General features: G+C 66.9%; 51 protein-coding genes (1 of these 51 cut by a window edge). 20 read left to right on the top strand and 31 right to left on the bottom strand.

Annotation, left to right across the window (positions count from 1 at the left end; genetic code table 11):
• Together BIU96_RS15360 and BIU96_RS15355 are read left to right on the top strand one after the other, a co-directional pair.
• Positions 1-5,277, top strand: partial view of a discoidin domain-containing protein gene (locus BIU96_RS15360; protein ID WP_071293481.1) — the 3' portion only. It extends 180 nt beyond the left edge of the window; only the last 5,277 of its 5,457 coding nucleotides appear in the window; its start codon lies off the left edge, out of view; it ends in the stop codon at positions 5,275-5,277.
• Positions 5,278-5,534: 257 nt separating this feature from the next.
• Positions 5,535-5,936 (top strand): hypothetical protein, encoded by a 402-nt coding sequence (locus tag BIU96_RS15355; RefSeq protein ID WP_071293480.1) that lies wholly within the window; start codon positions 5,535-5,537, stop codon positions 5,934-5,936.
• A gap of 27 nt (positions 5,937-5,963) precedes the next feature.
• Here BIU96_RS15355 and BIU96_RS15350 read toward each other — a convergent pair whose 3' ends face one another.
• Positions 5,964-6,680 (bottom strand): SDR family oxidoreductase, encoded by a 717-nt coding sequence (locus tag BIU96_RS15350; protein WP_071293479.1) that lies wholly within the window; start codon positions 6,678-6,680, stop codon positions 5,964-5,966.
• Between the two features lie 124 nt (positions 6,681-6,804).
• On the opposite strand from BIU96_RS15350, the gene BIU96_RS15345 reads away from it, so the two are divergent.
• A complete protein-coding gene (locus tag BIU96_RS15345) occupies positions 6,805-7,635 on the top strand; it encodes a LysR family transcriptional regulator (protein WP_071293478.1) in 831 nt (276 codons plus the stop codon).
• A 40-nt stretch (positions 7,636-7,675) separates the two neighbouring features.
• Here BIU96_RS15345 and BIU96_RS20120 read toward each other — a convergent pair whose 3' ends face one another.
• From BIU96_RS20120 to fumC, 6 genes are all read right to left on the bottom strand, one after another.
• Positions 7,676-9,853: a GNAT family N-acetyltransferase gene (locus tag BIU96_RS20120; RefSeq protein ID WP_217642282.1), complete on the bottom strand. Its 2,178-nt coding sequence runs from the start codon at positions 9,851-9,853 to the stop codon at positions 7,676-7,678.
• Between the two features lie 433 nt (positions 9,854-10,286).
• Positions 10,287-10,469 (bottom strand): hypothetical protein, encoded by a 183-nt coding sequence (locus BIU96_RS15335; RefSeq protein WP_071293476.1) that lies wholly within the window; start codon positions 10,467-10,469, stop codon positions 10,287-10,289.
• Between the two features lie 135 nt (positions 10,470-10,604).
• Complete coding sequence (locus BIU96_RS20435; RefSeq protein WP_302847732.1) at positions 10,605-10,727, bottom strand: hypothetical protein; 123 nt, start codon at positions 10,725-10,727, stop codon at positions 10,605-10,607.
• A 52-nt stretch (positions 10,728-10,779) separates the two neighbouring features.
• Positions 10,780-11,457 (bottom strand): YoaK family protein, encoded by a 678-nt coding sequence (locus tag BIU96_RS15330; RefSeq protein WP_071293475.1) that lies wholly within the window; start codon positions 11,455-11,457, stop codon positions 10,780-10,782.
• A complete protein-coding gene (locus tag BIU96_RS15325; RefSeq protein WP_071293474.1) occupies positions 11,454-12,707 on the bottom strand; it encodes a threonine/serine exporter ThrE family protein in 1,254 nt (417 codons plus the stop codon). Before BIU96_RS15325 ends, BIU96_RS15330 begins: the two co-directional genes overlap by 4 nt.
• Before the next feature lies 1 nt (position 12,708).
• Positions 12,709-14,163 carry a class II fumarate hydratase gene (fumC, locus tag BIU96_RS15320; protein ID WP_071293473.1) on the bottom strand — a complete coding sequence of 485 codons (1,455 nt, stop codon included), beginning with the start codon at positions 14,161-14,163 and terminating at the stop codon, positions 12,709-12,711.
• Positions 14,164-14,427: 264 nt separating this feature from the next.
• Here fumC and BIU96_RS19145 point away from each other — a divergent pair, with 264 nt between their 5' ends.
• From BIU96_RS19145 to BIU96_RS15310, 3 genes are all read left to right on the top strand, one after another.
• Positions 14,428-14,799 carry a UBP-type zinc finger domain-containing protein gene (locus tag BIU96_RS19145; protein ID WP_083402974.1) on the top strand — a complete coding sequence of 124 codons (372 nt, stop codon included), beginning with the start codon at positions 14,428-14,430 and terminating at the stop codon, positions 14,797-14,799.
• Positions 14,792-16,045, top strand: a complete 1,254-nt coding sequence (locus tag BIU96_RS15315) for an NAD(P)/FAD-dependent oxidoreductase (protein ID WP_071293472.1) — start codon at positions 14,792-14,794, stop codon at positions 16,043-16,045. Before BIU96_RS19145 ends, BIU96_RS15315 begins: the two co-directional genes overlap by 8 nt.
• Positions 16,046-16,408: 363 nt before the next feature.
• Complete coding sequence (locus BIU96_RS15310) at positions 16,409-19,279, top strand: helix-turn-helix transcriptional regulator (RefSeq protein ID WP_083402973.1); 2,871 nt, start codon at positions 16,409-16,411, stop codon at positions 19,277-19,279.
• A gap of 68 nt (positions 19,280-19,347) precedes the next feature.
• On the opposite strand, the gene BIU96_RS15305 is transcribed toward BIU96_RS15310, so the two are convergent.
• The 8 genes from BIU96_RS15305 to BIU96_RS15270 all read right to left on the bottom strand — a co-directional run bounded on the left by BIU96_RS15305 (position 19,348) and on the right by BIU96_RS15270 (position 25,702).
• Complete coding sequence (locus BIU96_RS15305; protein ID WP_071293470.1) at positions 19,348-20,373, bottom strand: cupin domain-containing protein; 1,026 nt, start codon at positions 20,371-20,373, stop codon at positions 19,348-19,350.
• Between the two features lie 102 nt (positions 20,374-20,475).
• Positions 20,476-20,766: a hypothetical protein gene (locus BIU96_RS15300; protein ID WP_139200087.1), complete on the bottom strand. Its 291-nt coding sequence runs from the start codon at positions 20,764-20,766 to the stop codon at positions 20,476-20,478.
• A gap of 38 nt (positions 20,767-20,804) precedes the next feature.
• Positions 20,805-21,188: a nuclear transport factor 2 family protein gene (locus BIU96_RS15295; protein WP_071293468.1), complete on the bottom strand. Its 384-nt coding sequence runs from the start codon at positions 21,186-21,188 to the stop codon at positions 20,805-20,807.
• A gap of 514 nt (positions 21,189-21,702) precedes the next feature.
• Positions 21,703-22,572 carry an alpha/beta fold hydrolase gene (locus tag BIU96_RS15290; protein WP_071293467.1) on the bottom strand — a complete coding sequence of 290 codons (870 nt, stop codon included), beginning with the start codon at positions 22,570-22,572 and terminating at the stop codon, positions 21,703-21,705.
• A complete protein-coding gene (locus BIU96_RS15285) occupies positions 22,569-23,738 on the bottom strand; it encodes a helix-turn-helix domain-containing protein (RefSeq protein ID WP_071293466.1) in 1,170 nt (389 codons plus the stop codon). The genes BIU96_RS15290 and BIU96_RS15285 overlap by 4 nt, the downstream gene beginning before the upstream one ends.
• A 130-nt stretch (positions 23,739-23,868) precedes the next feature.
• Positions 23,869-24,408, bottom strand: a complete 540-nt coding sequence (locus tag BIU96_RS15280) for a hypothetical protein (protein ID WP_071293465.1) — start codon at positions 24,406-24,408, stop codon at positions 23,869-23,871.
• 75 nt (positions 24,409-24,483) lie between these two features.
• Positions 24,484-24,873 carry a nuclear transport factor 2 family protein gene (locus BIU96_RS15275; RefSeq protein ID WP_071293464.1) on the bottom strand — a complete coding sequence of 130 codons (390 nt, stop codon included), beginning with the start codon at positions 24,871-24,873 and terminating at the stop codon, positions 24,484-24,486.
• A gap of 154 nt (positions 24,874-25,027) precedes the next feature.
• Positions 25,028-25,702, bottom strand: coding sequence for an acetate uptake transporter (locus BIU96_RS15270; RefSeq protein WP_217642281.1), 675 nt, complete (start codon positions 25,700-25,702; stop codon positions 25,028-25,030).
• A 373-nt stretch (positions 25,703-26,075) separates the two neighbouring features.
• On the opposite strand from BIU96_RS15270, the gene BIU96_RS15265 reads away from it, so the two are divergent.
• Positions 26,076-26,468 (top strand): nuclear transport factor 2 family protein, encoded by a 393-nt coding sequence (locus BIU96_RS15265; protein ID WP_071293462.1) that lies wholly within the window; start codon positions 26,076-26,078, stop codon positions 26,466-26,468.
• An 87-nt stretch (positions 26,469-26,555) separates the two neighbouring features.
• On the opposite strand, the gene BIU96_RS15260 is transcribed toward BIU96_RS15265, so the two are convergent.
• The 3 genes from BIU96_RS15260 to BIU96_RS15250 form a co-directional block, all read right to left on the bottom strand.
• Entirely contained in the window at positions 26,556-27,743 is a 1,188-nt protein-coding gene (locus tag BIU96_RS15260) for an NAD-dependent formate dehydrogenase (RefSeq protein ID WP_071293461.1), read from the bottom strand.
• Positions 27,744-27,859: 116 nt separating this feature from the next.
• A complete protein-coding gene (locus tag BIU96_RS15255) occupies positions 27,860-29,353 on the bottom strand; it encodes a helix-turn-helix transcriptional regulator (RefSeq protein ID WP_071293460.1) in 1,494 nt (497 codons plus the stop codon).
• Between the two features lie 199 nt (positions 29,354-29,552).
• A complete protein-coding gene (locus tag BIU96_RS15250) occupies positions 29,553-30,404 on the bottom strand; it encodes a helix-turn-helix transcriptional regulator (RefSeq protein WP_254786195.1) in 852 nt (283 codons plus the stop codon).
• Between the two features lie 544 nt (positions 30,405-30,948).
• On the opposite strand from BIU96_RS15250, the gene BIU96_RS15245 reads away from it, so the two are divergent.
• The 6 genes from BIU96_RS15245 (at position 30,949) to BIU96_RS15220 (ending at position 36,189) form a co-directional block, all read left to right on the top strand.
• Positions 30,949-31,509, top strand: a complete 561-nt coding sequence (locus BIU96_RS15245; RefSeq protein ID WP_071293458.1) for a hypothetical protein — start codon at positions 30,949-30,951, stop codon at positions 31,507-31,509.
• A 23-nt stretch (positions 31,510-31,532) separates the two neighbouring features.
• Positions 31,533-31,688 (top strand): zinc transporter permease, encoded by a 156-nt coding sequence (locus BIU96_RS15240; protein WP_071293457.1) that lies wholly within the window; start codon positions 31,533-31,535, stop codon positions 31,686-31,688.
• 78 nt (positions 31,689-31,766) lie between these two features.
• On the top strand, positions 31,767-32,762 hold the full coding sequence (locus tag BIU96_RS15235; protein ID WP_071293456.1) for an NAD(P)H-quinone oxidoreductase: 996 nt from the start codon (positions 31,767-31,769) through the stop codon (positions 32,760-32,762).
• Positions 32,763-32,841: 79 nt separating this feature from the next.
• Positions 32,842-34,446: an MFS transporter gene (locus BIU96_RS15230; protein ID WP_175477576.1), complete on the top strand. Its 1,605-nt coding sequence runs from the start codon at positions 32,842-32,844 to the stop codon at positions 34,444-34,446.
• Positions 34,447-34,457: 11 nt separating this feature from the next.
• A complete protein-coding gene (locus BIU96_RS15225) occupies positions 34,458-34,907 on the top strand; it encodes a lipocalin-like domain-containing protein (RefSeq protein ID WP_071293454.1) in 450 nt (149 codons plus the stop codon).
• 73 nt (positions 34,908-34,980) lie between these two features.
• A complete protein-coding gene (locus BIU96_RS15220; RefSeq protein WP_139200086.1) occupies positions 34,981-36,189 on the top strand; it encodes a helix-turn-helix domain-containing protein in 1,209 nt (402 codons plus the stop codon).
• 440 nt (positions 36,190-36,629) lie between these two features.
• On the opposite strand, the gene BIU96_RS15210 is transcribed toward BIU96_RS15220, so the two are convergent.
• Positions 36,630-37,406 carry a hypothetical protein gene (locus BIU96_RS15210; protein ID WP_071293451.1) on the bottom strand — a complete coding sequence of 259 codons (777 nt, stop codon included), beginning with the start codon at positions 37,404-37,406 and terminating at the stop codon, positions 36,630-36,632.
• A 144-nt stretch (positions 37,407-37,550) separates the two neighbouring features.
• On the opposite strand from BIU96_RS15210, the gene BIU96_RS15205 reads away from it, so the two are divergent.
• Positions 37,551-38,072 carry a YbhB/YbcL family Raf kinase inhibitor-like protein gene (locus tag BIU96_RS15205; RefSeq protein WP_071293450.1) on the top strand — a complete coding sequence of 174 codons (522 nt, stop codon included), beginning with the start codon at positions 37,551-37,553 and terminating at the stop codon, positions 38,070-38,072.
• A gap of 71 nt (positions 38,073-38,143) precedes the next feature.
• On the opposite strand, the gene BIU96_RS15200 is transcribed toward BIU96_RS15205, so the two are convergent.
• Positions 38,144-38,749 (bottom strand): flavin reductase family protein, encoded by a 606-nt coding sequence (locus tag BIU96_RS15200; RefSeq protein WP_254786176.1) that lies wholly within the window; start codon positions 38,747-38,749, stop codon positions 38,144-38,146.
• Positions 38,750-38,876: 127 nt separating this feature from the next.
• Positions 38,877-39,497, bottom strand: a complete 621-nt coding sequence (locus tag BIU96_RS15195) for an NAD(P)H-dependent oxidoreductase (RefSeq protein ID WP_071293448.1) — start codon at positions 39,495-39,497, stop codon at positions 38,877-38,879.
• Between the two features lie 211 nt (positions 39,498-39,708).
• Between BIU96_RS15195 and BIU96_RS15190 the strand changes: the two genes are divergently transcribed.
• Positions 39,709-39,915, top strand: a complete 207-nt coding sequence (locus tag BIU96_RS15190; RefSeq protein WP_071293447.1) for a hypothetical protein — start codon at positions 39,709-39,711, stop codon at positions 39,913-39,915.
• The gene (locus BIU96_RS15185) at positions 39,912-40,112 is read left to right on the top strand and encodes a hypothetical protein (protein WP_071293446.1); all 201 of its coding nucleotides are present in this window, start codon (positions 39,912-39,914) and stop codon (positions 40,110-40,112) included. Before BIU96_RS15190 ends, BIU96_RS15185 begins: the two co-directional genes overlap by 4 nt.
• On the opposite strand, the gene BIU96_RS15180 is transcribed toward BIU96_RS15185, so the two are convergent.
• Positions 40,109-40,999 (bottom strand): LysR family transcriptional regulator, encoded by an 891-nt coding sequence (locus BIU96_RS15180; RefSeq protein WP_083402968.1) that lies wholly within the window; start codon positions 40,997-40,999, stop codon positions 40,109-40,111. The two genes, BIU96_RS15185 and BIU96_RS15180, sit on opposite strands and share 4 nt — an antisense overlap.
• A 90-nt stretch (positions 41,000-41,089) precedes the next feature.
• On the opposite strand from BIU96_RS15180, the gene BIU96_RS15175 reads away from it, so the two are divergent.
• Positions 41,090-42,277 (top strand): MFS transporter, encoded by a 1,188-nt coding sequence (locus tag BIU96_RS15175; RefSeq protein ID WP_083402967.1) that lies wholly within the window; start codon positions 41,090-41,092, stop codon positions 42,275-42,277.
• 61 nt (positions 42,278-42,338) lie between these two features.
• A complete protein-coding gene (locus BIU96_RS15170) occupies positions 42,339-43,574 on the top strand; it encodes an MFS transporter (protein WP_071293445.1) in 1,236 nt (411 codons plus the stop codon).
• Positions 43,575-44,694: 1,120 nt separating this feature from the next.
• Here the strand turns inward: BIU96_RS15170 and BIU96_RS15165 are convergent.
• The 6 genes from BIU96_RS15165 to BIU96_RS15145 all read right to left on the bottom strand — a co-directional run bounded on the left by BIU96_RS15165 (position 44,695) and on the right by BIU96_RS15145 (position 50,949).
• Positions 44,695-45,441 (bottom strand): DUF6338 family protein, encoded by a 747-nt coding sequence (locus tag BIU96_RS15165; protein WP_071293444.1) that lies wholly within the window; start codon positions 45,439-45,441, stop codon positions 44,695-44,697.
• 284 nt (positions 45,442-45,725) lie between these two features.
• Positions 45,726-47,192 carry an SEC-C metal-binding domain-containing protein gene (locus BIU96_RS15160; protein ID WP_139200083.1) on the bottom strand — a complete coding sequence of 489 codons (1,467 nt, stop codon included), beginning with the start codon at positions 47,190-47,192 and terminating at the stop codon, positions 45,726-45,728.
• A gap of 240 nt (positions 47,193-47,432) precedes the next feature.
• On the bottom strand, positions 47,433-48,146 hold the full coding sequence (locus BIU96_RS19560; protein ID WP_139200082.1) for a hypothetical protein: 714 nt from the start codon (positions 48,144-48,146) through the stop codon (positions 47,433-47,435).
• Positions 48,147-48,473: 327 nt separating this feature from the next.
• Positions 48,474-49,352 carry a hypothetical protein gene (locus BIU96_RS15155; RefSeq protein WP_071293442.1) on the bottom strand — a complete coding sequence of 293 codons (879 nt, stop codon included), beginning with the start codon at positions 49,350-49,352 and terminating at the stop codon, positions 48,474-48,476.
• A complete protein-coding gene (locus BIU96_RS15150; RefSeq protein ID WP_139200081.1) occupies positions 49,349-50,110 on the bottom strand; it encodes a hypothetical protein in 762 nt (253 codons plus the stop codon). Before BIU96_RS15150 ends, BIU96_RS15155 begins: the two co-directional genes overlap by 4 nt.
• A complete protein-coding gene (locus tag BIU96_RS15145; protein ID WP_071293440.1) occupies positions 50,107-50,949 on the bottom strand; it encodes a TIGR04255 family protein in 843 nt (280 codons plus the stop codon). Before BIU96_RS15145 ends, BIU96_RS15150 begins: the two co-directional genes overlap by 4 nt.
• Positions 50,950-51,482: 533 nt before the next feature.
• Here BIU96_RS15145 and BIU96_RS15140 point away from each other — a divergent pair.
• A complete protein-coding gene (locus tag BIU96_RS15140) occupies positions 51,483-53,054 on the top strand; it encodes a histone-like nucleoid-structuring protein Lsr2 (RefSeq protein ID WP_071293439.1) in 1,572 nt (523 codons plus the stop codon).
• A gap of 218 nt (positions 53,055-53,272) precedes the next feature.
• Here BIU96_RS15140 and BIU96_RS15135 read toward each other — a convergent pair whose 3' ends face one another.
• Entirely contained in the window at positions 53,273-54,460 is a 1,188-nt protein-coding gene (locus tag BIU96_RS15135; protein WP_071293438.1) for a hypothetical protein, read from the bottom strand.
• 160 nt (positions 54,461-54,620) lie between these two features.
• Here BIU96_RS15135 and BIU96_RS15130 point away from each other — a divergent pair, with 160 nt between their 5' ends.
• On the top strand, positions 54,621-54,965 hold the full coding sequence (locus BIU96_RS15130) for an Lsr2 family protein (protein ID WP_071293437.1): 345 nt from the start codon (positions 54,621-54,623) through the stop codon (positions 54,963-54,965).
• An 822-nt stretch (positions 54,966-55,787) separates the two neighbouring features.
• Here the strand turns inward: BIU96_RS15130 and BIU96_RS19555 are convergent.
• Positions 55,788-56,297 (bottom strand): hypothetical protein, encoded by a 510-nt coding sequence (locus BIU96_RS19555; protein WP_139200080.1) that lies wholly within the window; start codon positions 56,295-56,297, stop codon positions 55,788-55,790.
• 182 nt (positions 56,298-56,479) lie between these two features.
• Positions 56,480-56,734 (bottom strand): hypothetical protein, encoded by a 255-nt coding sequence (locus BIU96_RS15120; RefSeq protein WP_071293435.1) that lies wholly within the window; start codon positions 56,732-56,734, stop codon positions 56,480-56,482.
• Positions 56,735-57,418: the final 684 nt, after the last annotated feature.

The following is a 57,418-nucleotide window of genomic DNA, read 5'->3' as shown; positions in this document are numbered from 1 at the left end:
CCGCCGCCCGCTGCCGCGAGCCCGGCACCGTCCGGGTCCGCCCCCGCCGTCGACGGCGTCCACGTCGGCGCCGGCTCCTACGCGCCGACGCCGCCGGACTCCATCTCCGACATCGGGGACGTGCAGGCCTTCCTCGGCCAGAAGGTGCACGTGGACCCGTCCGTCGCCGGCAAGCCGGTGCCCTCGAACCAGTGGTGGACGAGCATCGTGCACAACGGCAACGGGTTCTCGGGTGACCTCTGGTCGAACCCGTTCGTCTCGTCGAACAGCGCCGCCGGCACGAAGGTGACGTACCCGGACTCGTGGAACGCCGACGGGTCGCAGATGGTGCAGAACCACGCGATCACCGTCTCGGGCGCGGTGACGCCGCCGCCCTCCACGGACCGGGTCCTCGCCGACTTCGAGCACGGCATCCCCTCGGGCTGGACCGCCACCGGCACCGCGTTCACCACGCTGGGCGGGACCGGCGCCGGCCAGTCGAAGGTCGTCGGCTGGAAGGACTCCGGCTACCTGACGTCCTGGGGCGCCAAGAACGGCGACGCGGCGACCGGCACGCTGACGACGGCGCCGTTCACCATCGACCGCTCCGGCATCGCGTTCCTGCTCGGCGGCGGGAGCTACCCGGACCCGGGCGTCGACGAGGCCGAGCTCCTCGTGGGCGGCAAGGTCGTCGCGACCGCGACCGGCAAGCAGTCGGAGCAGCTGGCGTGGACGAGCTGGGACGTCAGCGCCTACCGGGGGCAGCAGGCCCAGATCCGCTTCGTCGACCAGACGAAGGGCGGATACGGGCACCTCATGGTGGACCAGGTGACCCTCACCGACAGCCGCGCCGACATCGCCGACCACGGCAGCACCGCGTTCTCCGCGACGGAGAACGACGCGCTGCGGTGGGGCGACTGGAACGTGAGCTGGCGGATGCCCCAGAAGGGTGACGGCGGCCAGTACATGGACGTCACGAGCGTGCAGGGCGAGCCGTACCAGTGGTTCGAGTACCACGACGAGACCCCGCGGATCACGACGGAGTCCGGCGCGACGTTCACCGACGGTGACGGGCAGCCGATCGCCTTCCCGTTCGCGGGCAACAGCTTCGAGGTCCGGCAGAGCGGACACGTCTTCGGCGTCCACGCCGCGGACGGCACGACCTTCACCCTGACCGGGAACACGATCGACGCGACGACCGGCACCTGGCTGGCGGTCAGCGCGGTCCCGAAGAGCGGCCTGACCCTGGCGCAGCTGCAGCAGCACGCCGGCGCGATCCCGCGCGACACCCGGATGGACTACTCCTACGACTCCGCGAAGGGCATCGTGCACGAGCGGTGGAAGGTCACGACCGACCTGCTGCAGGGCTCCGACCACAGCGTGGTGCAGGGCTGGCTCCAGCACCAGTACGAGGACGGCACCACGAACTTCTCCCTCACCGGGGCGGAGTACGCGACCCCGCGCGGCACGATGAAGACCGCCGTGGGTGGGGACGACTGGACGATCGACTACCCCTTCGAGGGCATGACGCCGATCGCCGGGACGCCGAAGGGCGCCGCGTCCGGCCCGGTGCTGCAGAAGTACCTGTCCGACTACTCCACGATGCCGGCCTGCACGGGCGACACCTACTGGCAGGGCAAGTGCCTCGAGCAGCTCGCCGAGTACATGACCGTGGCGAAGCAGATCGGTGACACCGACGACGCCGCCAGGATGCAGGCGACCCTCGAGACGTCCCTCACCGACTGGTACACGTACACCACCGGCGAGAAGCAGGACTTCTTCGCGCGGTACCCCACCTGGGGTGCGCTCGTCGGGTTCGCCGACTCCTACGGCTCCGGCCAGCTCAACGACCAGCACTTCCACTACGGCTACTTCGCCGTCGCGACCGCGCTGCTCGGCGCCGTCGACCCGGCGTGGGTGAAGCGGTACGAGGGGATGGCCACGCTCGTCACGAAGGAGTACGCGAACTGGGACCGCGACGACGACGCGTTCCCGCACCTGCGCACCTTCGGCGTCTGGGCGGGCCACTCGAACGCCGCCGGCGTCTCGTCGCCGCAGGGCCAGAACCAGGAGTCCTCGTCCGAGGCGATCCAGTCCGAGGCCGGACTCTTCCTGCTCGGCACCGTCCTGGGCAACGAGGACATGCAGGCCACCGGTGCGATGGAGTACGTCAACGAGCGCCTCGCCGTCCGTGACTACTACCAGAACGTCCACGGCAACCCGGACTCGTCGACGTACGACGGCAACGGCGCGTTCCCGAGCCAGTACCAGCACCCGCAGGCCGGCATGCTGCAGGACTGGGGCCAGGCCTGGTCGACGTACTTCGACGGTGACGCCGCGTGGAAGGGCGGCATCCAGTGGATGCCGACCGCACCGTGGTTCGACTACTTCGGCTGGGACAAGCAGTTCTCGGCCTCGATCCTGAAGACGATCCTCGAGGAACGCCCGAAGGAGCAGGGGGAGGCGGACGTGAAGTCCGCGAACCAGGACCACATCCAGATGCTGACCAAGAAGTGGTACGGCATCGGCACCTACGGCTCCGTCGCGATCACGAAGGACCAGAACGCCGCGATCGGCGAGCTGGAGGACGCGATCCGCTCCGCCGAGAAGAACCACCCCGGCTACGCGACCGCGAAGACCGCCGAGAACCCGCTGTACGACCCGTCGACGGACACGCTCCTCGTCTCGGTCGACTCCACGGGCAAGGTGACCTTCCCGAAGGAGCACTGGACGCCCACGACGCTGCCGGCATCACTGGTCCCGACCGAGATCTCGGCGGCGGAGGCCGACGAGAAGCCGAGCCAGTGGACGCACGCGTCGCCGCTCATGCCCTACCTGTCGACGCACTACACCGCCGACACGGACACGGTCGACCGGCTGTACTCGTTCGACCCGACGCACTACACGCCGGGGGTCGACACGGCCCGCGCCGCCGGGGTCATCAGCGACATGGGCGACGCCCTCGGCGAGGTCGTGCTCGGCTTCCTGCTGCAGTACGACCCGGCGACCTACGCCGACATCCACGCGGCGCTGTGGAAGGCGAAGGACGGCGCGGTCACGGGCAAGTCGATGGCCGGCATGAACTACTGGCAGGGCATGTCGAACCTGACGCTCGGCACCGAGTCGACCACGCGGCACACCAGCGACCCGCTCAGCCAGGCGTTCCGTGACGCCGACGGCAACTGGTCGTACGTGCTCGACAACGTCGGGGACACGCAGCAGTCGTACGACGTGTACGACGGCACGAAGGTCATCGGCTCCGTCGCGGTCCCGGCCCACACCCAGATCACGTCGCACCTCGACGCGCACCTGGCGAAGGTCGTCGTCGGGACGGACGGCAGCCCGAAGACCCTCACCCCGGGTTCCGCCACCACCTTCACCGCGACGGGCTACGACCAGTACGGCGCGACGATCCCGCTCGACCACGTCCAGTGGACGTCGAGCACCGGGACCGTCTCGTCGTCCGGCGTGCTGACCACCGGCGCCGCGGTCGACCACGCCACGGTCACCGCGACGGTCGGTTCGACGAGCGACGGCTACGCGTTCCGGGTCGCTCCCGCACCCGTGCTGACGAGCATCGACGTCACGCCCGGCTTCCACCGGGTCGTGGTGGGCTCCGCCCAGCGCTTCGCCGCCGTCGGCGCCGACCAGTACGGCGACCCGTTCGCCCTGCCGTCCGGCACCACCTGGTCGTACACCGGCCCGGGGACGATCGCCGCGGACGGCACGCTCACCACGAGCGGCCCCGGTGCCGGGTACGTCGTCGCCACCGCCGGATCGGTCGAGGGCAGCGCCGTCGCCTCGTCGGTCGCGTCGATCCCGGTCGCGAGTGCCGGTGCCACCGCCACCGCGACGTCGAACACCGTCGGCAACAAGCCGGCGAACGTGCTCGACGGCAACCCGTCGACGCGGTGGGAGAGCACCCAGGGGACCGACGACGCCGACCTGACGATCGACCTCGGCAAGGAGACCGACGTCGCGCACGTCCACATCGACTGGGAGACGGCTGCCGCCAAGCAGTACTCCCTGCAGGTGGCCGACGCCGCGTCCGGTCCCTGGACGACGATCACGACCGTCAGCAAGAAGGACGCCAAGCCGGACGACCTCGACGTCGCCGGCACCGGGCGCTACGTCCGGATGCACGGCATCACGCGTCTGACCAGCTACGGCTACTCCATCCTGGACCTCGCGATCTCCGGCACCCCCGCCGAGGCGGCGATCACCCCGACGCAACTCCTCGTGTCGCCGCGCAGCAGCGCGGTGCTGCCCGGCGCGACGGCGGAGCTCGGTGCGTACGCCTTCGACGGCAACGGCTTCGGTGGTCCGGTCGGGTCGGACGCCTCGTGGTCCGTCGTCGGCGGCGGGTCGGTGGACGACTCGGGCACGGTGACGGCCCCGGCCGACGCCGGTGCGACGGCCACCGTGACGGCCACGGTCGGCCCGCTCCACGGGACCGCGACGGTCACCGCCGTGCGGAACGAGGCCCCGGCCCCGACCGCTCCGTCGGGCACCTCGCGTGACGTCGCCGTCGGCAAGGCCGTCAGCACGTCGTCGGCGGAGCGCGGCGACCTGTCCGGGACCCAGGCCGTCGACGACGACCCGTCCACGCGCTGGGCGAGTGCCGCGCGCGACGGCGAGTGGATCACGGTCGACCTCGGCGAGGTCCTGCCGATCGACCGGGTCGAGCTCGACTGGGAGGGTGCGTACGCGAAGACGTACCAGCTCCAGGTCCGCGACAGCGCCTCCGACGACTGGCGGACCGTGGCGGACGTGACGGGCGGTACGGGCGGTGTGGACACGCACGACCTGCAGGGCGTCCAGGGTCGCTTCGTCCGGATGCTCGGCGGGAAGCGGGCGACCGCCTACGGCTACTCGCTCTACGCGGTCAAGGTGTTCTCGACCAAGGGTGCACCGTCGCCGGACCTCGCCCGGAACGCGGTGGTGACGGCCTCGAGCAGCGAGTCGTCGTCGGTCGGACCGCGCAACGCGGTCGACGGCGACGCGACGTCCCGCTGGGCGAGCGGCCACTCCGACGACCAGTGGCTCCAGCTCGACCTCGGGACGGCGCGGACGCTGCGCTCGGCGCACATCGACTGGGAGGGCGCCTACGGGTCGGCCTACCGGATCGAGGGTCGGAACAGCAGCACCGACGACTGGACCACGATCGCATCGGTCACCGACGGTGACGGTGGCGCGGACGACGTGACGCTCTCCGGCGACTGGCGGTACGTCCGGCTGCACGGCGTGCACCGTGCCACGCCGTACGGCTACTCGGCGTACTCCCTGCAGCTGCGCTGACCGGCAGCACTGACCGACAGCACTGACCGACAGCACGACGCCCCGCTCGTCCGCACGGACGGGCGGGGCGTCGTGCGTCCGCCCCCGCACACGACGGGCGACGACGTCGACGGCCGGACCCACCGCCCTGCGCGACCAGCGGACGGCCTGGAGGCGCGTGACGGCGCCGTCCCGCGCCTCCCGTCCGATCGTGGCCGGTCGCGGAGACCGGTGGAGTCACGGATGCACGCGACGGAGCGCTCGACCAGGGTGGGCGGGTGCCCCTCTCCACCGAGCCGTCCCCGACCGCACCGCTGCTGACCACGTCCGAGGCCGCGCGCCGCGCGGTCGCCCGGCTCCTGCTCGCCGCGCTCACGGTCGAACGGCGTGCGTCGGGCGACGACCGGCTCCGGCGCTTCCGCGACACCCGCCGCCTGATCGGTGCTGCCCGCGAGGCGGGCTTCCCCGTGACCTTCCTCGCGGAGGCCACGGGCATCGGCACCGGCACCCTGCACGCGCGCACCGACCCGTCCGGTCCGATGGCCGTCGAGCGGTTCCTGGACCTCCTGCCGGACGCGGTCGCGGAGCGGGCGGCTGCCGCTCTCGGTGGCACTGCGCCGGACCGACGGTCGACGACCGAGTTGCTCCGCTGGCTGGTCGTCGACGCGGACCGAGCCTGATCGGAACGGTCCGCGCCGCGACGTCGCTCAGGCCAGGTGGCCGCCGCCGTCGACGTGCAGCGTGGTCCCGGTGACGAAGGTGTTGTCGACCGCCAGGAGCACCGCGGAAACGACGTCGTCCGGTGTCCCCACGCGTCGTGCCGGGTTCGTCGCGGCGGTCGAGGCGAAGAAGTCGCGCTTGCCGTCCTCGCCCATGAAGTCCCAGAGGCCGGAGTCGATGATGCCGGGCGACACCGCGACCGCGCGCACCGGGGCGAGCTCCACGGCGAGCGCCTCCGCCATGAACGACACCGCGCCGTTCACGGTCGCCATGACGCTGAGTCCGGGCGCGGGCTTCCAGGCGGCGACGCCGGAGAAGAGCACGAACACGCCGCCGGGACGCACCGAGGGCGCGAGGTGCTTCGCGAGCAGCATCGGTCCGACCACCTTCGCGTCGAACGCGTTGCGGACCGCTGCCTGGTCGAGCGACCCGACCGGCCCGTTCGCCGAGCCCGCGGCCAGCGAGACGACCGCGTCGAACGGCCCCGATGCGGTGAGTGCGGCGATCGTCTCCTCGTCGGTGACGTCGGCGCGCACGACCGGTACGTCGCGGAGCGTCGCAGGCAGCGCCGCCGTCGCACGCTCCGGGTCACGTGCCCCGATGATCGGCTGGTCGCCGCGCTCGAGCAGGGCCGCGGCGATCGCGTGACCGATGCCCGAGCCGCCGCCGACGAGCAGGATGCGCTTCTGGTCGTGGTTCGTCATGGTGGGTTCCTCCCCTGGTGCCTGGTGCGCGGCGGTCGCCGTGCACCACAGGAGAACGACCGGCCGCCGCCATCGGTTCCCGAAGTCTCTTCGATGTTCTCTGGGTCAGCCATAAGATGTGTTGATGGCAAACCTGCGTGCGTTCGAGGTGTTCCTCGCCGTGGTCGACGCCGGCTCGATCTCGCGGGCCGCCCGCACGCTGCACCTGACGCAACCGGCCGTGTCGCACCAGATCGCGTCCCTGGAACGCGAGCTCCGGGTGTCGGTCCTCGATCGCGGTCGCCACGGAGCCACCCTGACGGCGGCGGGCCGGGCCTTCGCGCCGGCGGCTCGGGTCGCGGTCGACGCCGCCCAGCGGGCCGAGGACGCCGCACGGGGGACGGTCGCGCTGCGGATCATCATCGCGCAGTCCTTCACCGAGCCGTTCATCGTGCCGGTGCTGCGCTCGTTCCACTCCTCCGGGCGCCTGCTGCCCCGTCTGACCGAGGGCGCGAGTGCCACCTCGATGGTCGAGGCCGTCCGCCGGGGTGACCAGGACCTCGCCGTCGTGCCGGGTCCCGTCGTCGCGCCCGACCTGGTGGTGCGCTCCGCCGGACACGAGGAGATCGTCGCGGCCGGCACGCAGGCGCCGTCGGTCTCGCTCGACGTCGTCGCTGCCGGTCCCTTCATCGGGATCGACCCCGCCAGCGGCTACGGGCAGTGGCTCACCGAGACCCTCGCCGGCCGGGCCGTGTCACCGGTGACGACGGTCGGGTCGCCCCGCGCCGCCGCCGCACTCGCCGGGGCGGGGCTCGGCGTCGCCGTCGTGCCGGTTTCCGCGGTCGCCGGCGACCACCCACGAGCACCGCTCGACCCGCCGCTCCACCGAGACGTCGCGGTCGTCGCGCGGTCGGTCGGCCCGTGGGACGCCGTCGCCGGTGCGCTCTCCGAAGCGGTCCGCAGCGCCGGCTCGTGACGGCCGTCCCCGCCGGCGGGGGCCCGCGGCGACCGGCCGGTCAGGCGTTCCAGAGCCAGTTCGTCCGGTCGTAGTGGTGGGTGAAGCCCGAGCGCACGAGGTTCCGGTACGACGGGTTGCTCGTGGACAGACCGGTCTCGGCCGCCAGGAGCCGGCAGCCGGCTTCGACCGCAGCCGCGTGGCGCGCGGTGAGGATCGCGGCCTGCACGCCGCGGTTCCGGTGTGACGGCAGCGTCCCGCCGGTGTTGATCGAGGCGACCTCGCCGACGACGTGCACGGCGCCGGCCCCGACGAGCTCATCGCCGTCCCAGGCGCCGAACACCCGCGCCTCGGGGTCGTCGAACACCCCGCGGAGCATCGGCGTGAGATCAGGGTCCGTCATCCCGAAGGCCTCCCGGATGATCCGCGCCCAGGCCGCCGTGTCGTGCGCCGTCAGCTCCCGGACGTCGAGGTCGGTCTCCCCCGGCACGAACTCGTCGACCGGGCACGCGAACTTGGCCCACGACGGGCTCGCCGTCAGACCCAGTTCCGCGCAGACGGCGTCCCAGTCGTCCGGCAGCACCTGTGGTGCAACCGCGACCAGCGCCGACTGCCGCCCCGACGCACGGAAGAACGCGAGCACGTCGGTCAGCACCGCACGGTCGAGCGGGACGTCGAAGCCGAGGCCGATGCTCTTGCTCCAGTAGCCCGTCGGGTCGCCGGCCATCGCCGCGGCCGTCGCGCCACCGTACCTCGCGGTCCGGATCCCGAGGGCCTCCCGGTCCGGTGCCGACGCTCCGGCGAGGAACCGCAGGAAGTAGTCGGCCTCCGCCTGCTCGATCTGCTGCACGTCGGCGATGGGAAGGGTGCGAAGTGACACGGAAGGCCTTTCGTTGGGGAGCCTCGAGGGCCCGTTCGCGTCACCGGCGGATCCGGCGGCGGCGAGTTCGATCAGGGCGTCCCGGACGATGTCGACCGGGTCCGGCAGTGCGTCCATCCGGTCACGGAGGACCGCAGTGCGACGACGCAGGCTCTCCTCACCCAGGACCCGCCGCACGGCAGCCCGGACCCGCCCGGGCGTCGGGGTCCCGGTACGGAGGTCGATGCCGCACCCCGCCCACTGCACCCGCGCGGCGATCTCCGGCTTGTCCTCGGTACTGCCGGCCACCACGAGCGGGACTCCTGCCGCGAGCGCGCGCTGGACGCCGCCGAACCCACCGTTGGTGACGAACGCATCGCACCGGGGAAGGAGCTCGTCGTAGGGCAGGTACTCCTCGACACGGGCGTTCGACGGCAGCCGACCGCCCACGGCACGCACGACCTCGTCGACCGGACGACCACCGGTGGCGGCGACGACCAGGACGTCCTCGTCCGCGAGCGCACGGAGCGTCGGGACGACCAGCCGCCCCAGGTCGTGGTTGTCCATCGTCCCCTGCGAGACGTGCACCACCGGCCGACCGGAATCGAGGTCACCCCACCACGCCGGCAAGCCGTCGGCGCGGACCCCCTTCCGGCGGCGCAGCGGACCGACGAAGCGGACGGTGTCCGGGAGCTCACGGCGCGGGTACTCGAGCCCCGCGATGCTGAGCTGGAACAGGCGATCGTAGGAGCGGTACGGGTAGTCGGAGAACGGCATCGTCGCGGGTGGCTCGCCGACCTCGGCGAGCGCTTCGTCCACAGCGACCCCGATGGGCCCCAAGGGCCCGCGGAGGACGATAGCGTTCAGCGCACGGTTCCGGAGGCGGCCGATGACCGACCGGGCAGGAGAGAGCGCCAGTCCGAACGGCCCGGTGTCGACACTGGTCAGGACGACCGGAACCGGTGACACCCCGACGACCGGCAACCGCTCGGCAGCCGGACGCGACGCGTACGGGGCCAGCCCGGTGAAGGTCGCGTCGCCGATGATCCCGTCGAACCGCTGCGACGCCAACAGCGCCTCGACGGCCCGCCACTGCCCCGGGAGCACGCGGGCGAACATGCCGATCATGTCCTGGCGCACCGCCGCGAGCCCCTTCGCCTCGCCACGACCGGGAAGCCAGGCGTCCAGGTCGCTGTCGTCGAAGTCGACCTCGGCCGGCAGCGGCGCGAAGGCGAGACCCGACCGGAGCACGGCGTCCTCGTACCGACGGCCGGTCAGGACGGTCACTGCGTCGCCGCGTTCCACCAGCCCTCGGCCGAGCTCGATCACCGGTGCGACGTGGCCGTGCACGGGCGGCGAGCACAGGAGGAAGGACGGCACGATCGCGATCGTCGCAGGCACGCGGCGGCGACCGCATCAGCGGAACTGCGCAGGCTGGCTGCAAGGTGCGGGGGACCTGCGTCGGGATGGTGCCGTGAACGAAGAAAACCCCCGCGTGAACGGGGGCTTTCTGTGGCGGGCTCTTTGCGTTTCCTCTGCATGCCTTGCAGCTGTTGGTGACTCCTGGGTGCTTGAACCTGGGTTCCCCCCGCGAGGTCGCATGATTCCCCCCGTTCAGGAAAGTCCTGTTCAGGGCCTCGTTCGAGCGCCTGCGAGCATCCCGATCCATCGGGGTTGGGTTCTGCATGCCGCGCGTTGGGCTGCGTCAAGCCCAAGCCCCTACGTCTCAGAGGCGCTTTTTGGGGGAAATGAACGCCGGTTTTTGTGCTCGTCGGGCGACTTGTGCCCGTGCTGAGCGTCAAGGGCTTCAGGCTCACACTTGAACGTTGAGCGCCCGTCGCGTGGCCGTCTCCATCGTTTCGCTCCGGCGTGCCATCGCCTCACTGCCGAACATCATCCCTTCGGCGACCCGGTGGGCGTTGTCAACGACGGAGCGCGGACCGATGAGGAAGCAGGCCGCACCGGCTTCGATGACTCCCTTCAGTTGGGCGCCCATGTCTTCAGACGTTCAACCTCGACGAGCAGACCGGCGTGGACGGCGTGCAGCCGCTCCTGCTCAGGAACGAGGGCTGCTCGTCCCGCATCGTCCGATCTCGCGGCGATCCGCTCGTGGACCTGTACGAGATCCAGGTCAGGCGAAGTCGCTCCATCGGCGCTGCGCCCAGTCCGGGTGGTCCTCTAAGAGCTTCGCCCCGCGGTTCTTGAGCACGCGGTCGTCGATCTCTCCGGCCGGCCAGCCGGCGAGGATTGTCATCATCGCTGCCTGTCCCGCGAGCGCAGGTTCTCCGAAGGCACCGAGAGTCGTCCTACCGATCGGTGAAGGTCTTGGACTTTCGCGCCAGCAAGATCACCCCGGCAGATGCGAGCAGCGGCAGGCTCCATGCCCAGGTGGTCAGGGTGGTGGCGGTGACGGCGCCGATGACGCAGCCGATGATGAAGCCGGCGAGAAGCGGCCACGCTCGTTTCACTGCGGCTCGTCCGGACGGGTTTCCGGTGAGGACGTCGGCGACGGCCATCGCGAAGTTGGTGAGGTTTCCGGTCATCACTGCGGTGGATGGTGATGGGTGCCGGACGGTGTGGAGGTATACGTTCTGCACCGCCATCGCTGCGGTGGCGGTGAGCGCGACTGCGATCGCGACTGGTCCGTCTTGACCGCCGCGTGTACCGCCGATGATCGAGATGAGCGTGGTTGCCGCGAGAAGTAACGTCTGTCCGCTGAGCAGCGTCGGGGCACCGCTCGGCACTCCGCGTTTTTGTACCCATACGTGGGCGAGCAGCGCGATGAGGAAGAACGTTGGCACGGCGAGAAGCGCTGCTGGCCGGACGGGGACGGGTGCGACGGAGTGCGCTGCGATGACGACGATGTTGCCGGTGACGTGCGCGGTGAAGATGCCGTGGAGGAGGAGCCAGCCGGTGACGTCGACCATGCCGGCGACGAACGCGAGTCCGAGGACGGTCCAGTCGAAACTCGTTCCGTTCTTCATGCGCTGGCGGTTCGACGTCGAGCGAGCTCGAGGATGCGCATGGGGACAAGGAGTCCGACCATCATGCCGACGATGATCGCGCTGGCGGTCGTGGCATCGCTGGCGACTCCGAGGAGATGTGTGGTGTCAACAGTCGCTGGTTCCTGCAGCAGCGTGAACAAGCCGTTGATGGTGCGGAAGATGTACACCCCGGGGACGAGGGCGACGACGCTGGCGAATCCCACGGCGGCGAACGGCAGTCCTCGTCGACGGCTGATTGGTACGAGAATGACGCTGACGAGGATGCAGGCGACGAGCGCTCCCACGGCGATGCTCTGATGTCCGGGTCCCATCACTAGCCACCGGGCTGCGTGGGCGAGCATCCCGACGACGACTGGCCAGAGGAACAGTCGTGCCGGTGCGGAGAAGTACACGCAGAAGGATGCTGCTGCGATGCCGGCCGCGGGCACGTCAGCCCAGACGGGGACGGCGACGCTTGCCGGTTCGAGCGGCAAGGTGACACCGCAGAGCGCAAGTCCGACGCTGACACCCACACCAATGCAGCCGAGCGTCGCGGCTGCGAAGACGAGTCGGGCGGTGCCGAGCGGGACGCGGAGGCGAGCGATGTCGATGAGGCCGTTGAGGATATGTGGCCCGGGGACGAGGATCATCGCGGGGCACACGGCGACGAGTCGGAGCGGGGTGCTGAGGTCGAGTTGCACGGCGATCCCGCCGACGAGCCCCGCGACGAGGGCAGCGACGAACGCTTGTGCAAGCGGGCCGACGTTGATGCAGCCGAGAAGCCGGCGGACGAGCCCGCCGAGTGCGCAGCTGACGGCAATGACGATGAGCCCTGGCAGCGTCTCAGCGCCGAAGATCACCGCAAGCGATGTGCCGCCGGTGATGCAGGCGACGATGAACAGCCACAGCGGCGCCGGCGGCAGGGCGGCTGCTTTGCTGAGGTGCTGGTTGAGATTACTGACGCTGTGGCCGTCTGGGCGGAACGCGTTGACCGCGAGCAGCACCGCTTCGACGCGGCGCATGTTGATGGCAGCAGGAACCGCTGGGAGGAAGTGTTTCTGGTTTTTGGCGCGGACGGTGACCCCCGCCCAGGAGAGGTCGACCGTCGCCGCCGGGTCGGTCGGACGCAGCAACGACGTAGCGGTGTCAGCGGTGTCCGCGGATTCCTGGCCGTTGCTGTGCAGGATCGCTGCGGCCCGTGTCGCCGTCTCGGCGACGTCCACCGGGGCGGCGACGGTCGAACGCTTCATCTCACGCGCCTCCGATGCCGCTGCCGACCATGTCGAGGGGTCGGACGATCTTGTCGAACTGCTCCGCGGTGACCTTCCCCGACTTCAGTGCGGCGTCGCGGAGCGACGTGCCGTCAGCGATCGCCGCTTCGGCGATGTGGGCGGCGTTCTGGTAGCCGATGACGGGGCTGAGCGCGGTGACGAGCATCACACTGTCACCGACGTACTGCTCGATCTTCTTCCGGTTCAGGTCCGTGCCGTCGACGGAGAAGGTGCGGAACTTGTCGCAGCCGTCGGCGAGGATCCGGGCGGAGTGGAGGAAGTTGTTGATGATGACGGGGCGCATCGCGTTCAGTTCGAAGTTGCCCTGTGAACCGGCGAATGCGACGGCGGTGTCATCACCGATGACCTGGATGGCGATCATCACGATCGCTTCGCACTGGGTGGGGTTCACCTTCCCCGGCATGATCGACGAGCCCGGTTCGTTTGCGGGGAGGATGAGCTCTGCGAACCCGGTGCGGGGGCCGGATGCGAGCCAGCGCATGTCGTTCGCGATCTTCATCAGCGCGACGGCGACACCGCGAAGGGCGGCGTGGGCCTGCACCATCGCGTCGAGGGAGCCCTGCGCGGTGAACTTGTTCGGTGCGGTGACGAACGGCTTCCCGGTGAGCTTCTGGATCTCGGCGGCGACGTCCTTTCCGAAGTTCGGCGGTGCGTTCAGCCCGGTTCCGACGGCGGTTCCGCCGACCGCGAGTTCGAGGAGCCCCTCACGGCTGAACTCGACGGCCTTCAACGCGTTGCGGAGCTGACCGGCCCAGCCGGACCATTCCTGCCCGACGGTCAGCGGGACAGCGTCCTCGAGGTGAGTGCGGCCGATCTTGACGACGTCCATCCACTCGGAAGCCTTGTGCTCGATGGACTCGGCGACCGCGGTGACGGCGGGGATGAGGTGGTTGTCGAGCTCCAGCAGTGCCGCGATGTGCATCGCGGTCGGGAACGTGTCATTGCTCGACTGCCCCATGTTCACGTCGTCGTTCGGGCCGACGGGCTGCTGGGAGCCGAGGTCCCCGCCGAGCAGCTGGATGCTACGGTTGGAGAGCACCTCGTTGATGTTCATGTTGCTCTGTGTCCCGGAGCCGGTCTGCCACACGAACAGCGGGAACTCGGCGTCGAGGTTGCCGGCGATCGTCTCGTCCGCGGCCTGCACGATCGCGGCGGCCTTCCAATCCGGGAGACGCCCGGCGGACTGGTTCACGAGCGCGCACGCCTTCTTCACGTACCCGTACGCCCGGTACACCTCGATGGGCATGTGGTCGTTGCCGATGGAGAAGTGCTGCAGTGAACGCTGCGTCTGCGCACCCCAGTAGTGCTCCGCGGGCACGTCGACGTTGCCCATGCTGTCGAACTCGGTTCGACTCCCGGTGGCGTCGATCCCGATGGGAACTTGGGTGAGGGTGTGCGTGCTGTCCGTGGTCATCGTGTGTCCTCTTCTGCTCGACGGAAACTGCGGTCGGGGACCATCTCAACGACCGCCCTGCAGGGGTCATAGCGTCGAATTACTTGGTCCGGCTCAACGCCGCGAGCCATAGGATTCGGCCGCGAAGGCTCCGACGGTTCCCCCAACAGTCGGAGCCTTCGCCCATCCCCACCCGAGTCAGTTGACGCAGGCGAGCGCGCCAGCCCACCGCGATCATCAAGTTGCCGTTGCAGCAACAGTGATCGTTCGAGGAAGGACCCCGGGATGCCCGAAGGAATCGACGAGCCAGGGACCACCAATCCCGACGTCCCACCGTCCGGCAAGGGATGCGTGGAGTGCGACGAGTCAGATTCGTGGTGGCTGCATCTGCGTCGTTGCGCATCGTGCGGGCATGTCGGATGCTGCGACGATTCGTTGAACAAGCACGCCACGAAGCATGCTGCAGCGACCGGCCATCCGATCATTCAGAGTTTCGAGCCCGGCGAGGACTGGGCATGGGACTACCGCACGAACAGCTTCGTCGACATCCCTCCGCTCGCCGCTCCGACCAGCCATCCGTCACATCAATCGGTTCCCGGTCCAAGGTCGCGGGTGCCGTGGAACTGGCAGGAGCAGCTGGCGGCCACCGATGGCTGATCAGGTCGCCCTCGTCCAGGTGTACGGATCCTACGGATCCCGTGAGGCGTGGGAGGTACGTGACTTCCTCAGCCGCAGTGTCGTCCACTTCGACTGGCATGAGCTCCGGTCGGACATGGATGCCCTACGTGCCACCGGCGAGCTGCTCTCCTCACCACGGCTCCCCATGGTTGTGCTCCCGGACCACACCCGCCTCTACGCGCCGTCGTTGCAGCAGATCGCTGACCATCTCGGCTGGGTGAACGCACCCCGACTGCAACGGTATGACCTCTCCATCTTCGGCGCCGGACCCGCCGGGCTATCCGCCGCCGTCTACGCCGCGTCGGAGGGGCTCAGCGTGGTCCTCGTGGAACGGGAAGCCGTCGGCGGGCAAGCCGGCTCCAGCAGCCTCATCGAGAACTACCTCGGGTTCCCGGACGGCCTGCCCGGCGCGATGCTCGCGGAACGTGCCCGGCAGCAGGCGGCGAAGTTCGGTGCGGAGCTCCTCCTCATGCGCCGCGGCGTCCTCGGGGTGTTCACCCACGATGGCATCACCGCAACGCTCGAGGACGGCACCCGGATCAACGCGCACACGAACATCTGCGCCACCGGGATCGGCTGGCGACGGCTCAACGTTCCAGGGGAGGATGCGCTCCTCGGCTGCGGCGTTTACTACGGTGCTGGCACCAGTGAAGCCCCGAACTGTTTCGGCGAACGCGTCGTCGTCATCGGCGGCGGCAACTCCGCCGGCCAAGCCGTCATGAACCTCGCCGGGTACGCATCGAACGTCACGATGCTGGTCCGCGGCCCGTCCCTCGCCGCAACGCTGTCCACCTACCTCGCCGACCGAGTACAAGCGCAACCGAACGTCACCATCCGCTACAACACGACCGTCACCGAGTTCCACGGTGACGACATCCTCGACGCCGTCACCGTAAACGACGGCGCCACGGAAACCACGCTGCCGGCGCAGCGGGCGTTCGTCTGCATCGGAGGGGAACCGGATACCGACTGGGCTGCGGACACCGTCCTGCAACGCGATGACCTCGGCTACCTCCGAACAGGTCCCGACCTCATCTCCGGGCAACTCCGTACGGTGTGGCCGTTAGACCGTGCTCCGTACCACTTGGAGACCAGCATCCCTGGCTCGTTCGCCGCGGGCGATGTCCGCCACCGGTCCGTGAAACGCGTCGCCACCGCGGTCGGTGAGGGTGCGATGGCGGTCACCTTCGCGCACCGGTTCCTGCAGGAGAAGTACGGCGCTTGAGCGCCGCAACGAACTTCGGACGACCGGAACCGAAAACGGTGCAGCGGCGAACCCGAAGAGAAGGAGAGACGCTCTTCCGGCATTCATCACGCACGTGATCTCGCTACCGCACCTTCGCGGACCACGCTTCCTCGCGGATAGTCGTCGCAGCTGACGACCGCCGTGCAGCGAGGGGGACCCTCAGTGGGTCCCCTCCGGGCCGGCCAAGCGTTGCGTTTCCCGGCCCGCTGGGCCTTACTATCCAATCCTGATGAGGAGACTGCGAGATCGAACCCGACCGATGTCGCCTTCGATGATCTGGAGGCGGCGCCCCGCGCCGCCCACTTCGCAGATTGCCTCCGTAGGTGCGGGACGGCGCTGACTATGTCGGGAACACAGCCGCTCTACACCCGAGCCGACTGGGCACCGCAGGAGCATAACGACCGTGCTCGCCTTGCTGGCGCTGGTGCGAAAGCGGCCTTCACCCCACTTCGTGGCCGTGAGGAAACCATGGCCGTTCTCACCGATGCATTTGAGGGGGCGTCGGTGTCGGGAACTCCTCGAATGGTGATCGTTCGAGCCTCGCCCGGGATGGGGAAGACACGGCTGCTCCGCGAGACCCTTTCCCACGCGGACCGCCTCGGCTGGCGGACCCTGACTGTCACCCCGGATGTCGACTCCGAACGCTTGCCCTTGGGCGCGCTCACTGACGCCGCGCTCACCGCACAGCCGCCGATGCTGAGACTGTCGGACCTCGCTCCCATCCTGAGCGGACGAGACCCGCAGTACTGGGTGACGCGGATGCTCGTCGACGCGTTGGACACCGCGGCTGCGGAACGGGGAGTCCTCGTCGCCGTCGACGATCTGCAATGGCTCGACGCGGGATCTTTGAGCGCGTTGGCTGCGTTGGTTCGCGGACTGACGGACCTACCGATCCTCTGGCTTCTCGCGTCACGTCCCGGTCTGACCCGACCGGAGCAGCGTCGGCTGGTCGATCTCGACGAGGTGGAGCAAGTTGTCGTCGATCTGGCGCCCCTCTCCGACGATGCAGTGCAGCAGATCACGATGGATGTCGTCGGCCGTGCCGCCGGCCCGCAGCTTGAAGTTGCGTTGCAACGAACGGAACGCATCCCGCTGCTCATTGTCGAACTGCTCCGAGGACTCCGCGACGAGCAGATGTTGACCCGCCGGGGTCAGTACCTCGACCTTGCTGCCGACGTGGTTCCCGACCGGTACGGCAACAGTGCCCGAAGCCGTATCGGACGTCTGAACCCGACTGCGAAACGCGTCGCGCAAGCCGGCAGCTTGTTCGGTAGGCGGTTCGCTCTTCGGGCCGCGCTCGAAGTGCACCCGGTCCCTGCGGAGGAACTCGGCCCGGCAGTCGAGGAACTCATCCGCGACGAGATCGTCTCCGATGACGGAACGTACCTGTCATTCACCCATGACACGCTTCGGGAGGCTGCGGAAGCGTCGTTCCCTGCATCTGTACTGAAACGGTCACTGCACGCCGCGGTACGTATCCGCCTCCAGGCGGGTGAACCGGTCTCGGCGGTTGCCTCTTCCGTCATCGAAGCCGCATCTCCCGGTGACCGCGACGCGATCGTCATGCTCCGAGAAGCCGCCGAGGAGATCGCTCCGACCGACGCCTCCGGCGCTGCGACACTCGCCGCCCACGCGGTCGACCTGGCCGTCGAACCGTCACGATTCAAGGACGTCCTGCCGGCCCTCATCCCAATACTGTGGATGGGCGGCCACGGGAACCAGGCTCGAGGACTTGTCGAAGCGTTGGCGCCGACACTTCCGGTCGAGGAACGGGCGACGACCCTTCTCACGCTCGCCCGTCTCATGACCGAATCGTCATTCAGCGACGCGTTGACCGTTTGTGATCAAGCGCTTGCCCTTCCGGGGGTCAGTGACGGCGTCCGCGTGCAGCTGTACGCGCTACGAGCGCTCAACAGCGCCAACGTCGGCGACTCCGAGCGCCTGCAGGACAGCATTGAGCAAGCGCGCGGCGTCGGCGATCCGGCCCGCGATTGGGCAGCGCTTGCCACGATCGACGCGTGTCAGTCGGTGGAGTTGTTCCACCGGATGCAGTTCGACGAAGCTGAACACCTCATCCGGACAGCGTTGACCGCAATTCGGCGTGGCGGTGAGGACACGAACCAGTGGCTCCCTGAGGGGCTGTGGTATTCGTTCGTCCTCGGCACTCGGGGGCGACCGGACCAGGCCCTGACGCTTGCTGATGAAGGGCTCGCTGACGCGCAACGAGCGCGGAACGCCCCGGCGATTGCCTACTGGATGATGGCTCGATCTCGGTTCCTGTTCGACCTCGGACGGTTAGAAGACGCGCGAGAACAAGCGGAAACGGTGCTGCGTCTGGCGGCGGAGCTCGGTCTTGGCGACTTCGCGAACGCCACCGCAGGGATAGTAGTGTTCCGCGCCGCCTTGCAGACAGGCGACAACGCATCGTTGAACGCGGTCCGTCCGGCGATGCAGCAAATGGCGGACAGCGCGGCATTGACCCGAGCCGGCCACTGGGCGCTGGCGATTAGCGCTATCGATGTCGATGAAGCGCAGCAAGCATTCGCTCTGTGCGGACCCGCCCTTGCGAGCCTGGACCTGCCGCTGGCATCAATGAACACGCCGCCTGACTTCAATGACGACATCACCCTTGCAACGATCTGTGTGCTTTCTGGCCACCTCGCGGAAGCCCGGAAGGTTCTCCACGTGGCGTCCGAGCGGGCGCGGTTGAACCCGGATGATTTGTTCACTGCAGCGATCCGGGATGCTGTGGCCGGGATTGCTTTGCGGGACCCGGAGCCGTTGCGGAAGGCGGTGGAGCAACTGCGCTCCGTTCCCCGTCCGCTCGTGCTCGCGCGTGCGCTTGAGGTTCTTGAACGGGTCAGCCCATCGAGGGAGGAACGTGTCGCCGTCCTTGAGGAGGCGCTGCAGCTCCACGAGTCAGCCGGGGGTTTCCGAAGCGCGAACCGGATCCTGCTCCGACTCCGGGTGCTCGGTGTTCGACGCCGGCCACGGAACGAGTACGACAACAGCGGGCTCTCGTCACGGGAACGCCTCGTCGTCCAGCAGCTGACAAGCGGCGCGACGACAAAGCAGATCGCAGATGCGTTGCTGCTCTCCCCGCACACGGTGATCACCCACGTCCGGCATGCGTCTGCGAAGTACGGAGTTTCGTCGCGGAAGGAACTCGTCGCGGAGTTCCTTCGACGCACCAACGGGGAAGACGCCGGATAGGGGTTGGCATCTTCCTCGCTGGGGGTTCTCATCGCGCGGAGCGTGGCACCTGCCCCGCACGACGAGAGTCAGCTGGCCGGGTCGACCGGGTTCACTCGAGGGACGATGAGGGGGTCCTGCGCGGTGAACGGCAGGGAGGCGAACACGTCCGTGTCAAGCCCGAACGCTGCCTGCAGGACCTCCGGCGCCCAACCGCCGATTGCCGCGCGGTAGCCGATGTCCTGCGGCATGACGTTGTCGAAGAAGATGCAGAAGTGGATGTCGTCGTCGCCGATATCCTCGATGTGGTGCGGGTACGCCGATGGAACGATGTAGACGTCACCGGCTTCAAGTTCGTACGTGTCGACCGCACCACCGGGGTTCAAGATCGTCATCCGAGCCCGGCCCTTGTGCACGTAGCCCATCTCCGTGGTGACGGGGTGCCAGTGCGGCTCACGCATCCCATCGTCGGTGACGTCGAGGGAGTACATGCTGATGCCTTCGAGGATCGGCCAGAACTGCTTCCGTGCGGTTCGGGCACTGCCCGACGGGGAGTTCACCGGCGGCGTCATCGCGTCGACGTCGAACCGGTACTGGCTGGTCCGCAGGGCAGAGTGGGGAACCTCGGTCGGCTGCGTGCGGACGCTGATCTTCCCGGGGCGTGTCGCCGTGCGCAGCGGCGTGAACGTGTCCGCCGGCACGCTGTACGTGTTGCCGAGGACCGCGTCGCTGAAGGCGGTGAAGGAGTCGGCGATGCCGAACTCTTGCGGGTTCGCGTCGGTGAAACCGACGATAAATTCCGCGACAGTGGTACCGACGTTGTCGATGGAGTGCAGTGCCCCGCCGGGGACGAAGTACATCTGCCCGGCAGTGACGGTGAACGAATCGGTCTTGCTGCCGTTGACGAACAAGGTGACCAGGGCTTCGCCGGAGACGCAGTACGCGAGTTCGTTTGCGTCGACGTGCCAGTGCGGTTCCCGGACCGCCGAGGGGTTCAGCAGCAGCCGACGCAGGGACAGTTTCTGCCCGTTGAGCAGCGGCCAGTTCGTCGAGTCGAGGGACTGAATCGTCCCGCCTTCGTTTTCGAACTCTGGCTGCTGGTTCGTCAGCGACATGACGTGAACGGATGACACTGTGGCCCCTTTCTGGTGCGCCGTCGGCGCCGGTGTGGATTCGTTGCCGCCCACGATTCCGGGACCTGGCGCAGCTCACACGGGTCAGATGACTCGACTGCTTCGCGCCGGGGCGTTCCATTTGCGGAGGCCCCCGCTGAGGGCGTTCACCTGCGCGGCGTTCCCCCAGGGGTCGACGAGCACCGCGTCACCAGAGTCGTTGACGCTCTGGCACGTTTCCAACGCACCGGGGCCAGCAATGAGGACCACCCGCGGCCGGAGGTAGCGTCTGCACCGCAGGGTCACGATGATGAGTGGTCCGTCCACGTCGACGCGGGCGACCTTCGCGGACAGCACCGAGCACCACCAAGCAAGCGCGCGGTGCAGATCAGCCACGCGGATTTCAGCGGCGGTGCGGGCGCGCGTTCGCGAGGTCATCCGTGGACCTGCTGCCAGTGGATGATGCGGTACCCATCGAGTTCGAACTTCGCGAACGAGTCAAGGCGGTGCACGTCCTCACCGGGCAGCTGCACGTGCAGGTGGTGTTGCACCAGGACGATCCGTTCGGCGAGGCCGACGGACTGAACGCGGAAGTGGACATGTTCGAACGCGTCGAGGAATTGCCGGACAATCGCGAGGACCGCGTCACAGCCGACGACGATGTCTGCGGATGCTGCCCGGTAGGTGACGTCGGGATGCAGGAAGTCCCGCATCTCTGCGATGGCCCCGTCGTTGAGCAGGTCAATGAAGTCGCGGACAAGGAGTTCGTTTTCGAGCGCGACGATGCCACTGCGGCTGGGGTGTGAATCGTCGAGCATGCTGACCTCCGGGTTGCTGGTGCAGCATCACCTTCCGTCCGCGGCGTGCAGAGTCACACCAGTCGAATGACCCGGATCGGTTCCCCACCGAATTCGGGTCACCCGCGCCCGACGGTTGACGGAAGTCTTCTCCGACGGGACGAGCTGGTCGTACGCATCCGACCACGCCCACCGCTTCCCGCCGTCGGTGATGCGTAAATTCGCTGCGACTATGGCCATGCGCCACTGCATCTCCAGTAGCGGACGTGCAGACGCCGGGTGCGAAGCCAGTGTTGGCATGCCGACCGTCGCCGCTGTGAACAGGAGGTCCAGCAAGGAGACGGGGACCGACTGTGACGGGGTACGCGAGGAGCCGAAGCCCTGCAGTGTGCATTCAATGGTGGGCATGTGTCCCTTCCTGGGAGCGTGCGTGGGCATCCTGCCCATCGACCCTTTGAGAGCAGCGCTGCACCTCCCCTGTCACGGGGCATGTCACTCGCAGCCTGGGCTTCGTTAACGCTGCGGCCGTCGGTGGTCAGGAGCGGATGAGTTGCCGGCTGCCGACGCGTTGCAGGAACTGGTCGACGACGTTGTTGAACGCGGCAGGGTTCTCCAGGAACGGGAAATGCGACTGGGCGATGTCGCTGCCGAAGATGTGCACTTGCGCGTCCGGGATCCGGTCGGCGAGGAAGCGTTGCGAGTCGGCGGGGACGTGGCTGCCGTCGCAGCCGATGACGAGGGTGGGGCGGTCGATGCGGGGCAGCACGTCGAGCCAGTTCTGCGCACCGTGGTCGAAGAGCAGGGTCGCGGACTGCGGTCCCGCGGTCTGTCGGATTTCATCAGCGACGAACGCCCACACGGCGGGGTCGGGCTGTCCGCTGAACATGCCGCGGACGAACGCTTCGGTGATGTCGCCGGTTCGGTCCGAGTGGATGTCGTGAGCGAGTTGCACAAGCCCGTCGATGGGGAGGATCGCGCCGGAACTGGTTTGCTCCGCGTCCGACATCCACGGGACGGCGGCGACCGCTGCCGGCTGGTCAACGATGATGATCGAGCGGAGCCGGTCCGTGCCGAACAGGTCGATGTAGGACCAGATGACGGACGCGCCCATCGACCATCCGAGGACGTCGAATCGGTTCAGGGAGAGATGGTCGGACAGGTCGCGAAGGTCGGCGGCGAACCGGGCGATGCGGTAGCCGTGCTCGGGTTTGTCGGAGCGGCCGTGTCCACGGAAGTCCACGGTGATGACCCGCCGGTGCTCGGCAAGGTCGCGCTGGCCGTGGAACATCGCCCGTGTCTGCCCCCACCCGTGCAGGAGCAGGAGTGGGCTGCCGGCACCGCCGGTGTCGTCGTATTGCAGGCGGACGCCGTCGGAGGTGATGAAGCTGCCAGTTGAAGCGGTCACTGTTGCACCCTCTCTGCGTGGATCGGTTCGGACATCAGACGGGCAAGTTTCAGCGCGAGGTGGAGGGTGCTGCGGGAGACGCCGTCCTCGAGCGCTTCTTTGATGATCGGCGGCATGTTGTCGAGTCGGTAGTAGAGGGTCGTGCGGTGTACGTGCAGCAGCTCGCAGGCGACGCGGACACTGGTGCCGGCGTCGAGGTACCGTTCGATGGTTTCGATCTGCTGCTCGTCTCCTTGCGTCCACAGGTAGTGGGCGGCGGGTGAGAACAGGGCGAGGTTGCTGATGTTGGCGTTGAGCTGCGTCAGCAGCAGCCAGGTGCCGAGCTCGCTGACGTCGGCGTGGCGGCCAAGCTTGGGGACACGGTCGAGGATGCTCGCCGCGGAACGTGCACGGTCCGCTGCTGGGGCGAGGTCGTCCTCGTTGGCTTGGACTCGCGCGGTGCCGATGGAGCGGATTGAGTGGCTGCCGCCGAGCCCTTCTGATGTGAGGGTTGCGAGGGTCCCGTCGATGTCGGCGCTACCGGCGAACAGCATCCGGGTGTCCCGTTCCCCGAGGAACGCCAAGCTGCCGTGGCGGCGCCCGGTGACGCGAGATGCGAAGGCGACCCGGTCGAGTTCGCTGACGGTGGTGTCGAACGTCACTGCGAACACGCTCGTTCGGTCACCTCGGTACAGCCACCCTTCGTTGACAGCGCGAGTGAACGCGTCTCGGCGGACGTTGACGTCGTCGGCGAGGAGTTCCAATTCGACGGCGGCGCGAGCACGTCGCACATCCTTGGTGCCGGCGGAGAGCTGGTCGCGGATGAGGACCACTGCAGCATCGATGGCGCGGAACTGCTCCGCGGTCAGCGGGGGCAGGTTGCCAGTGATGAGCCAGAGGATGGCGAGCGGCCCGGCTTCGTCGCGGATGGGAACGGCGAGCCGTTCCTGTCCGCCGAGGTGGGCTAGATCAACGGTTGTCGGGTTCAGCAGGTTGTTGATGTTGATCGACTCGAGGTACGCGCGGATCTCTGGCGGCGTGGCTCGTTTCAGCAGGCTCGCCGCACGAATCTCATCGATTTCATCACCCTGCGCTGAGGCAGCGAGGGGCGTGAAATGGAGGTCGTTGATCACGACCGAGCGGGAGAGCTTGCCGACGAGTTCGTCGGCAACGTCTTGAAGGTTCATCGGTACCGACGCTAAGCAGTGGGCGGCGGCGGCGCGTGTCCAAACTATGCCCACCTTCGCGGCCCTCCCCACCCGGCGGGGTGTGCCATTGCGAATGGCTGAACGAGGGCGCCGTGCTCCGCTTCGGGTCCTACGAGGTTGTCGAGGTCGGCGTCTGCGAGATGAGCCGACTGAGCTGGTGGAGTGCGACGATCGATGCCCGGTTCGCGCCAGTCCACATCACGAACACGTACTCGTCAGACGGCCGGCGCAGGCGGACGAATCGAAGGGTGAGCGCTCCGACGGTGGGATGCTCGAATGCGATGACGCTCGTTGGCGGCACGGCCAGCGGCGTCCTGACCCAGTCGCCGACGAACCAGGAGCTGCGGGTCATGAGTTCACCGACGACATCAACGTAACGCCGGTCCGCTGGATGCGCCCGCACCTCTCCCCGGAGTGCTGCCACGGTGACGGCCGCATGGTGTTCCCAGTCGTCGACAGTGACGTGCAGGACGGGGTCGAGAAACATGCTGCGGGCGAGGTTGCTGCCGACCGTTAGAGCTCCGGACAGGGCCTCAGCCAGGGGGTTCGCTGCGACGATGTCGAGGTAGCGGTCGATGACGATCGTCGCGTCCGGGAGGGAGCCAACCTGCTCGTCGAAGGCAGCGTCGCTCGTTCGGTCCCACGGCATATCCGCATCGTATGGTGGCGGTCTCGAGGGGCGGGTCGTGGAAGGGTCCCTATGAGGGTCCGTCTGTGCCGGTGCCTACGCGGCGTGCATCTGGCGCCATTCGGCGATGAGGTGGTCGCGCAGCTGGAACGATGCGAAGCCGGTCCGCCACCGGGGCATCCCACCACCGGTCGCGAGCTGGATCCCGAACTCGACGAGGACGTTCTCCTCGGACAGGCCGACAGCGCGCAGGACCACCTCGATCTGGTCGAAGGTCTGTCTCGTCTTCGCAATCGATGCCAGGACGAGGGCTCGTCCGCGCATGGACGGCCCATCGGAGGCTCGGTAGATGATGCTCGGGTGCAGGAACTGCGCGAGCTGCTCGATGGAGCCGCGGTTGAAGTGGTCGACGAAGTCCCGCACGAGCAGCTCGTTCTCCAGCGCGACGATGCCGTTGCGGGGGCGGGACATGGGTTCGTTCAACATGGGTGGTCCTTCTTCACATGGACGGTTGGTCAACGATGCGTGCCGGGTAGTGAGGTGCACAGCAGTCGTATGACTCAGTTGCTGCAGTGCCAGGAGGGGCGGGGAGCCGGGCAGCGTCGGCGGTACTGGTCGGCGCCGTCCGGCTCCGAGTTGCTCAGGAGGCGCTGATCTCTCCAACGGGGATGACGTTGCGCCGCCACGTGGCGTTGGTGACCGATGCGAACGATCCGTACCAGGCGGTCAACGCCGTAGCGAAGCCGAGCCAGCCGCCGATGTGTCCGAGCCATGCCTCGCCGGTGAACGCGCCGAGGCCGAGGGCAACGAAGGTGAACGTGGCGATGATGAAAAGGACGGAAAGCATCACGTTGATGCGCAACGCCGCCACGACCATGTACGCGGTGAAGATGCCCCAGCAGATCATGAACAGGCCCACGCCAGCGCCGCCCGCTTCTCGGGCGAGGGCGGGGTTCGTCTGCGTCCACCAGTACGCCATCCAGAACGCTCCGTAGGACACGAACGCGATCGACCCGAACGTGTTTCCCTGCGCGAACTCCCACAGGCCGGCGAGGACCTGCGCGAGACCGCCGTAGAAGAGTCCGATACCGAGGACAGCCACGGCTGCGGCGGGGACGAGCCCGGCATTGGCGAAGCTGAGCAGGAACGTCGACAGGCCGAATGCACCGAGGCCGAGTGCAGCCGGGTCAGCGAACGCCTTGACCACGGGGTGTCGAGGCGATGCGGTGGGGCGGGGACGGGTGGGCGCGTCAGCGTCGATGAGGTGCGGGGAGACCGGCACCAAGGGTGCCTCCGGGTGCTGGAGCTGGGTCACGATTGGGCTTCTTCCGTGGGGTGGAGCGGGATAAGTCCGGCGGGCGTCGTCCGCGCGGGTGGTGTGGCCCCCGCCGTCCATGACCGCAGTCAGGAGGACGGGGCAGCCTCACGCCTGCCGCCAGGAAGATTCCCTGGTAGCCGGCGAACCGCTAGCAGCTGCGGGGCTGCTTCACTTGTCGAATTGACGGTAACTTCGCACCGGAATTGCTCAAACGGGTCAATTGACCTGTTGAGTTTCGTCACGGTGAAACCCGCTCGATCCGTCCAGCACCGTCTCGACTTTTGACCCTTACCGGACGCGCGTACCACGCTCACACTGACCGGGTAGCACCCGCTCAGCCCACGCTTCGCTCGCACGGAGGTAGATTCTGATGCCCGATGATGAATTCGTTTCCACGGTCGCCGATGTCCTCGAAAACGAACTGCTCGCCCGAGCATTCATGAGCGCGTTCAACACGCGCAGCATCGACCAGATCGCTCCATTCCTGAGCGCGGACGTTGCGTATCAGCCGCGAACATGTGAATGCGTCCGAGGGCGTGATGCAGTGTTGGCGGTGTTCTCGGGCTTGTTCGAGAACATCACCGTGTTCGAGTTCCTGCCGGAGGTCGTTGCAGTGTCTGGGACGTCGGTGCTGGCGGAGCAGCGAGTGCGGGTGCAGTTCCCCGGCGAAGCAACCCATGAGCTGTTCGGGTTGGCGACGTTCACAGTCGGTGATGGCTTCGTCCGCTCCTGGCGGCAACTGCACGCCCAACCGGTCGAGTAGCGCCGCCTGAACGGGTCGGGCTCGGAGCGCGGCCACAACGAAGAAGGGGCCGACGGTGCAAACCGTCGGCCCCTTCTTGCGGTGGTGTCAGTGTCCGCTGCTGCCAGGGCTACTCGTCCCACCGGTGGTGTACGCCACCGCGCCGGCGCCGGCGAGCTTGCCGCCATCGACGATGAGGTACTCCTCACGGATCGGCGTCTGCGCGAACCACGCTTCGAGGATCTCCCGGGTACCGGCGGCGTAGCGGGCCTGCGCGGAGAGGGAGGAACCGGACATGTGCGGAGTCATCCCCTCGTGCGGCATCGTCCGCCACGGGTGGTCCGCAGCCGGCGGCTGCGGGTACCAGACGTCACCGGCGTACCCGGCGAGCTGACCGGTCTCGAGCGCCCGGACGACGGCGTCGCGTTCCATGATTTCCGCGCGGGCGGTGTTCACGATGTACGAACCGCGCTTCATCTGCCCGATGAGCTCGTCGTTGAACATGTGGTAGGTCTCCGGCTGCAGCGGCGCGTGGATGGAGAGAACATCGACGACCTTCAGCAGCGACGGAACGTCCTCGTGGTAGGTCAGGCCGAGCTCCTCCTCCACCTCCGCGGGCAGGCGACGCTTGTCGGAGTAGTGCAGATTCACGCCGAACGGCTTCAGCCGGCGGAGGACCGCGAGGCCGATGCGGCCCGCGGCGATGACGCCGCAGTTCATACCTTCCAGGTCGTAGGACCGTTCGACGGCGTCGGCGATGTTCCAGCCGCCGTTCTTCACCCAGTCGTGGGCGGGCAGATAGTTGCGGACCAGGGCGAGGATCTGCATCACGGCGTGCTCGGAGACGCTGATGCTGTTGCTGTAGGTCTCCTCCGCGACAGTGATGCCTCGGGCGATCGCAGCGTCGAGGTCGACGTGGTCGGAACCGATACCGGCGGTGATCGCGAGCTTCAGGTTCGGCGCCTTCGCGATCCGTTCCGCGGAGAGGTACGCCGGCCAGAACGGCTGCGAGATGACGATGTCGGCGGTGGGCAGCTCCCGTTCGAACTCGGAGTCCTCACCGTCCTTATCGGAGGTGACGACGAGTTCGTGGCCGGCAGCTTCGAGGAACTTCCGCAGGCCCAATTCGCCGCTGACGCTGCCGAGGAGTTCCCCGGGCGTGAAGTCGATCGCTGACGGCGACGGCAGCGACATTCCGCCCGGGTACTCCGTCAGGGTGGGGATGCTGTCGCGGGCGTAAACGGGCGGGTAACCCGTCACCGGGTCCGGGTAGAGGACGCAAAGGACCTTTGCCATCGTGGATTCTCTCTCTGTCAGTCGTGAACTCTTACCCATTCATTCCATCGAACATCGCGAAGTGTCGGATGAGTCAGATGACTTGGCATTGGGGAGGGAATACCAGGGCGGTTTCCTTACCGCAGACGCGCTGCCGTCAGCGCGTCGCGGAGACCCGCACGGGTAGTGACTCCGAGCTTAGGGAACGCGCGATAAAGGTGCCCACTGACGGTTCTCGGCGAAAGGAACAGTTCCACCGCGATTTGCTTGTTCGTCATTCCCGATGCGGCGAGTGCGGCAACGCGGGCTTCCTGCTCCGTCAATGCCACATGCAGGGCCGCGTCGGCGACGGCTGCCTGCGCGGCGGTGAGCTGCTGCTCCACGCGTCGCGCCCAATCGCGTGCGCCGGCGCGGGCGAAACGGTGCCGCGCCTGCTCGAGCGCGTCCAGTTGCGCTTCCACGTTTCCGCGATCCGCCATCTCCGATGCGAACGCGTACTGCAGTCGGGCGGCGTCGAAGTGCAACTTGTGCTGCTCCGCGGCGCGGACGGCGTTCCGTGCAAGCCATCCTGCTGGTCCGCCGCCGAGGCCGGCGAGCAGGGCAAGGTAGGCCACTTCGTGGAGTGCTGATGCGTGTGGATCCCACGCGTCGAGGAGTTCCCCGATGAGGTTCGTGGCGGGTTCTGCAGCCATCGTTGACGCTTCGACGATGTCGAGCGCGATCCGGGCGGCTGCGATGGAGCGCGGAGCGGCGCGCAGGCAGCCGAGGAGCCGTTCCCCATCGTCGAGGATGCGGTCCCAGTCTCCGGCTCGTGCGGCGAGGAGCAGCCGGGCATGCTCGCCGGAAAGCTGAATGTCGGTGAACCCGTCGCGTGCGCCGAGCCGGACGAGGATGTCTGCTGCGTCCGCGGCGGGACCGACGTCGCCGGTGACGGCGTCAGCGATGGTGACGATGGTCTGCGCCCGTGCGGCGTGCAGCGGAAGCCCGGCACGCTTCGCACGACGAAGGGTGTCGTCTGCGCGGACCCGGGCTTGGCCGAACGTGGCCCGGTCGAGGAGGTGCCGCGCGTCGGCGAGCCCGACGGAGATGCTCATCAGGTCAGTTCGCTCATCCCCGAACCGTTGGCCGGTCCGCAACGCGGCGTTTCGTGGCCGGACCGCGTACGCGACCTCCGTTGCCAGGAGGTTCGTCATCCACGGTGCACCGAGCTGAGCACCGGAAGCGGCGGCGTCGTCGAGTTCTTCTGCAGCAAGTGCACCGTGCCGGCAGTCGTGTTCCAGCAGCCGGATCATCCGGTCCGTTGCAGTGAACTCTGCTGGGTCGGCGCCGGCGAAGGTCGGCCGGAGCGCTGCCAATTCTCGGAGGGCACGGCCGGTGTCGCCGATGTGCACGGCGATCATCCATGCATGGTTCGGTGTGGCGGCTGGCTGCTGGTGGAGGCGACGCAGCAGCGGCGCTGCCAGCAGCGGGAACGTGTCCTCGGAGGGCACGGTGACAGCCGTTGAACGGCGGGCAGTGCCGAGGTCCGTTGTGGCGCGGATCTGGAACCGGTCCAGACCCGGGTGCATGATCCAGTCGAATGCGGTTGTTTCGGGCTGAGGCCTGCCGAGGAGGGTGCTCTGCGCATCCATGATGGGTCCTCTCGAAGTCGTGACGAAGCTCTTCCGCGGCATCGGATGCCGTTGACGTGGCAGCCCGGGGACGCTGGTGGAAGAGGACGGTGAAGCGTGTACTGGGACGCTAGATCGGAGCGTTCGGATTGGCAGCGCGCGTCCGTCGAAGGTCGGTTCGACAAAGGATGAGTGGCTCTGCCGGCATGTCTTCGGCGGTTCAGCTTGCGGCGGCGAGGAGGTCCCGGTCCGCCACGGCGCTGCGGTTGATACGCAGTTGCGTGAAGGCGTCTGCTGCCGCTGATCCCTCGTCCGCGTGCCAAACAGTGACCATGCACCCGCGGAGGTCGGGGAGGACGAAGTTGCGGATGCCGAACCGGATGACACCGAAGTCGCTGTCGGCTTCCACTTCGTAGTCGCCTGGGCAGAGGACTTCGTAGCGGTGCCAGATCCGGTCGAAGTCCCGGTCGGTGGCAAGCGTTGCGACTAGTTGGCGGAAACGGGGAGCGTCTTCGTCTGCGGTGTAGCGGAGTGTGGCGACAGCTGCCCTGGCGGTGTTCTCCCACTCGAGCAGCGCTGTCCGGTTCTCGGGCACGAATGTTGCTTGCACGACGTTCTTGCCGGCGGCGATGGTCCCTCCGGTCAAGGTGACCATCAGGTCGTTGGCGGCGATGATGTCGAGGTTGCTGTCGGTGAGGTACGCCGGTGTCGCCGACCACTGCTGCAGGATGCCTTCGAGACGCTGGTACGTGTGCGCTTGCTCGCGGAACTCATCCGCGTGAGCGCCGAACGCTCCCTCGCCGCGGGCGAGACGTGCCATGTAGTCGGCAGCGTGGTGGTCGAGCCGCATCGCGCGTGCAAGCGCGTCGATCACTTGACGGGACGGAGTGCTGACACGGCCCTGTTCGAGGCGGACGTAGTACTCCGCGCTCATTCCGGCGAGACGGGCGACCTCGTCACGTCGGAGGCCAGGGACACGACGACTGGTGTCACGGTCCAGGCCGACGTCTTCGGGTTGACAGGTGGAGCGACGGGCTCGGAGGAAGTCGCCGAGAGTTGTTCGGTAACGCATCAGGGATGCTCCTTCAGCTGCTCGTCGGCTCGCGGAGTCGGGTCGCGGCGACGAGAGGGTTCGTGCGGAGATGACGGTCATCGGTTCCGTCGAGTGCGATGCGCGGTGCGCAGCGCGTCATGATCAGCGGTGTGACGTTGGTCGTCACGACGCGACTGGTTCGAGGGGTTGTCTCGTCGGTCAGCGATGACATCCACAGCCGAAAGCGGCTGCCGTTGCGGGGTCCGGTCGGTGCCGGACGGTGCGTCGTACTGCATGTCGTCCACTCCTTTTCCAACGATTGTCGGAACCGTACGGACGCTGCATCCCCTCACACATCCCCCAAGCCCGCCGCGCACATCACACAACTACGACGTTTCGGCCGTCCGGATCCGCGAACAGCCGCGCAGGAACGCCGATCCAAGCGGGTTGCGTGGTCCCGGCTGGGAGGTGACGGCCTCACTGTCGAACGGACTTCCTCTCCCTGTCGAGGGTGCTTCGGCGGCGACTGGCTTTGAATCGTCATCGCCGAACAACCGGCCCCCAACACGAAGGAAGAATCATCATGAGCGTTACCGTGAAGAGCGACCTGATCCTCTCCCACGCAGTGGTCACCGCCGACGTCACCGCCCCGTTCGAGAGCGTCGACATCGAGAAGTGGCTGAAGACCCTCCCGACGCACGAGTACCAGCGCTGTGCCCCCGGCGACCACAAGGCTGCCGGCTACACGGTCGACGACGACGGCACCCCGATGTCGATCAACATCGAGGTCATCGGCACCGGCCTGGTCATCCAGCAGTACCGCTTCGAGGTCGCCAGCAAGCACTACTGCAAGATGGTGTCGATCTCCGACGTCCTCTCCCCCGCCGGCTGGACCACCACGCAGGTCATCTGGGAGCTCGGCATCGAGCAGCTCGACGGCGACAAGCTCCGCTACGTCAACACCGTCACGTCGCACCCGACCGAGGACTTCCTGAAGTTCATCACCGACCAGGGCCAGACGTTCGAGCAGGCCGCCGCCGCCCGCCAGAAGGCTTCCGGTGAGCACTGCGAGCTGGAGACCCCGCACTACGCGCGCAGCATCGCCGCGCTCGCCATCGCCGACGCGGCCGCCGTCGCCGCCTGAACTGACCGAAGCAGGAGGCACTCATGACGTCGGAAGCGCTCCACGCCGGCCACACGACCTTCGGTCACCAGCACGGCGAGGGATGCGGACACGACGCAGTCCAGCACGGCGACCACGTCGACTACCTCCACGGTGGGCATCGGCACGCCCTGCACGACAACCACTACGACGAGCACTGAGCTTCCGGTGGCGGAAGCGGACGCCCCCCTGACCGTCCGCTTCCGTCACCGGTTTCTCATTTGAAAGGAACCCCAACGATGCCCAACGCGGTCCTGTTCGACCAGCCCGGCTCCCCGAACGTCCTCACGCTGCGTCCCGTCGCGAAGCTGACACCAGCAGCCGACGAAGTGCTCATCGACGTGCACGCCGCGGGCATCAACAACGCCGATTTGCTGCAGCGTCGCGGCCACTACCCGGTCCCACCGGGGGCTCCCCGCCCGCTCGGGTTGGAATGTGCCGGCATCATCACCGCAGTCGGCAGTGATGTCACCGGGTGGAACGTCGGCGACGAGGTCTGCGCACTGCTCGCTGGCGGCGGGTACGCCGACGAAGTCGCCGTTCCCGCCGGACAGGTGATGCCGCTTCCTCGCGGACTCACCATGATCGAAGCCGCAGCGTTCCCCGAAGTTGCCTGCACGGTCTACTCGAACCTCGCCATGATCGCCGGGGTGACCGAAGGCAAAAGCGTCCTCGTGCACGGTGCCGGCGGCGGCATCGGCTCGTTCGCGATCCAATGGGCTGCAGCCATCGGCGCCACCGTCATCACCACGGCCGGGTCCGACCTGAAAGCGAAAGCCGGCATCGACCTCGGTGCGGCAACCGCCATCAACTACCGCACCACCGACTTCGTCGACGCGGTCCTCGAGGTCACCCAAGGTGGCGGGGTGGACGCGATCCTCGACGTCGTCGGTGCCGAGTACCTGCAGCGGAACATCCGCTGCCTCGCCGACGACGGACACCTGATCATGATCGGCGGTTCGATGACGACCACGCCCATCGACCTGTGGGAGCTGCTCTCCCGCCGCGCCAGCATCTCCGCAACGCTGCTCCGCGCCCGACCGAAGGAGCAGAAAGCGAAGATTGTCGCCGGCGTCTCCCGGGATGTCCTCCCCCTCATCGAAGCGGGAAGTATCCGCGCCGTCATCGAAGCGGTCGTCCCGATGGCTGACGCAGCAACGGCGCATGAGGTCCTGGAATCCGGTCAAACCGTCGGGAAGGTCATCCTCGACAACACCTCCCGGCCCGGCCGCTGACATCCCCGCCGGACAGGAGCAGCAGATGAAGCCGACACCCGCACCACGCTCGACACCAAAGTCAGACAGCACCGCGACGGTGTCAGCGCTCGCGCCGCTCGGAATCCCGATCTTCCGGGCACTGTGGATTGCGGCGCTGATCAGCAACATCGGCAGCTGGATGCAAACCGTCGGTGCGCAGTGGTTCATGGTCGAACACCACGCCCCACCGCTGCTGATCGCCCTCGTTCAGACGGCGACTGCCGCACCCGTCCTGCTCCTCGGCATCCCCGCCGGCGTGCTCGGCGAGTTCCTCAACCGACGGACCCTGCTGATGTGGGTACAAGGGTTCCAAGTCGCCATCAGCGGCACCCTCGTCGCGTTGACCGCCACCGGCGACATGACGCCGTACCTGCTGCTGTCGCTTACGTTGCTCCTCGGCGCAGCATCCGCCGTGCAACTCCCCGCGTACGGCGCGCTCGCGAACGAGATCGTCCCACGCGCGTACGTGCCCAACGCCGCATCGTTGAGCTCGATCTCGGTGAACCTCGCCCGCGCCATTGGCCCCGCAATCGCCGGACTCCTCATCTCCGGGCTCGGTGTCGCGTTCGTGTTCACGTTGAACGTGGTGTCGTTCGCCGTGTTCCTGATCATCCTGGTCTTCTGGCGGCAGTACCGGCCGGAACCGCACCTGTCGGAACCGTTCCTCGACGCCAGCCGCGCCGGCATGCGCTACGTCGCCAACGCACGAGTCGTCCGCCGGATCTACGTCCGCCTCGGCCTGTTCGTCCTCCCCGGCAGCGCCCTCTACGCACTCCTGCCGCTCATCGCAACGGACCGGCTTCGACTCGGCTCCATCGGGTACGGGGTCCTCCTCGCCGGCCTCGGAGTCGGCTCCATCGCCGCTGCGTTCTACATCCCGAAGTTCCGAGACGCTGTCGGCCCGAACCGTGCCGTCCTCATCTCGTCGGCACTCTTCGGCGCCGGAACGGTCGGCGTCGCCCTCTCCCCCACCATCTACCTGACCATCCCGATCCTCGCCGTCGTCGGCGCAGCGTGGATCGGCGCCATCGCCACCCTCAACGGCGCCGTGCAGTCCTTCCTCCCCGCATGGGTCCGAACCCGGGGACTCTCCATCTACCAGATGGTGCTCTTCGGAGCGACCGCCGTCGGAGCAGCACTCAGCGGCTCCATCGCCGGATGGCTCGGCGCGGTCCTCACCTGCCTCCTCGCCGGCATCGCCGTCCTCATCGTCGCCATCACACAACTCCTCTGGCCACTCCTCGTTACCGACGACTTGCGTCGCAGCGCCGTCAAGCTGCCACTCGCCGACGACGTCGTCAACGCGGAAATCGGCGACACCACCGAGACGTTGGTGTCCGTCCGGTTCGACGTCGCCGACGCCGACCGAGACCGATTCCTGGCGCAGATGGCCCTCGTCGAACTCAGCCGGCGGCGCACCGGAGCCAGATCCTGGGCGTTATACGACGACCGGGAACACCCCGGCATCCTCGTCGAAGCGTTCCGCGTCGGCAGCTGGCAAGAGCACCTGAACCAGCACGCGGAACGTCTCACCGAATACGACGACGACGTCATCCGAACCGCCTGCGACATCGCCAAATCATTCGAAGTCACCCACCTGCTGCGCACCCAAACGCCACGACCCGTGCGCCCACCCCGCCCCGGGCAGACCGCCCGCTCCTGAAAGGACCTCCCATGGCCATCACCGTCAACGACCTCATCGGCGCGTGGACCCTCGTCAGCGCCACCCAAACCTTCGACGACGGCGAACAAGTCGCCGAGTTCGGCCCCGACGCCAACGGCTACATCATCTACACCGCCGACGGATCCGTCTCCGCCACCCTCGGTGACGCAGCCCGACCCCGCAGCGGCGCCACCGACCCGCAGCGAGCATCCGACAGCCAGCTCGCCGCCATGGCACACCGCTTCATCGCCTACGCCGGCCCGTTCACCCTCGACGAGGCCACCGGCACGATGACGCATCACATCGTCACCTCCCTCTTCACCGACTGGCAGGACGGTCAGCAGACCCGCCACGTCCGCATCGAAGACGGCCTTCTCCACGAAGCGGGCACGCCTCGCGTCGCCCCTGACGGCCGCCAGTTCAAGGTGGAACTGCTGTGGAAGCGGGTCGCCGCGGCCTGAACAACCAATCACCCCGCCATCACCGCGATAGCCCACCGTTCCAGCGGAACGGTGGGCTGTTCGACGTCCACACGTGACAGCTGACGCATGCCCAGGTAGGCAAAGAAGGGCCACGCAGTGCCGGTGTGCAACGGCTTACCGTGAAGCCCAGCCCGACGCACGGAGGCACGACATGGACCCGCAAACACTCGCCGACCAGCTCGCCCACGAACTCGCCAGGTCCGTCGCGGTCGCCACGATCGGCCGGGAGATCGTTGGCATCTCCTACGCGGCTGCCGACCACCCGACGCTCTTCAACGCAGCACGGCCCGCCCTCCCGGAAATGCTCCACGAGTGGGCAAGCCGCGGTTCGACTGGTCTGTCAGCAGATCCTGACGGTTGGACTGAGCTCCCGCTGAGCGCGCACGGAATCCGCAGCGGGTTCGTCCTCCTCGCGGACAACGGCCGTGCGCTGCAATCACACGAACACACGCTCCTGGAACTCGCCGCAACGGTGCTCGCCGCCGCCCACGGCATCACAGGAGAACAGGCCGACATCCGCGAAGTCGGCCTCCGCCTGCTGCTCAGCTACGACCCCGCGGAACGACGAGCCGCCCTGCACCGGGCACGAGCTCGCAGATGGGTCACGGCAGCCGGTTCGATCGCCGTCCACGCGCTCCTCTTCGACGACCAATCCGGCACCCTCAGCCGCCAGCTCAGCCTCCAACGAATCTGCCGGCGGCTCCCCGCCAACGTCGACGTCCTCCGCGAACGCGGCAACGTCGTCTTCCTCCTTTCCCGCAGCACACACGACGACATCGACGTCGACACGTTCCTTCGAACGGCTGCCACCGAAGCGGGGCTCCCACTCGCCGGGGTCGGATCCGCAACAGTTCATGCCGAGGACGAGGACCTCGCACGAGCAGCGCACGCAGCAGAAACCGCCGCAGAGATCAACGTCGCTGTCCCCGAGCTCGCCGGCAACACCCGCGCGGACCGCCTCGGCGGCTGGGCACTGCTCCATGCAGTTTCCGCCCAACGCGACCTCCTCTCCGTCGCGTCACCCGCCGCGGCTGCGCTCTGCGCCGCAGGAGAGGGACACCGCGAAACCGTCGAGACGTACCTCGATAACGCCGGCCAAGTTCGGGGGACCTGCGACCGGCTCCACATCCACCGCACCACGCTGTACTACCGCCTCGACAATCTCCCCCCGGTCGTCAAGGACGCCCTCGCCGATGGGATGCAACGCAGCACCCTCCACCTCGCGCTGAAACTCGACCGACTGTGGGCGGCGTCCGCGTAATCGCAGGAGGGGTGCGCGCCGCTGTCAGAAGGAGCGAGCTCTATTCGTCCGCCGTCGCTCGCGGGGCCCTGCCGAACAGCACCTAAGGGCTAGAACCCGCCACCTTGGGTGGGGTTGTAGCGCCGAAGGGCAGACTCGAACGTCTTTCCGCCCTGAGGCGGAGTCAGCATCCAATCGGTGAGCACGTCCAAGACACGAGCCGTGTGAGTAGTGACCCGGGCATCGACATTGGGACTGCCACCGGTGTACGCGGCGAAAGCTGCTGCTGCGTCGACGCCTGCCCGGATCTTCTCGCGGATGTCCTGCATCCCGAGGTGGACGAGCCCGTTCCGCACACGCCGCTGGGCGAGAACCCACTGTGAGTCCGCTTCGTCCAGGAGTTCCGTGACTTTCGGAGGAACGCTATCCGGGGCGTCCGCGTGCAGAATCTTTAGCGCGGTCTAGGTCTGGAACAGCGCGACGAACCGGTGCTTCTTCGCCGCAGTGCGGCACCACGCACAACCGATTCGGTCCTCGCTGTGTGCCGCTGACATGAGCACGCTGTGCACCGTCATGAGTGCGGCCCCGAGCGCCGGCTGCAGCTGTCCCGCAAACAGGCGAGGAAGCGCCTTGCCGCTCTTCGTGTCCCACCATTCGAAGGCTGGCGGGACCGTCGGAGGATGCGCGGGGATCTCTGCTCCATCCAGCAACATTGCGGCGACTCGCCCGATACCGAACGCCAGCTTCCGCACGACGGGGCCGGCTTCCCCGAGCGTCGCGGTCTGAGTAGGAGCAAGACCCGTCAGATAGTGCGCGCTGAGCAGCGATGTGTACGGCCGAGCGTCCACCGTGACCACTGACAGGTCGTCTCGGAGGAAAGCGAAGAGCTTCCCGCGTCGGTCTGGCGGGTAGAACGCGCCGTGGTTGGCCGCGAGGAGGTCCTCGAAGTGCGCGACAACGCCGTCCAGATTCCGCTTGGTGTCGGCGAAGAACTTCCCGCTCATCCGCGCAGCCTTCGCAGTCGCGGCGTCCCACCCCGGGTCGATGGTCCAACCGAGCGTCGTGTTGAAGTGCAGCTGAGCTTCGTAGGCGGCCATCGCCCCGTACTGCACCAACGCGATCTCGGCCGCGATGACGTCGCCGGCACGTCCGACCAGGGCAGTGGACACGTAATGGAGGTCGGCAAGCGCCATCTCGAGCGCGATGACCTCGACCGGTTCCAGTTCGCTCGACGCCACGGCAGGCCCCTCCGTTCAACGCTCCGCCCGGAGCGCAGTCGCATCCTAACGACAGCGCGACCGCCGTTCAGCCTCGACGTTTGTCGTCTCAGCGCACGACATCCAGCCGATGTGCCGACGCGTCCGCACGGCTTGGCTGATGGCATGACGAATGACCCGAATTGGAAGCTGCCCGACGTTCCCTCGTTCACGCTGACGAGCCCCGACTTCACCAGTGGCAGCAAACTGCCCGACTGGGTTCGTGGCGCCGCAGCAGGCGGTGAAGACCGCTCCCCCGAGCTGACCTGGTCTGATGCCCCCGCCGGGACGAAGAGCTTCGTGCTGACCGTCTTCGACCCGGACGCACCGAGCGGTTCCGGATTCTGGCACTGGACGCTGACCAACATCCCCGGCACCGCGACGAGCATCGCCCGAGGCGCCGGCACCGACGACGCTCTCCTGCCCGCCGGCGCGACCCGGCACCGCAATGAGTACGGCACGGACGTGTTCCTCGGCATGGCGCCGCCTCCCGGGCACGGACCGCACCGGTACTTCTACACACTCAGCGCCCTCGACATCGACAAGCTCGACGTCCCCGTCGACGCGTCCCCCGCCATCGTCGGTCTCCGCCTCCGTCCGCACATCATCGGACGTGCGCAGATGATTGGTATCCAGGAAACCGCCTGAGCGTCAGCCGCAGACGTCGAGGAGGTGGGAACGCAGACAGCGTCCCCACCTCCTTCGTCGTTGCCGGTCCGCTACTGCGATGGACGCCGCATCTGGAACCGTTCCTGCGCGGTGATGCGGAAGTAGTCCGCCGCACCACCTCCACGCAGGATCGGGTCAGCCGCAGCAGTGTCGTACACGCCATCGACGAGCAGCCGTTCGTCGATGTGGACGACGACGACCTCACCGAGCACCAACCACGAATCCACCGGTTCACCGTCAGCGCCCTGCAAGCGGATGATCTGCGACACCCGGCATTCGAAGGACACCGGGCTCGCCGCCACTCGAGGCGGCCCGATCATCCGCGACGGGGCGGTGCTAAGACCCGCCAGTGCGAACTCGTCGACACCGTGCGGCGCCGCAACTGAGGTGGCGTTCATCGCCTCAGCGAGGGGCCGTGTGGCGAGGTTCCACGTGAACGCCCCCGTCGCGCGCGCGTTGCTGACGCTGTCCTTCTCACCGATGCTCGCGAATCCGACAATCGGCGGCACGTAGTTGAAGGCGTTGAAGAAGCTGTACGGTGCGAGGTTCCGGCGTCCCTGCTTGTCTTCGGTACCCACCCATCCGATGGGGCGCGGGCCGACGATGGCGTTGAACGGGTCGTGGGGAAGCCCGTGCCCCGCGGCGGGTTCGTACACGTAGAAACCAGGCTGGTCGCTGGACCTGTCAGACGGCATCGGACGACCAATCGAGGTAGGTGAATTTAAGGAAGCGGCGAACGCTCAGGGCCGCGGAAGCGGCGTCCAAAGTACCGGGGCGCAGCTGTTACCTCGTGGCGTCGGACACGGTCCGCTCAACCGGTCGGAGTGAGCGGCCCTGTCGGTGAACCGGACCACCGGCGGCGTCGTCCGCGGCCGTCAAGACGTGCCGGTACGTCTGCTGCAGTGATTCGAGTTCCATGTCCCCCGCGTGCGGAGGCACCGGGAGGACCGCCGGTGCTCGCCACAGCATCCCGAGCCGATGCGCCCACTGCTTCAAGAACAGGCTCTGCTCTTCCACTCGCCACCGTTGCAGCCTGCGCACGGCCGGTGACGAGCCGCTGTCCTCGACGACGGTGGCCACCCGCAGGCCCGTCCCGGAGTACAACACGTCAGCCCCGGACGCCATGTACCAAGCGGGGTCGAACACCCGCTGCATCCGCTGCTGCAGCAGCGGAGGTTCGTGGTGGTGCAGCACTGGGAAGTGCACCACGATGTCGTCGGCGGCTGCGGCAAGCGCACGTTCCGCGGGCACGTTGAGCGGATGCGACTGGTACCGGCTGTAGAGGTCGCGGACGGTCACGTCATCCATCGTCTCTGCGACGTCAACGAGCGCACGGTCGGGCTTCGACAACGGCAACGCCGGGTGTGCGACGAGGACCAAGGTTCGCCGAGACGCTTCGGACATGGCGAGCTCCTGACGTGAACGGGACGTGGCACCGGCATGATGTGTCGGCCCTTCGACCGTGACATGCACGGCAGGTAGAACCGCCAGTCAGATGACCCGATTCGGTGAGCCCCGACGGGAGTCGATGTAAGCCCCAACATTCGACGGAAGACGCAGGGCCGGGCGCCTTCGATGCTTACTGCACACCATCCGACAATTCGAAGGAGCAAGCATGTTCACCACCGCATCCATCGGCGTGACGGGGATCCTCCTCGCCGTCATCCTCCTCATGGCAGTGACCGCAATCGTGTGCCTGGTCGTTGCGAGCCGTCGCAACCGTCGCAGCACACTGGACGCCTCGGAGCCGCGCCTGGTCCTCGTGTTCTCGCCCACCGGCGATGAGCAGCACGTACCGATGACGGCCGGGCAGGCGCAGTGATCAGCAGCGACGCGCTGAACCGTCGGCTTGCCCGCCGGCTGCACGCGCAGGACGAGCAGTGGTGGAAGCACGGGCTTCGTTCCCCGCGAGACCTGTCCATCCTCGCCGAGGTCCGCATGCTTCCCGCGGAGCCGACCTACGCGGACTTTTTCACCGCGTCAAACGGCTACCCCTCGGTCTCAACCGAGCTCAGCTAGTCGCCGCGGACTGCCGCGATCAGCTCTTCCACCGCACGACCAGGTCGCGGCTGCTGCATCCACACCAGCACCTTCCGCAGCAAGATCGGTGGCATCAACGGCGACCGATACTGCGGCGGAACCGCAGCGAGTGTCTCCGCGGAACCGACCGTCAACGCCGCCCCGAGACCAGCTTTCGCCAACGCGATATGCAGCGCCGGGTCGCTTGTCGTATACGGGAACCGCAGGTCAGCGCGTTCCCGGCGTGCAGCGTCGTCGATCAGGGTTCGGACGCCGCTCTCTGGCGGATACGACACTGTGATCCGCTCCGCCACGTCACGCAGGCGGACCGGCTCGACGCTGCCAGCGGTCGGCGTCGTGTAGTCGACGATGACAAGCTCCTCCTCGAGGAACAGATGGGTGCCGAAGAAGTCCGGCAGCGCCCGCGGCGGTTCCGCAACGACGACCGCATCCAGTTCACCGGCCACCAACTGGTCCAGCAGTTTCCCGCTCGTCCCGTCGATCATGCGCAGTTCCAACAGTGGGTGGCGGCGGCGAAGCGTCGTCAGCGCGGCCGGCAGAACCGTCTCCTCCAAGCCGTCTATGACGCCGAGGTTGATCCGCCCGCTGAGCTGGCCGCTCCGTTCCGACGCTGCCATCTCGAACTCGTTCATCGCCGCCAGAGCCTTCCGTGCGGTCGGCAGCAAAGCGTCCCCGGTTGCGGTGAGCGTCACCCCACGACTGCCGCGCTCGAACAGCGGACCAGCCACCTGCCTTTCCAGAGCCCGAACCTGCTGACTTACTGACGGCTGGCTCACTCCCATCCGGACGGCGGCGCGGCTGAACGACCCCTCGTCGGCCACCGCCACGAAACACTCCAACGCCCGCATCTCCACAACATCGAGCATAAGCGACGCCTATATCAGGCAGAAGACGAAACGGCCTTCACCTATATCGCTGTCGGCGGCAACCTTGACCTGACCGACGAGGAGACACTCATGACATCGCAAGCCGTTCCCCACACGCGACGACGCACATCCACTGCCGGCGAGCAGAACGGGCACGCCGGCGTGCTGCGCATCGTCGGGTTCCTGTCCTTCTACGACCGGTTCGCCACCGCGCCGCTGCTCCTGCTCGCCAGTCGTGACCTGCACGTCGGATTGGGTGCAGCGGTGCAGCTGGTCACCGTGTATGCCCTCTTCTACGCCGTCGGGCAGCCGTTCTGGGGCGCACTCAGCGACAGGATCGGGCGCCGCCGCGTCTTGCTGGTCGCCCTCGGCGGGATGGTCGCCGGCAGCGTCGTCAGCGTCATCGCTCCGACGTTCTTCTGGCTGCTCATCGCGCGTGCCACCACCGGGCTGTTCGTCGGCGCGTTGTTCCCCACTGTCCTCACCATCGTCGGCGACGTGTTCACCGGTCCGGCTCGCAGCCGGCAGATCTCCGACCTGCAGACGTTCACGGCGCTCGGCACCACGGCAGCAACGCTCCTCGCCGGCATCATCGGTGTCGCGGTCGGCTCGCGGGCGATCTTCACTGTCGCAGGTGTCGCCGCGCTCGTGCTGTTCTTCCTCGCCCGGAGCGTCCGAGACGCGGCACGCGGCACCGTCGAACGGCGGCTTCGGGACAGCTTCGGACGGTGGCCGGTTGCCCTGTACGTCGTCGGCGTTCTCGAGGGGGCGGTGCTGCTCGGCATCCTCACCTACATCGTGCCCGCACTCGAACGGGACGGCGTCAGCGTGCAACTCGCGGGGCTGCTCGGCTCCGCCTACGGTGTCGGCGTCATCGTCGGCGCTGCCACATCGAAACGTGTCGCGCATCGGTGGGCGCGGTGGATCCCGATCGCCGTCGGGAGCATCACCCTCATCGTCGCCTACGCGCTGGCGGCCGGGTCGCAAACGCTCGTCGCGCTGACGGTCGCCGCGGTCCTGGTCGGACTGTCGAACTCGTTCCTTCACTCCACCCTGCAGGGGCTCGCGACCGAGCTCACCCCAGCGTCGCGAGCGACGACCGTGTCGCTGTTCGTCTCCGCCGTGTTCGTCGGTAGTTCCCTCGCTACCGGCGCCACCGCCACCGAAACCGCGGCCGGGTACGGCTCCGTGTTCCTGCAAGCAGCTGTCGCCGGCGTCGTCGTCGCGGCCTCATCGGTGCTCTTCGCGGTCCTCTGGGAACGTCGAACCAGCCGCTGAAGTCCGCTGCCGAGTAATTCGACGCTGTTCGGCACCGGCGCCACTTTCGAAGGATTGGACCATGGCGACACACACCGAAACCGCTCCGATCAGGGCGAAGCAAGTACGGCTCCCTCGCACCGCCGCGGTCTGGGTGATGGCCGGCATCCTCTGGGCATTCTTCGCAGCCGCAGCAGCCCCATCACCGCTGTTCCTGGTGTACCGCGCCGAATGGGACTTCCCCGTCTGGATGCTGACCCTCGCGTTCGCCATCTACGCCATCGCGTTGCTCGGAGCGCTGCTGTCCTTCGGACGGCTCTCCGACCACATCGGACGACGCCCTGTGCTCCTCGGAGCGCTGCTCCTCGAATGCGTCGCGATGACGCTGTTCCTCACCGCCGGGAACGTCGGCATCGTCATCCTCGCCCGCATCGTGCAAGGCATCGCCACCGGCGCAGCCACCGGCGCTCTGTCTGCCGCGATCACCGACTTCGCACCCCCGCACCGGAAGACGCTCGCACCACTCCTGAGCAGTGTCGCTCCGCTATCCGGTCTCGCCGTCGGCGCCATCGCCGCCGGCCTCGCCACCGAAGGCGGACACCCCATCGTCGTCGTCTTCATCGTCTTCGACATCCTCTTCCTCGTCGGCCTCGGCGCCGTCGCCCTCAGCCCCGAATCCGTGACACCCCGACCCGGAGCAGGACGAAGCCTCGTCCCCCGCGTGGCGATACCGGTCGCAGCCCGCGCCGAGTTCATCCGCGAGATTCCCGTCTCCGCCGCGGTGTGGATCGTCGGCGGGTTCTACCTCGCCGTCGTCGCCGAAGTGCTCCGCGAGGTCCTCGGGGTCACAAGCGGCGCCGTCGAAGGGTTCTACATCGCCGGTGTCTCCGGCTTCGGAGCACTCGCGTCGTTCTTCGCACGGAACTTTCCGGCTCGCGTCAACGCGGCCTACGGCTCGGTTCTCATCGCAGTCGGCATGCCTGTCGTCCTTCTCGGGATGAACACCCACTCATTCGTCGTCATCGCCATCGGAACCCTCCTCGCCGGCGCGGGGTTCGGCATGGGGTACCTCGGCGGCGTCGGCATCCTCGCCCCGCTCGCGAAAGCCCACGAACGCGGTGAACTGTTCTCCGGCCTCTACGTCGTCAACTACCTCGCGTTCGGTATCCCCGCGATCATCGCCGGGCTCCTCATCGACGCGTTCGGGCTGCTGCCCACCGTCAACGGGTACGGCATCCTCGTCGTCATCGCAGGGCTCGCCGGCGCCGCGCTGCAGCTGCCGCGGCTCTTCCGATACGGCCACCACAGCGCCCGCTAGGTTCACCAACTGCGTCGGTCTTCGAGCGCACCGGCCGTCACAAGTTCGGGGCGTGATGTCCCGGGCATCTGCGGCCGCGATCGTCGCATCCCGGCAGGACGGTGTCTCGTTGGGGTATACCCCAGCGCCACGGTCGCGGCTGACTGTGCATCTGTGGTTAGGGTCCCCGTCGGAGCTCTACCGCACATCTATGCACTCATCTGGAGATTCAGCGGCGCATCGCAGTGGCGAGGCCCGTTCGCGGGGACGGACGTGAAGGCTTGCGCTTCGCTGCGCGCTCTCGAGAACGGGCGAGCGCGCTTGGGACACCGGGCCGGACGCGCTCTGGCTGACCACGCTGCTCAGGAGGAGGCAGCCACAGTGAGGAGTCGTGCGCTCAGGAGAGTGCACCAGGGATGCACTTAGGACGCTTCTTAAAACAAGAAAACCCCCGTCTGAACGGGGGTTTTCTGTGGCGGGTCGATTGCGTATCTCGTCGGAGCCTGAGTTTCCGCCCTTCTGCGGCGCTTGCGAACCTGGTGTTCCCCTGCGGGGTTCCAGATTTTCCCCTGGCGTAGGTTTGCCCTGGTCAGAAGAGGGTTGAGCTCCCGCTGGAGCAGCTTTGGGACACCCGAAATCGACGCGATTCATCCCTGAGCCGCGAAGCGAGAGCACTTCCTGGGTCGAGATCGAGGCGATCCGAGCTCTCAGCAGGGGAAGGGAAGCCTCTCCGAGGCCTCCGTTCGTGGCGGCAACGAGGCGCTGCTGGCACCCCGACGGTGTCCACCGCTCACTGTCTTCCCACTTCTGGCGACGCTTGCGAGCTCGTCGCGAGATGGAGGGGACCCGTGCTGCAGCATCGTGGGCACGACCGGGCTCACACGACGATCCCACGGTCCAACAGCGTCTGTTCATCATCAGCATGAACAGACCCTCCCTTGGCTACTCCTTCTGAGCAGTGTTCGTCGGCAGCGTCGCCGGCTTCGGAGAGATTCCCGACGGCGGGGTCGAGCCGGTCGGAAGGACAACGCGAGCCTGCGGCGCAGTCGCTCCTCGTGCCCCCTCGGACACTCGCCCCGTCCGCGCGCCGAAGTGTCCTGTTGCACCAGCGCCGTGGGTGAGTGAGTTAGAGCGGTCGGTGTCAGCCATCCTGTGTCTCCTGCAGTTCGGTTGCTGTGTAGGGCGGTTCCAGGAACTCGACTATATAGTCGTCAATGACCCGCAACCACAATCCTGCCGTTCCGGGTATCGGTCCAGCGAAGGAACCATCGTCATTCATCTGGTATTGGTGGCTGAGGTAAAGGTCTCGAGGTTCCGGGTAGGTACTAACGTAGGACCCTGGGCCGAAAAACCCGCCGACGAAGCGCCCATCCGCGAGCCGCACCCGGACGAGCCGCTGCGAAGGGTTCGTCGCTGCCCAATCCCACGCCGTTGGTACCGAGTCGTAGTACACCGTTCGCCGGAGCTGCAGCGGCATCCGCCGTGCAATCTGCCTCAGACGTGACGGTTCCGTCGAGGTTCGGACCGACGCTCCTTCGCGGGCGGTCTCATTGCGCCGGAACCGGTATGGGCTGTGGCGCAGTGCGGCTAACAAAGCTGGCACACCAACGGCACCAACGAGAACCGCAAGGCTCAACGGAACCGGAGCTTGGATCGCCACCTCGGAACCCGAGAAGGTGACCAGCGACGCAAACCACGCGCCGCCGGCGACAACGTAGACAGCGTCCAGCGCCACGCTTATTACAAGCGCCTGTGCGATGCGGGCATCAACTGTCAGATCGTCATACTGAAAACCCCGCAGGCCGCGGCGAACCAACCCGTACACCAACCCTGGCACGAGCATCACGACGAGGACGACGACGCCAAACGCTGACGTAGGCACAGGCATAACGACCTCCGTTACCGACGATGTTCCGCCGCAACGATCAGGCTAGCGAGATGATCCGGCGAAGGTGGACACTGCGTGATGACTCGGCCCGGACACGCCGCCACGTTTCACCTCTTCGATGACCACGCCGATACGCTCCGTGGGCTCCCTTCAACAACATCGCCGCCCCCGGGGACCCCGCAGGCGCAGCACCCCGGAAGACGTTTGAACCTGCAGACTCGAAATTCCATGGCCGTGCTCTCAGTTGTCGTCGCGCGTAGCGGCTGGCCGAGGCCGCACTGAGCTCATTGGATGGGCCGCCAATTACGGTCTGCCCGTTCGCAGCAGAACTTGTATTTCCGTCCGCTGCCGCACCAGCATGGCGCGTACACGCCGTCTTGGTACCCGTTTGGTGACAACTGGGCCGTGCCGGACTTCGGCAAGAAGTCGCTGATGAGGGCGCCAGAAGTGACCGTCACAGTCGTCGACGGTGTCGTTGGGATGTTCCAGCCCTCGGAGGACCCCCCTTGCGCGACTTGCACCCCTCGGAACTCATCACTCACCGACTTGTGATGACGTACAAGTGAGGACCACACCGGCTGACTTGAACCCCGCGAGGGCCTGCCGACGAATCCGGTCGCCGCCGCCCCGACGGCGCCCGCCAACGTGCCGATTCCGTTTGTGCCGCTGGCAAGGTCGGTCACGATCCCGCTCACGATGCCGAACGCGCCTCGGCTGAGTCCAACCCCTATCTTGTCAAGGAGCCCGCGTTCAGCGGATCGTTTTGCCGCATCGAGGGTTGGCTGAAGGCGAACTTGCTCCTGGTCGGCGACGTAGGCGGCGAGGTCGGCTTGTGTTGCGCCTGCAGGGGCGTTTTCGTATAGGCCATGCAACTCGGAGCGGAATGAAGCGAAGGCGTCGTCTTGATGGATGTCGGTGATGAGACGTGGGTTGAGTGCATGGAAGATCGGCAACCGCGACTGGAGGATCGCTTCGGTCACCTGCCGCTGCGGCCGCGTTGCGAAGGTGCCATTACGACAGATGTACAGCTCGTGATCAAACGCTGCTGTGTATGTCGCTCCGTATTCTTCTGCGAGCACGTATTCGCGTGCGAAGTAGGTGAGTCCCCGACTTAAAGCCTGAGCGAGCTGCTGTCCCGGATCTGGGTCGCCAGCGAACACGAACATGCCGCGTCGATTGTCCTCGACCGGGATTTCGTGCGGTGCGAAGCGCGACGTGTACTGCGGATGCTGCAACGATTCCAGTTGCGCGAGCCGCGCGACTAGATCCGCGATCTCTCTGTTTCGGTTCCGGATGACATGGCTCGTCGGAATGAGCCCGATGATTCCAGACTCGATGAGCGGCCGTAGGCCCCTTAGCGTCTGAGCCGCGGTGAAGAGGAATTGCCTCGTTTCCGCCGTGTTCTGGCGGTTCCGTTCGAGGTCCCGATGCCCTGGCCTGCTTGCCATCATGTGCTCGACGAAGTACTGGTCGTCGGAAAACCAGTCCGCGATCGGATCGTGGATGAGGACTTGCTCGTTATACAGCAGGCTCGACAGGAGGAGATCACCGTTGACGAGCCCAAAGTTTGATGAGGGCCAACCACCGATGTAGGCGGGGGCCAGCACCCCGTGACGGGCTGGCGGTGTCGGGTTGTTCCGTACCGCTTCCCCGAACTCCCAGAGAAGCGCGCCCGGCGTCGTGTGCGGGTTGATGCCCCGTCCGGGTGGGAAGAACTCATCAAGGAGGTCGAGTGTCGAAGCGAAGGCCACCCGGCCATTCTCCGCTCAGCCTCTGACGTTCCGCGACTGAACGGCGGCTCGTCCCAGCCCTGCGGGCGCCGGACAAGAGCCGTGCCGACACCGCGCTCGCGACCCGCTGCTCGTGCATTGCCTAACGGGAAACGCGGATTCGCGTCCCGGCTCCTACTTGCATTGAGCACGCCTCAGCCGCAGCAGTCCCGTTTCGAGCTGACGCTCGCTCAACCGTGGCTAAACGAGCGAGGCACCGCATCAACGCCGTTGACTACGCGCGGCGTCGAGACGTGCGGCACGGTGTTCAGCTCCGTGGTCGGGTTGCTTCTTGACGTGCAAGGTGCTGACGCTGTCCGGAAGCAGGCCGCCTGCTTCTTGGAGCGGTGGCAACCCGGTACCGAGACGCCGGCCCGGTTTCAGGTCGGCTTCGCCGCCCATCCATTTGATGACGGTCCAGGGCAGGGCGGGCAAACTCGACAGGTCTGCTCCGTCGGCGGGCGGGTCGTGCAGGAGTTCCCACGCGTCGCCGCGTGCAACCAGGGGGTGTTCGACGGTCCATCCAGGATGGTTCAAGAGGGTTGCGCAAATCCCATTCTCGGCGTGGATGAATAGGTGGAAATCCTCGACGTGTCCGTCGTCCTGCACGACGCGTGCGGGTACCGGCATCCGGTGTTGCGGATGGCTAGGGCGACAGTTCTCCGTCCGGAAAACGTACAGGGAAAGCCCGTCTGGTGCGATCCCTGCGGCGTCGTGCAACCACCCGTAGTCGGGATGACCCCATCCGAAGCGGGCAGCCTCCTCGTGAATGAGGTCGTGGTCGTACTTCGCGGCAGGATTACCTAGGAGGCTGAGCGTCTTTGCGAACCAACGCCCGACGGCCACCCATTCATCAGCGCTGGCGGCCCCTGACCATTCCGAGGTCATGAGGCGAATGATGGCGGCGCGTGCGGGTTCCTCGAACCGTTGGTTCATCGTCTGGTTACAGTCGCGGCAGACCGGCAAGAGGACACGCTGTCGGCGGTTCGGATGAACTGGCTTGCCATCACGATCGCGGATGACTCTCCCATTGGCTCTCCAGGGTTCCGCGGGCGGCCCCGCAGCGTCGCGGAGTTTCAGCTGCCACCGCGGCCAGACATGCTCGCCTTGACGTTCCGCGGGCTGGGCGCCGCAGGTGGCGCACACGGGAACGGCAGCAACTTGCTGCAGGGCGCGCGTCCCGCTCCCGGTAAGCGATGCTCCCACATCGGTGATCTGCCGCCGGTTCGGCGAACTATCTCGAGTCATCATTGGTCGCGCTGTTCACCTGGCGTTCAACGAGCCGCTGCTGAGCTTCGGGATGCGCAACAGGAACGTGTCACGGTACTCCCGCGCAGACATCCGTTCGATGTCCCGGAAGCCGGCACGCGTCCATTTGATGCCCGCGTCCTGGATGGGCCGCTTGCAGTCACTCCAGGCGTCTCTGAATTGCCTTCTTGACGCAGGGTCGAGTAATCCCTCCGATACCACAAGCAGGCGCACCTCCTCGGGTTCAAGAACTGTGCCCTTCATCACGTCGAGGCGCAACTGCACAACATCGGTCGCCCACATCGCCTTCATTCCCCGCTCTACCGCCGCGTCTAAGCGACGCGCAGCCGTCGTTGTGATGGCATCCGGGAACGCCGGCCGCTCGTACTTCCGTGCAAGACGGGCGCCAATCTCACGCTCATCGTCCGCCGATGCGAATCCGACGACGGGCGCCGTTGTCGCGAGTGCCGTCTTCGAGAACGGCCACGACGCTCGCAGGTCGATCGCCCAGATCGCACCGTCAACCGGCGGCTCGGTGAGTAGAATCCAGTCGTTGATCTCCCCGGACCGCACCAGCTGCAGCTTGGCGGGGTCCCAGGTGGACAGGTCTCGCACGGGGCTTACCTGCACGAACGGGTGTCTTGCCCCCGGTCCGGCCCCAACGACGTCGCACGTTTGACTCGTCACGGCGACGAACGGCACCTGCGCGTCGTCGAGATCCTGGACTGCTTCGAACGGGTGCGGATCCTCCGACGCTTGGCTATCGTCGGATTCGGCATCGGTCAGGTCAACGTAGGCGCCAACCCACGTGGGTACGAGGAGCCCCTGCCTCCACGCGTCGAGTCCGGCGAGGTGTTCAACATCGAACTTGGCGACGTACCCATCGAAGTTCATCGCTTCCGCGCCTTCACCCGATGTGTCGGCCCGAGCGGGGTCCGGTCGACGGGGACTTCAACGTTCGCGAGAACGGCATTCGATTCGAAGTCGACGCCGTTGAGGGCGCGTCGCTGAGGAATTCCCTGCGCGAGATCAAGCAGCTCGTCGAACCGGCACCCAGTGAGCAGGGCTCTCCGTGCGCCATCACTCCGGAACCAGCGGTTCAACGGCACGTCGACGATGTCGTTCAGCTCATCAACTGCGTCGGCGAGGTCCCAGAGCCCTCGAACGCTCGCAAGCCGGGGCCGTGCAGCGCGGCTGCTGCGCCACGAATGGTAAGTTCGCGGCTTCACTCCCGAAGCCAGGAACAGTTCGCGCTTTGTCAACCCGAGTTCCTTATGCAGTCGGTCAAACGTCTCCAGTGCGTCCGCCGTGCTGCCAGCGTCAAGCGCCGCAGCAGAGTCGCTGGTGCTGTCGACTTCTCCGAGCACGAACCACCGTGACAGGTCCAATCCACGTGGCACGGTCGAGAAGAGGAGAACGTTGTCGTCGACGGTCGTGATGATGCGGACTGAGTCGTGCTCTCGAAATGCGTCGAAGGCGTCGGAATAGCTGCGCATCGTCGTGCGCAATGACGACCCTGTGGTCTGGGCAAGGATCGGTGTTCCGTCCAAGTCGCCACGGCGCAGCGGGTCCGGAAACAGTCCGCTGTGATCGCGACGGGAACCGTTAGCCGCCGCGCGAAGACGGCGATCGCCGGGCGCAGTGATCGTCATGACTTCACGCTCCCTTCCGGGAATGCATCGCCTTGCAGCGAGCGGAGATAGGTCGGCTCCACGCAGGCCTGGAACAGGCTCAGCGCGGTTCGGTTCAGCTTCACAGCGCTTCGGCCGATGCGTTCCGGGTCGAACGGCACCGTCGCCTCGTTGAACACATCGATGTCAAGCAGGTACCCCGTAGAGCCGTCTTCTTCTGCCGTAAATCCGTGCCGGAGGATCGATCGGTGATTCGCGTCGACGACAAGTTCGAGTTGCTGCTGTGTTCCTCGCACCATGCCGCCGAAGGTGTCGCTGTGCAGCGGGCCGAGAATCTCCGGACGCACTCGACCAATCCAGTCGGTGAGAGCGCGGGCCGTGGAGTCCTGAAAGTGGTCGATGTAGCGAAGTCCCACTCGGGTCTGCAAGGCAGGCCCGACTGCTTCTGCGAGGACCTCGAGCGCGCTGAGAAGGGGCGACCCGAGGCTGTCGCTCCACCGTGTGTACGTGGACGTCTGCATGATCAGGTTGTCGGGCATCACGGTCACACCCTGCGATCCGTCCGCGGTGAGGATCTGCCATCCCCGGCTGCCTTCCTTGTTCGACAGCTGCGAGCCGGACGGGTCGAGTTCAATCTGAACGAGCCGCTGCTGCGCCGGTTTGATGTGCGCAAACTCCACTCCGGTGACAGCGTTCAACCGGTCACGGATAGCCGTCGCGGTCTGCGAGGAGATGAGCGTTGGTTCGTCTAGCGCGAATCGCACATCGACGATCGCAACCTCCAGCGGGGCGTTTCGGAGCAGCGTGGGGTCCGCGGACGGCAACCCTCCGAGCGGGACATCGTCGAACTCGTTGTCCATCACAGATCCTTCACCGTAGTCACAACATGCACACTAGTTGCACCTCCTGACACTGGTCTATGCGGCGGGACGGTCTATGGCCGCCAGTCGCCAGAGTTGGGGTCGCAGTGAGCCGCAACCTTGCAGTGCCGCTCGGTTTCAAGGTCGAACGCGAGCCGACGACCGACGGCCCGCGCTGCCCTGCCCGGCCCCGTCGCCTTCTCCGGCGCCGCCGGTGACAGGTCGAAGTTCCCCTGTTCGGGGGCTTCGCCGAGTTCGACCGTTCTCGCGCCAGAGTCGTCCGGCCGGTTGGCTCGCTGAGTTTCGCTCGCGATCCGATGGAGTGCGACCGACCCCACCTCGCGCGGCCGGTCACTTCGGATGTCCGCGTGCGGGCGTCGGGACACAGTCGGCGCCTGCCCGCCCAGATAGGAAGTCGTGGGACCCCTTACTGGGGTATCCGATTCGAACCGCGGGCACGCCGGCTTCTCCTACCGTTGTTCGTGCGTCCGCTGTCGCTTCGACGGCGCTCTCGGGCTGCAAGGAGTGAAGTCATGGATCTGTGGAACTGGCTACGCGGACGACGGAACCGCGCCGTCATTCACGAGCCGACCGCTCCAGCTAGCCCGGCCCCGGCCATCCCCGCCTTCGCCGTCATCGACGTCGAAACGACGGGCCTGTCACCGCAGCGCGATCGGATCCTCGAGCTCGCCATCGTTCGGCTTGATGAGTCGGGCGCCGTGGTCGACGAGTGGGTGTCCCGGTTTGACCCGGAGGGTCCTGTCGGTGCGACGCATATTCATGGCATCACGCAGGCGGATGTTGTCGGGCAGCCGCGGTTCGCTGACGTTGCGCCGACGGTCATGGCAGCACTGTCGGGGCTCGCGGTAGTGGCGCACAACGCGAAGTTCGACTTGGCGTTCCTTCGCAACGAGTTGAAGGGTGCCGGGTGGAGTGTTCCGTGGATCGCGGGGTACTGCACGTTGGACGCCAGCTACGCATACCTGCCGGATATGGACCGACGCCGACTCGTCGACTGCTGCTGGGCGGTTGGGGTGCGGCTCGAGGATGCGCATTCGGCGCTGGGGGATGCCCGAGCGGCAGCCGGTCTGCTCGGTGCGTATGTGACGGTGAGCGGCGGTCCGGACCCGATTCTGCTGGAAGCGCTAGCCGCAGCTCGAAGCACCGACTGGCCGGGATCTCCGGTACGCCAGCCGCTGACGACGGAGCAACGCGCTGCCGGCGGCAGTGTCCGTGCTCGTCCGATGCGAATCACCCCGCCGAGGCCGTCCACGCCGCCGCTGCTGCAGCAATCGACTGCACTATCGCTTCTCGAAGTCATCGAAGAGGGCGCACCCGTCGGCACCACCGCGTATGTGGAGATGCTGTTCGACGCGCTCGAGGACGGCGACATCAGCGAAACGGAAGCAGAGGCGCTGCAGGAACTGGTCGCCGAGTTCGAACTGTCCGCGTCGGACGTGCACGCAGCTCACGAAGCGTTCCTTCTTGCACTGGCGCACCGGGCCGTCGACGACGGGCGTGTTTCGCACGAGGAGCGTCGTGAGTTGAAGACCGTCGCGTCACTGCTCGGTGTTGCGGACACGAAGGTGAAGCAGGTCCTCGACCGGGCAGACGCCGCCCGTCACGCCCGACTTGGTGCCGGGCTCGGGCCGCTTCCAGACCCGTGGCCGCACGGTGAGCCGTTGCGGGTCGGTGACCGGGTCGCATTCACCGGCTGCGACGAAACGCAGCGCCTCCGCCTCGAACAACGAGCCGAGGAACTCGGTGTCCGGGTGATCAGCTCCGTATCCCGACTCACGGTGATGCTCATCACCGACGGGTCGTTCGCCGGCGGGAAACTCGCGAAATCTCAGGAGCTCGGCACCCGGCACGTACATCCGGACATCTTCGACGTGTTGCTGCAGCATCTGCAGCCGGCAGCAGGACACCCCGTGCTCGCGGCACCTGTGCCCGTGCGGGCGGTGACGGCCGCTACGCCGACGTCTCCGGGGGCAGCCTCACCGTCGTCCATCCGTGCCTGGGCGGCTGCTTCTGGGTATGAAGTTGGCGTTCGGGGGCGCCTTCCGAAGCATGTCACCGACGCGTACGCGGCCGCGCACGGGTAGGCGTGTGGCCTGCCAGCAGAGGAGTCCGTTACAGCCGCCCCGCGACCGACAAGGACGGCAGGAGCGGAAGGTAGCCACGTTGGTCCTACCGCCAGCCAGGGAAGCTTCCGGAGTCACTGACGGATAGAGCGCGGTCGGCGTTCACCGTGCAGCTTTCCGGCGATTTCGTCGTCGCGCTGGCGGCAGAACGCGTTTGGGGCAGGTCGTGACGTGTGGCGTTATGGCGCCGGCCGCCACATAGGAGGCTTCCCGGCGTCCACCCACCAGTCCTTTGATCCGATGCCAGCGTCTGGTCGGTGCCGAGCCAGGGAAGCCGGCTTCGGGAGGGCACGACGCTCCGCCGTGGTCACGCCGCGAAGCAGCGTGCGCAGCGTCGCCTCCTCCCAGCGGAGCTCCCTGTCTCGTTTCGCGTGGCGGCGCTTCTTCAGGGCGTAGAAGTCGCGAATCAGCACCAAGCGGTGCCTGCGGTATCGGCGCAGCTCGACCGCGATAAGCAGCGTCTGCATCGAGTTTCTTTGACGCTTCTTCCCGACAAGCAGCAGGAACGGGATCAGCACGGTGAGGACTACGGCCACCTTGAAAGGCACCGCTTGCGGATCCGCTGGGGCGACCGCGAGGGCGACCGCAGGTGCCACCGTTGTGAGGGAGACGGTGATCCAGGCGACAGCAATGAGGAATCGGGGCGTTGCCGGCCCGTTGACTGTGGCGATGAGCAAGCTGACCCAGAACGTGCCCCACGCGGCTATGGCGAGTGCCCACCCGAATATCGGGGCGAGGGAGACGCCGATACCGCCGGGGTAGGCAACGGCGAGCATGCCGGTGCCGACCGATGCGGACACGACGATGGCCGCTGACGTGAGAGTCGTCAGGCGGCGATACGGGGCCCGGCGGAAGTGGGGGTGCGATTGGAGGACCGCTGCTCGTCGATGCACCGCCCAGGAGGTGATGATGAGGTCGTTCTTGGTTCGGCGGCGCTGCCGTTTCCTTCCAAAGGTGATGTCAGCGTTGATCGCTTGCGCGAGTCCGAATGCCATAGCGGCGAGGACGATGACGAACCACACTCGTCCGGCGCTCTTGCCGTCGTGGATTGTGCCGATGAAGGTGAAGACTGCGGTGCTGATGACCACCCCAGCAAGGAAGTGCCCTGCGGCGGCAGAACCCGCGGTGACACTGGTTTGGTTGCGGACGTCCGGCACCGGCGCGATCACTCTGGCGATGAACAGTGCGCTGAGGAGCCCGAGGGCGGTCCCCTGGAACGCGACCGCCCCCGGCTCCAACTGAGCCCCGAATTCGACCAAGGCGGAGCCGATGGAGTCGTTTTCCGGTCCGAATGCGATCAAAATCGGGACCCACGTGATGTATAGCAGGGTCACCGTCATGATGACGGTCATCATCGGTCCGGTCATGCCCGTGCTTACTCGCCGTCGAAGTGGTCGTGGTCGCGTATCTCGGTGGTCTTGCACGAGCAGCACCGTAGCGGTCTGATCAGACGTAGAGAGCGAAATGGTGTCCGGTACGACGTTCTGCCATGCTGGTTGACCACCCTTCGACCGCAAGGAGCATCTCATGGCGCAGAAAGTCACCACTCACCTAGTCGACGACCTTTCGGGAGACACCATCGGAGACGGCGAGGGGCGAACGGTCACGTTCGCGTTCGACGGGAGCTCCTACGAGATTGACCTCTCCGACCACAACTTCGACAAGTTCCGTGAGACCATCTCTGACTACATTGCAGCTGGCCGCAAGGTTTCGGGTCGCTCCAGCCGGGGCGCTTCCGCCGGGTCGAAGAACCGCAGCGACCCGAACGAGCTTGCGAAGATCCGCGTATGGGCGATGGCGAACGGCCACGAAGTTGCAGCCCGTGGCCGAATCAGCCAGCAGGTCCGCGACGCATACGCCGCAGCGAACTGACCGACGATCCGGTCGGAACCTTCCGAAGTGACCCACGTGCGGGATTTGCGGAATGCGTTGCCGTAACCTTCGGAACCCTTGTGGTTGACGGTGCATGCCGTTCGTCGCCGCCGCTCAGCGCGGACCTGTGGGCTGAGCGGCTGACGACTCTCGCGGTGGCTGACGACTGCGGGGCCCTTTTGATTCCGACCCCGCTGCTCGCACTGCCCGTAGCGTCTGTCGCGGATGACACGGAAGCGATGGGACGGCTGCAGCGGTGGGTTCGGAGCGGGTCCCCGCAACCGCCGTTGCGGGAGACGCCGCTAACTGCAGTCGACGCGAGCCTGCAAGGGGTTGTCCGGCTGGACGCGCTCCTGCACTACCTCGCGGACTCGGCTCTGCTCTTCGGAGCGGCAGAGTCATCGTGGGGGGCGAAGGGGCCACTCGGAGTGCAACTCGATGATGGACGCGTCGTCCTTGTCGACGGGAACCACCGATGGGTAGCTGCATTGCTCGCTGGCCGGCCGACTTTGCTCATGCAGGTGCTGCGCTGACGGGTTGGCCGAGGGGCTGTTAGGCAGTTGAAGCCCACGATCACGTCGATTGAGCAGCAAGCTGACGCTGTCGTGCAGACCGACCCCGAGTCGGAGCGGCACACGTATTCGACGTCACTGCGCTGCGTCTGTACGGGCAGCGTTCCACCTGGTGGTCGGCGCAGCCGGAGGATGTGGCGGAGAAGCGGCGTGGACGGGCGTCGGGACCGGGCGACGAAGCTAGATGCCGGTCCCGGCGTCCGCCGCGGCTTCTGTGCGTGACCTGAGCGGGTGCTTGACCCGGCGCCTCTCAGGCCGCCTTCTTGAACTTCCCGGTGCGCTTCTTCCGCGGCTGCGGTGCACGGTCCTTCCACATGCGCAGGGTCGCCACATCCCGAACGTCTTGCGCGCACCGAAGGCAGTTGCTTGGGATGTTGTTCGAAAGGTGGTTTGTGGGCCGCTGCGAGAACGGCCCGTGGTCACGGCAGATGATGACGACCGGCGTGTGCTGGTCGACGTAGACGACGTCGCGGTAGTCGTATCGGTCGCCGTGGATGCTGCGCGCTCGTTCGATGAACTGCTCCCGGCGAGCTTCTGGACGTGACCCGCGCCGTCCGGAGCAGTCCGGGCACCGCTGCCCACGCCGATGCTCGTTCGGTGTCTGCGGGAACTCTCCATGGTCGGGGCAGCCGATGGTGACCGGAGTGTGAGCGTTGATGAAGTCCGCTGGCACGTGGGAGTAGTCGTACTTGCCTGCGTGCTTCTCGGTTGCGGTGGCGATGAACGCGGCGAGACGGTCGGCGCGGGATGCTGACGGCATGGCGAGGGAGCCTTTCTAGAGGGTGCTCATGCCTCTATGCGCGAACCGAGGTCGCTGACGTGAGTTCACCCCCCAACGGCGTCTCGCCACCGGCGCCAGCGGGGAGATGCCTCCGCGTTTCTCGGCGGAGACACGCTCCTTGGTTCGGGCGTCAGTAGCAGTCCACGCTTTCGGTTCGTCCGTCAGCGAGCGACGAGCTCGTCGGGGTAGCCAGTGCAGTGCCCTGCATCCCGGAGGATCCGTACCGCTTCGGTGAGCGCGGCAGCAACGTCGACGGTGTCGTCAAAATCCAGCCGCACTGCGGTGTGTTCCCACCCGGTGATCGTCACGATGCCGAGCGGGCTGATCACGATGCACAGGTCGTCGGTTATCGCAGCAACGGCAACGCCGTCCAAGCCGTTGCCGTCGAACCAGGTGCGATTGGTGTGCGTGGTCACTGTGGGTTCCGTTTCTCGCCGCGGGGCGCGGACGTCGACGACGCCTATGCGCGGATCCCGCGGCGTACCTGATCACCAGCACGATGCCTGTAAGGCAGAGGCCGCCCCGCGAACGTTCGGCGCCGCGGGTTGCCGTCGAACAACGACGGTGCATGCGCCGACGCGACGATTCCGGCGGGTACGACGTTCTCGATCACCCGTTGACTCACGATCTTGGGCTCAGACGCGTGCGGGACTGCTATAGGGATAGAGGGATGTATACCGCCCTGGATCTATACCTACTACTACTTACATATGAGTAGTAGTAAAAGTAAGTAAGTAAGGCACGTACCCCTCCTGGGCCCTACTTCCCTGCCAGTACGCGGATGGCGCCCTCTTGCTTTCGACAGGGAACGGTCGAGCAGGGGTAAGCAGAATCCCCGCCTGGACTTGCTCATAGAGCCCAGTCGCCGCACCGTTATCGATCAACATGCCATCTGTTGCGCACAGCCCGAGTGAGCTGTGCCGCATAGCGCACCGCTAAGACCTGGTCCGGGTGAGCGACCGCGCCCGGCTCGAAGCCAACAATGCCTGCCCCCGCCCGGACGATGAGCACGACAAGCGAGTCCTTGGCAGTTGCGGAGGACCGACGAGCGAGTAGTTGGCCGTCGAGGGTGCGCCCATGAGGTGGACCAGGTGGACCAG

The organism is Curtobacterium sp. MCBA15_008, assembly GCF_001865065.1.
Classification (GTDB): Bacteria; Actinomycetota; Actinomycetes; order Actinomycetales; family Microbacteriaceae; genus Curtobacterium.
The sequence above is the reverse complement of the archived record's forward strand: the minus strand, read 5'-3'. Positions and strand labels throughout refer to the sequence as shown.

Coding starts and splice junctions, on each gene's coding strand:
- BIU96_RS19555 (WP_139200080.1), bottom strand. CDS start 56,297: ATGCCGTCAGCATCCCGCGCCGACCGTCTCGCCGCGTTCATCGCCACC.
- BIU96_RS15345 (WP_071293478.1), top strand. CDS start 6,805: ATGGCAAACCTGCGTGCGTTCGAGGTGTTCCTCGCCGTGGTCGACGCC.
- BIU96_RS15180 (WP_083402968.1), bottom strand. CDS start 40,999: ATGCTCGATGTTGTGGAGATGCGGGCGTTGGAGTGTTTCGTGGCGGTG.
- BIU96_RS15305 (WP_071293470.1), bottom strand. CDS start 20,373: ATGTCGCTGACGAACCAGCAGCCAGAGTTCGAAAACGAAGGCGGGACG.
- BIU96_RS15260 (WP_071293461.1), bottom strand. CDS start 27,743: ATGGCAAAGGTCCTTTGCGTCCTCTACCCGGACCCGGTGACGGGTTAC.
- BIU96_RS15190 (WP_071293447.1), top strand. CDS start 39,709: ATGTTCACCACCGCATCCATCGGCGTGACGGGGATCCTCCTCGCCGTC.
- BIU96_RS15265 (WP_071293462.1), top strand. CDS start 26,076: ATGCCCGATGATGAATTCGTTTCCACGGTCGCCGATGTCCTCGAAAAC.
- BIU96_RS15240 (WP_071293457.1), top strand. CDS start 31,533: ATGACGTCGGAAGCGCTCCACGCCGGCCACACGACCTTCGGTCACCAG.
- BIU96_RS15130 (WP_071293437.1), top strand. CDS start 54,621: ATGGCGCAGAAAGTCACCACTCACCTAGTCGACGACCTTTCGGGAGAC.
- BIU96_RS15280 (WP_071293465.1), bottom strand. CDS start 24,408: ATGCCGTGGGACCGAACGAGCGACGCTGCCTTCGACGAGCAGGTTGGC.
- BIU96_RS15135 (WP_071293438.1), bottom strand. CDS start 54,460: ATGACCGGACCGATGATGACCGTCATCATGACGGTGACCCTGCTATAC.
- fumC (WP_071293473.1), bottom strand. CDS start 14,163: ATGACCACGGACAGCACGCACACCCTCACCCAAGTTCCCATCGGGATC.
- BIU96_RS15330 (WP_071293475.1), bottom strand. CDS start 11,457: ATGAAGAACGGAACGAGTTTCGACTGGACCGTCCTCGGACTCGCGTTC.
- BIU96_RS19145 (WP_083402974.1), top strand. CDS start 14,428: ATGCCCGAAGGAATCGACGAGCCAGGGACCACCAATCCCGACGTCCCA.
- BIU96_RS15315 (WP_071293472.1), top strand. CDS start 14,792: ATGGCTGATCAGGTCGCCCTCGTCCAGGTGTACGGATCCTACGGATCC.
- BIU96_RS15225 (WP_071293454.1), top strand. CDS start 34,458: ATGGCCATCACCGTCAACGACCTCATCGGCGCGTGGACCCTCGTCAGC.
- BIU96_RS15195 (WP_071293448.1), bottom strand. CDS start 39,497: ATGTCCGAAGCGTCTCGGCGAACCTTGGTCCTCGTCGCACACCCGGCG.
- BIU96_RS15325 (WP_071293474.1), bottom strand. CDS start 12,707: ATGAAGCGTTCGACCGTCGCCGCCCCGGTGGACGTCGCCGAGACGGCG.
- BIU96_RS15175 (WP_083402967.1), top strand. CDS start 41,090: ATGACATCGCAAGCCGTTCCCCACACGCGACGACGCACATCCACTGCC.
- BIU96_RS15170 (WP_071293445.1), top strand. CDS start 42,339: ATGGCGACACACACCGAAACCGCTCCGATCAGGGCGAAGCAAGTACGG.
- BIU96_RS15250 (WP_254786195.1), bottom strand. CDS start 30,404: ATGCGTTACCGAACAACTCTCGGCGACTTCCTCCGAGCCCGTCGCTCC.
- BIU96_RS15335 (WP_071293476.1), bottom strand. CDS start 10,469: ATGGGCGCCCAACTGAAGGGAGTCATCGAAGCCGGTGCGGCCTGCTTC.
- BIU96_RS15235 (WP_071293456.1), top strand. CDS start 31,767: ATGCCCAACGCGGTCCTGTTCGACCAGCCCGGCTCCCCGAACGTCCTC.
- BIU96_RS20435 (WP_302847732.1), bottom strand. CDS start 10,727: ATGACAATCCTCGCCGGCTGGCCGGCCGGAGAGATCGACGACCGCGTG.
- BIU96_RS15140 (WP_071293439.1), top strand. CDS start 51,483: ATGGATCTGTGGAACTGGCTACGCGGACGACGGAACCGCGCCGTCATT.
- BIU96_RS19560 (WP_139200082.1), bottom strand. CDS start 48,146: ATGAACCAACGGTTCGAGGAACCCGCACGCGCCGCCATCATTCGCCTC.
- BIU96_RS15285 (WP_071293466.1), bottom strand. CDS start 23,738: ATGAACCTTCAAGACGTTGCCGACGAACTCGTCGGCAAGCTCTCCCGC.
- BIU96_RS15155 (WP_071293442.1), bottom strand. CDS start 49,352: ATGAACTTCGATGGGTACGTCGCCAAGTTCGATGTTGAACACCTCGCC.
- BIU96_RS15255 (WP_071293460.1), bottom strand. CDS start 29,353: ATGGATGCGCAGAGCACCCTCCTCGGCAGGCCTCAGCCCGAAACAACC.
- BIU96_RS15350 (WP_071293479.1), bottom strand. CDS start 6,680: ATGACGAACCACGACCAGAAGCGCATCCTGCTCGTCGGCGGCGGCTCG.
- BIU96_RS15165 (WP_071293444.1), bottom strand. CDS start 45,441: ATGCCTGTGCCTACGTCAGCGTTTGGCGTCGTCGTCCTCGTCGTGATG.
- BIU96_RS15205 (WP_071293450.1), top strand. CDS start 37,551: ATGACGAATGACCCGAATTGGAAGCTGCCCGACGTTCCCTCGTTCACG.
- BIU96_RS15295 (WP_071293468.1), bottom strand. CDS start 21,188: ATGCTCGACGATTCACACCCCAGCCGCAGTGGCATCGTCGCGCTCGAA.
- BIU96_RS15275 (WP_071293464.1), bottom strand. CDS start 24,873: ATGTTGAACGAACCCATGTCCCGCCCCCGCAACGGCATCGTCGCGCTG.
- BIU96_RS15245 (WP_071293458.1), top strand. CDS start 30,949: ATGAGCGTTACCGTGAAGAGCGACCTGATCCTCTCCCACGCAGTGGTC.
- BIU96_RS15145 (WP_071293440.1), bottom strand. CDS start 50,949: ATGGACAACGAGTTCGACGATGTCCCGCTCGGAGGGTTGCCGTCCGCG.
- BIU96_RS15310 (WP_083402973.1), top strand. CDS start 16,409: ATGTCGGGAACACAGCCGCTCTACACCCGAGCCGACTGGGCACCGCAG.
- BIU96_RS15150 (WP_139200081.1), bottom strand. CDS start 50,110: ATGACGATCACTGCGCCCGGCGATCGCCGTCTTCGCGCGGCGGCTAAC.